This is a genomic window from Rhodobium gokarnense, from assembly GCF_025961475.1.
GTDB lineage: Bacteria > Pseudomonadota > Alphaproteobacteria > Rhizobiales > Rhodobiaceae > Rhodobium > Rhodobium gokarnense.
This window is the reverse complement of record NZ_JAOQNS010000005.1, coordinates 1-56,800: the sequence shown is the minus strand read 5'-3', so window position 1 is coordinate 56,800 and position 56,800 is coordinate 1. Positions and strand designations below refer to the sequence as shown.

Annotated in this window: 54 protein-coding genes and 1 pseudogene; 29 read left to right on the top strand and 26 right to left on the bottom strand. The window is 64.9% G+C overall.

Annotation, left to right across the window (positions count from 1 at the left end):
• The first annotated feature begins 87 nt into the window (after positions 1–87).
• From M2319_RS10005 to M2319_RS09950, 12 genes are all read left to right on the top strand, one after another.
• On the top strand, positions 88–741 hold the full coding sequence (locus M2319_RS10005) for a CoA transferase subunit A (protein WP_264601315.1): 654 nt from the start codon (positions 88–90) through the stop codon (positions 739–741).
• Between the two features lies 1 nt (position 742).
• Positions 743–1,399: a 3-oxoacid CoA-transferase subunit B gene (locus M2319_RS10000; protein ID WP_264601314.1), complete on the top strand. Its 657-nt coding sequence runs from the start codon at positions 743–745 to the stop codon at positions 1,397–1,399.
• 128 nt (positions 1,400–1,527) lie between these two features.
• Positions 1,528–2,958 (top strand): short-chain fatty acid transporter, encoded by a 1,431-nt coding sequence (locus M2319_RS09995; protein WP_264601313.1) that lies wholly within the window; start codon positions 1,528–1,530, stop codon positions 2,956–2,958.
• A 138-nt stretch (positions 2,959–3,096) separates the two neighbouring features.
• Positions 3,097–4,275, top strand: a complete 1,179-nt coding sequence (locus M2319_RS09990) for an acetyl-CoA C-acetyltransferase (protein ID WP_319801780.1) — start codon at positions 3,097–3,099, stop codon at positions 4,273–4,275.
• Positions 4,276–4,426: 151 nt separating this feature from the next.
• Positions 4,427–5,395, top strand: coding sequence for a bifunctional enoyl-CoA hydratase/phosphate acetyltransferase (locus M2319_RS09985; RefSeq protein WP_264601312.1), 969 nt, complete (start codon positions 4,427–4,429; stop codon positions 5,393–5,395).
• 11 nt (positions 5,396–5,406) lie between these two features.
• Positions 5,407–6,621, top strand: a complete 1,215-nt coding sequence (locus M2319_RS09980; protein ID WP_264601311.1) for an acetate/propionate family kinase — start codon at positions 5,407–5,409, stop codon at positions 6,619–6,621.
• A 206-nt stretch (positions 6,622–6,827) separates the two neighbouring features.
• Positions 6,828–7,724, top strand: a complete 897-nt coding sequence (locus M2319_RS09975; protein ID WP_264601310.1) for a LysR substrate-binding domain-containing protein — start codon at positions 6,828–6,830, stop codon at positions 7,722–7,724.
• Positions 7,725–8,041: 317 nt separating this feature from the next.
• Positions 8,042–9,121: an ABC transporter ATP-binding protein gene (locus M2319_RS09970; protein ID WP_264601309.1), complete on the top strand. Its 1,080-nt coding sequence runs from the start codon at positions 8,042–8,044 to the stop codon at positions 9,119–9,121.
• Positions 9,118–10,758 (top strand): ABC transporter permease, encoded by a 1,641-nt coding sequence (locus M2319_RS09965; protein WP_264601308.1) that lies wholly within the window; start codon positions 9,118–9,120, stop codon positions 10,756–10,758. The genes M2319_RS09970 and M2319_RS09965 overlap by 4 nt, the downstream gene beginning before the upstream one ends.
• Positions 10,759–10,774: 16 nt before the next feature.
• Complete coding sequence (locus M2319_RS09960; RefSeq protein WP_264601307.1) at positions 10,775–11,752, top strand: extracellular solute-binding protein; 978 nt, start codon at positions 10,775–10,777, stop codon at positions 11,750–11,752.
• 77 nt (positions 11,753–11,829) lie between these two features.
• The gene (locus tag M2319_RS09955; protein ID WP_264601622.1) at positions 11,830–13,050 is read left to right on the top strand and encodes a pyridoxal phosphate-dependent aminotransferase; all 1,221 of its coding nucleotides are present in this window, start codon (positions 11,830–11,832) and stop codon (positions 13,048–13,050) included.
• Between the two features lie 21 nt (positions 13,051–13,071).
• Positions 13,072–13,947, top strand: a complete 876-nt coding sequence (locus M2319_RS09950) for an isocitrate lyase/phosphoenolpyruvate mutase family protein (RefSeq protein WP_264601306.1) — start codon at positions 13,072–13,074, stop codon at positions 13,945–13,947.
• A 377-nt stretch (positions 13,948–14,324) separates the two neighbouring features.
• On the opposite strand, the gene M2319_RS09945 is transcribed toward M2319_RS09950, so the two are convergent.
• The 4 genes and pseudogenes from M2319_RS09945 to M2319_RS09930 all read right to left on the bottom strand — a co-directional run bounded on the left by M2319_RS09945 (position 14,325) and on the right by M2319_RS09930 (position 17,836).
• The gene (locus tag M2319_RS09945; RefSeq protein ID WP_406682101.1) at positions 14,325–14,483 is read right to left on the bottom strand and encodes a pyocin activator PrtN family protein; all 159 of its coding nucleotides are present in this window, start codon (positions 14,481–14,483) and stop codon (positions 14,325–14,327) included.
• Positions 14,484–14,838: 355 nt separating this feature from the next.
• Positions 14,839–15,039, bottom strand: a pseudogene (locus M2319_RS09940) (aldehyde dehydrogenase family protein); the annotation flags it as partial.
• A gap of 26 nt (positions 15,040–15,065) precedes the next feature.
• A complete protein-coding gene (locus M2319_RS09935) occupies positions 15,066–16,994 on the bottom strand; it encodes a bifunctional 5-dehydro-2-deoxygluconokinase/5-dehydro-2-deoxyphosphogluconate aldolase (protein WP_264601305.1) in 1,929 nt (642 codons plus the stop codon).
• On the bottom strand, positions 16,991–17,836 hold the full coding sequence (locus M2319_RS09930; protein ID WP_264601304.1) for a MurR/RpiR family transcriptional regulator: 846 nt from the start codon (positions 17,834–17,836) through the stop codon (positions 16,991–16,993). Before M2319_RS09930 ends, M2319_RS09935 begins: the two co-directional genes overlap by 4 nt.
• A gap of 134 nt (positions 17,837–17,970) precedes the next feature.
• Between M2319_RS09930 and M2319_RS09925 the strand changes: the two genes are divergently transcribed.
• The 6 genes from M2319_RS09925 (at position 17,971) to M2319_RS23195 (ending at position 24,147) form a co-directional block, all read left to right on the top strand.
• Positions 17,971–19,002, top strand: coding sequence for an L-idonate 5-dehydrogenase (locus M2319_RS09925; RefSeq protein ID WP_264601303.1), 1,032 nt, complete (start codon positions 17,971–17,973; stop codon positions 19,000–19,002).
• Entirely contained in the window at positions 18,999–20,465 is a 1,467-nt protein-coding gene (locus M2319_RS09920) for a mannitol dehydrogenase family protein (RefSeq protein WP_264601302.1), read from the top strand. The genes M2319_RS09925 and M2319_RS09920 overlap by 4 nt, the downstream gene beginning before the upstream one ends.
• Entirely contained in the window at positions 20,458–20,955 is a 498-nt protein-coding gene (locus M2319_RS09915; RefSeq protein WP_264601301.1) for a TRAP transporter small permease, read from the top strand. The genes M2319_RS09920 and M2319_RS09915 overlap by 8 nt, the downstream gene beginning before the upstream one ends.
• 3 nt (positions 20,956–20,958) lie before the next feature.
• A complete protein-coding gene (locus M2319_RS09910; protein WP_264601300.1) occupies positions 20,959–22,251 on the top strand; it encodes a TRAP transporter large permease in 1,293 nt (430 codons plus the stop codon).
• Between the two features lie 22 nt (positions 22,252–22,273).
• A complete protein-coding gene (locus M2319_RS09905; protein WP_264601299.1) occupies positions 22,274–23,284 on the top strand; it encodes a TRAP transporter substrate-binding protein in 1,011 nt (336 codons plus the stop codon).
• Between the two features lie 530 nt (positions 23,285–23,814).
• Entirely contained in the window at positions 23,815–24,147 is a 333-nt protein-coding gene (locus M2319_RS23195) for an isochorismatase family protein (protein ID WP_406682099.1), read from the top strand.
• Here the strand turns inward: M2319_RS23195 and M2319_RS09895 are convergent.
• From M2319_RS09895 to M2319_RS09815, 17 genes are all read right to left on the bottom strand, one after another.
• Positions 24,047–25,180, bottom strand: coding sequence for a helix-turn-helix domain-containing protein (locus M2319_RS09895; protein WP_264601298.1), 1,134 nt, complete (start codon positions 25,178–25,180; stop codon positions 24,047–24,049). The two genes, M2319_RS23195 and M2319_RS09895, sit on opposite strands and share 101 nt — an antisense overlap.
• A gap of 41 nt (positions 25,181–25,221) precedes the next feature.
• The gene (locus M2319_RS09890) at positions 25,222–26,460 is read right to left on the bottom strand and encodes a sensor histidine kinase (RefSeq protein ID WP_264601297.1); all 1,239 of its coding nucleotides are present in this window, start codon (positions 26,458–26,460) and stop codon (positions 25,222–25,224) included.
• 95 nt (positions 26,461–26,555) lie between these two features.
• Positions 26,556–27,704 carry a methionine adenosyltransferase gene (metK, locus tag M2319_RS09885; protein WP_264601296.1) on the bottom strand — a complete coding sequence of 383 codons (1,149 nt, stop codon included), beginning with the start codon at positions 27,702–27,704 and terminating at the stop codon, positions 26,556–26,558.
• A 22-nt stretch (positions 27,705–27,726) separates the two neighbouring features.
• Positions 27,727–28,644 carry a glycyl-radical enzyme activating protein gene (locus M2319_RS09880; RefSeq protein WP_264601295.1) on the bottom strand — a complete coding sequence of 306 codons (918 nt, stop codon included), beginning with the start codon at positions 28,642–28,644 and terminating at the stop codon, positions 27,727–27,729.
• Positions 28,645–28,681: 37 nt separating this feature from the next.
• Positions 28,682–28,984 (bottom strand): BMC domain-containing protein, encoded by a 303-nt coding sequence (locus tag M2319_RS09875; RefSeq protein ID WP_264601294.1) that lies wholly within the window; start codon positions 28,982–28,984, stop codon positions 28,682–28,684.
• Positions 28,985–29,020: 36 nt separating this feature from the next.
• Positions 29,021–30,808, bottom strand: coding sequence for an aldehyde dehydrogenase family protein (locus tag M2319_RS09870; protein WP_319801779.1), 1,788 nt, complete (start codon positions 30,806–30,808; stop codon positions 29,021–29,023).
• Entirely contained in the window at positions 30,805–31,314 is a 510-nt protein-coding gene (locus tag M2319_RS09865; RefSeq protein WP_264601293.1) for a GlcG/HbpS family heme-binding protein, read from the bottom strand. The genes M2319_RS09870 and M2319_RS09865 overlap by 4 nt, the downstream gene beginning before the upstream one ends.
• 10 nt (positions 31,315–31,324) lie before the next feature.
• Positions 31,325–31,591 (bottom strand): EutN/CcmL family microcompartment protein, encoded by a 267-nt coding sequence (locus tag M2319_RS09860; RefSeq protein ID WP_264601292.1) that lies wholly within the window; start codon positions 31,589–31,591, stop codon positions 31,325–31,327.
• Positions 31,592–31,602: 11 nt separating this feature from the next.
• Entirely contained in the window at positions 31,603–32,418 is an 816-nt protein-coding gene (locus tag M2319_RS09855; RefSeq protein WP_264601291.1) for a hypothetical protein, read from the bottom strand.
• Positions 32,415–33,251 (bottom strand): ethanolamine utilization protein EutJ, encoded by an 837-nt coding sequence (eutJ, locus tag M2319_RS09850; RefSeq protein WP_264601290.1) that lies wholly within the window; start codon positions 33,249–33,251, stop codon positions 32,415–32,417. Before eutJ ends, M2319_RS09855 begins: the two co-directional genes overlap by 4 nt.
• 20 nt (positions 33,252–33,271) lie before the next feature.
• Positions 33,272–33,946: a phosphate propanoyltransferase gene (locus M2319_RS09845; protein WP_319801778.1), complete on the bottom strand. Its 675-nt coding sequence runs from the start codon at positions 33,944–33,946 to the stop codon at positions 33,272–33,274.
• Positions 33,947–34,077: 131 nt separating this feature from the next.
• The gene (locus tag M2319_RS23225) at positions 34,078–34,794 is read right to left on the bottom strand and encodes a BMC domain-containing protein (protein ID WP_319801777.1); all 717 of its coding nucleotides are present in this window, start codon (positions 34,792–34,794) and stop codon (positions 34,078–34,080) included.
• Positions 34,795–34,816: 22 nt separating this feature from the next.
• Entirely contained in the window at positions 34,817–35,632 is an 816-nt protein-coding gene (gene pduB, locus M2319_RS09835; RefSeq protein WP_264601289.1) for a propanediol utilization microcompartment protein PduB, read from the bottom strand.
• 28 nt (positions 35,633–35,660) lie between these two features.
• Positions 35,661–35,954 (bottom strand): propanediol utilization microcompartment protein PduA, encoded by a 294-nt coding sequence (gene pduA, locus M2319_RS09830; RefSeq protein ID WP_264601288.1) that lies wholly within the window; start codon positions 35,952–35,954, stop codon positions 35,661–35,663.
• 88 nt (positions 35,955–36,042) lie between these two features.
• Positions 36,043–37,161: a 1-propanol dehydrogenase PduQ gene (locus tag M2319_RS09825; RefSeq protein WP_264601287.1), complete on the bottom strand. Its 1,119-nt coding sequence runs from the start codon at positions 37,159–37,161 to the stop codon at positions 36,043–36,045.
• 145 nt (positions 37,162–37,306) lie between these two features.
• On the bottom strand, positions 37,307–39,856 hold the full coding sequence (locus tag M2319_RS09820; RefSeq protein WP_319801776.1) for a glycyl radical protein: 2,550 nt from the start codon (positions 39,854–39,856) through the stop codon (positions 37,307–37,309).
• Between the two features lie 59 nt (positions 39,857–39,915).
• Positions 39,916–40,506, bottom strand: coding sequence for a DJ-1/PfpI family protein (locus tag M2319_RS09815; RefSeq protein ID WP_264601286.1), 591 nt, complete (start codon positions 40,504–40,506; stop codon positions 39,916–39,918).
• 710 nt (positions 40,507–41,216) lie between these two features.
• Here M2319_RS09815 and M2319_RS09810 point away from each other — a divergent pair.
• The 5 genes from M2319_RS09810 (at position 41,217) to M2319_RS09790 (ending at position 46,379) form a co-directional block, all read left to right on the top strand.
• Positions 41,217–42,128: a permease gene (locus M2319_RS09810; RefSeq protein WP_264601285.1), complete on the top strand. Its 912-nt coding sequence runs from the start codon at positions 41,217–41,219 to the stop codon at positions 42,126–42,128.
• A gap of 161 nt (positions 42,129–42,289) precedes the next feature.
• Positions 42,290–43,540, top strand: coding sequence for an acetate/propionate family kinase (locus tag M2319_RS09805; protein WP_264601284.1), 1,251 nt, complete (start codon positions 42,290–42,292; stop codon positions 43,538–43,540).
• Between the two features lie 194 nt (positions 43,541–43,734).
• Positions 43,735–44,076 carry a hypothetical protein gene (locus tag M2319_RS09800; RefSeq protein WP_264601283.1) on the top strand — a complete coding sequence of 114 codons (342 nt, stop codon included), beginning with the start codon at positions 43,735–43,737 and terminating at the stop codon, positions 44,074–44,076.
• Positions 44,077–44,456: 380 nt separating this feature from the next.
• Positions 44,457–45,503, top strand: coding sequence for a tRNA dihydrouridine(20/20a) synthase DusA (gene dusA, locus M2319_RS09795; RefSeq protein WP_264601282.1), 1,047 nt, complete (start codon positions 44,457–44,459; stop codon positions 45,501–45,503).
• 45 nt (positions 45,504–45,548) lie between these two features.
• Positions 45,549–46,379, top strand: coding sequence for a sulfite exporter TauE/SafE family protein (locus tag M2319_RS09790; protein WP_264601281.1), 831 nt, complete (start codon positions 45,549–45,551; stop codon positions 46,377–46,379).
• A 121-nt stretch (positions 46,380–46,500) separates the two neighbouring features.
• Here M2319_RS09790 and M2319_RS09785 read toward each other — a convergent pair whose 3' ends face one another.
• Together M2319_RS09785 and M2319_RS09780 are read right to left on the bottom strand one after the other, a co-directional pair.
• On the bottom strand, positions 46,501–47,205 hold the full coding sequence (locus M2319_RS09785; protein WP_264601280.1) for a retropepsin-like aspartic protease family protein: 705 nt from the start codon (positions 47,203–47,205) through the stop codon (positions 46,501–46,503).
• Positions 47,202–47,399 (bottom strand): DUF1289 domain-containing protein, encoded by a 198-nt coding sequence (locus tag M2319_RS09780; RefSeq protein WP_264601279.1) that lies wholly within the window; start codon positions 47,397–47,399, stop codon positions 47,202–47,204. Before M2319_RS09780 ends, M2319_RS09785 begins: the two co-directional genes overlap by 4 nt.
• 246 nt (positions 47,400–47,645) lie before the next feature.
• Here M2319_RS09780 and cobT point away from each other — a divergent pair, with 246 nt between their 5' ends.
• Positions 47,646–48,680, top strand: coding sequence for a nicotinate-nucleotide--dimethylbenzimidazole phosphoribosyltransferase (cobT, locus tag M2319_RS09775; RefSeq protein ID WP_264601278.1), 1,035 nt, complete (start codon positions 47,646–47,648; stop codon positions 48,678–48,680).
• Between the two features lie 21 nt (positions 48,681–48,701).
• Here cobT and M2319_RS09770 read toward each other — a convergent pair whose 3' ends face one another.
• On the bottom strand, positions 48,702–50,234 hold the full coding sequence (locus tag M2319_RS09770; protein WP_264601277.1) for a sensor histidine kinase: 1,533 nt from the start codon (positions 50,232–50,234) through the stop codon (positions 48,702–48,704).
• A gap of 141 nt (positions 50,235–50,375) precedes the next feature.
• Here M2319_RS09770 and M2319_RS09765 point away from each other — a divergent pair, with 141 nt between their 5' ends.
• From M2319_RS09765 to M2319_RS09750, 4 genes are all read left to right on the top strand, one after another.
• The gene (locus M2319_RS09765) at positions 50,376–50,879 is read left to right on the top strand and encodes a thermonuclease family protein (RefSeq protein ID WP_264601276.1); all 504 of its coding nucleotides are present in this window, start codon (positions 50,376–50,378) and stop codon (positions 50,877–50,879) included.
• A 99-nt stretch (positions 50,880–50,978) separates the two neighbouring features.
• Complete coding sequence (locus M2319_RS09760) at positions 50,979–51,620, top strand: glutathione S-transferase family protein (protein WP_264601275.1); 642 nt, start codon at positions 50,979–50,981, stop codon at positions 51,618–51,620.
• A 29-nt stretch (positions 51,621–51,649) separates the two neighbouring features.
• Positions 51,650–52,294, top strand: coding sequence for a uracil-DNA glycosylase family protein (locus M2319_RS09755; protein WP_264601619.1), 645 nt, complete (start codon positions 51,650–51,652; stop codon positions 52,292–52,294).
• Complete coding sequence (locus tag M2319_RS09750; protein WP_264601274.1) at positions 52,291–52,626, top strand: YARHG domain-containing protein; 336 nt, start codon at positions 52,291–52,293, stop codon at positions 52,624–52,626. The genes M2319_RS09755 and M2319_RS09750 overlap by 4 nt, the downstream gene beginning before the upstream one ends.
• Before the next feature lie 85 nt (positions 52,627–52,711).
• On the opposite strand, the gene M2319_RS09745 is transcribed toward M2319_RS09750, so the two are convergent.
• On the bottom strand, positions 52,712–53,185 hold the full coding sequence (locus M2319_RS09745) for a TIGR01244 family sulfur transferase (protein ID WP_264601273.1): 474 nt from the start codon (positions 53,183–53,185) through the stop codon (positions 52,712–52,714).
• A 211-nt stretch (positions 53,186–53,396) separates the two neighbouring features.
• On the opposite strand from M2319_RS09745, the gene M2319_RS09740 reads away from it, so the two are divergent.
• The gene (locus tag M2319_RS09740) at positions 53,397–53,873 is read left to right on the top strand and encodes an Lrp/AsnC family transcriptional regulator (RefSeq protein WP_111432780.1); all 477 of its coding nucleotides are present in this window, start codon (positions 53,397–53,399) and stop codon (positions 53,871–53,873) included.
• A gap of 39 nt (positions 53,874–53,912) precedes the next feature.
• Here the strand turns inward: M2319_RS09740 and M2319_RS09735 are convergent.
• On the bottom strand, positions 53,913–56,800 hold a 2,888-nt coding region (locus M2319_RS09735), incomplete at its 5' end, for a leucine-rich repeat domain-containing protein (RefSeq protein WP_264601272.1).

The following is a 56,800-nucleotide window of genomic DNA, read 5'->3' as shown; positions in this document are numbered from 1 at the left end:
GAGGTCCGGAAGAATGGCATAGGGCATGCATGACAACTGGCGCAGCTTTTCCCGTATAGCGAAAACGACGTACACGAGGGAGTATAAATGTCAAAGTTGTGTAGTTGTGCATGCGCAGTCGAAAGTATTACTGACGGCTCGTCGGTAATGATCGGCGGCTTCATGGGAGGTGGGTCCCCGCATCGGTTGATCGATGAACTGGTCCGCCAGGGCAAGAAGGACCTCACGATCATCGCCAATGACACGGCCCGGCCGGGCTTCGGCATCGGCAAGCTGGTCGACGCGGGGGCGCTCAAGCGATTGATAGCGTCCCATATCGGCCTCAACCCCGAAACCCAGAAACGGATGATCGCCGAGGAAATCGAGGTCGAGCTGGTGCCCCAGGGCACGCTCGCCGAGCGCATCCGCGCCGGCGGCATGGGCCTCGGCGGCGTGCTCACCGCGACGGGCGTCGGCACCGTGGTCGCCGATGGCAAGCCGACGCTGGAGGTCGAGGGCGAGACCTATCTGGTCGAGACGCCGCTGAAGGCGGACTTCGCGCTCATTCACGCCCTGCGCGCCGATCTCTTCGGCAATCTGCAGTACCAGCTGACCGCCCGTAACTTCAATCCGTCGATGGCCCTGGCCGGAGCGACGGTCGTCGCCGAGGCGGCCGAGGTCGTGCCGGTCGGCATGATCCCCCCCGACCATGTCGAAACCGTCGGCGTCCTGGTCGACCACCTTATTTCCCGGGAGGCATAAAATGGACTCGAAAGCCCTCATCGCCCAACGCGTGGCCCAGGAACTGGTCGACGGCGATCTCGTCAATCTGGGCATCGGTCTGCCGACGCTCGTCACCACCTATCTGCCTGAAGGAATCCGCGTCTTCTTCCAGTCCGAAAACGGACTGATCGGCATGCAGGCCCTGTCCGAAAAGGCGGCCGCCTTTGAGGACCTGACCGATGCCGGCGGAACGCCCGCAAGCTTCATTCCGGGCGCTGCGGCGTTCGACAGCATCGCCTCCTTCGGGTTCATCCGCGGCGGCCATCTCGACGTCACCGTGCTCGGCGGCCTGCAGGTCGACGAAGGCGGACAGCTCGCGAACTGGATGGTCCCCGGCAAGATGGTACCGGGCATGGGCGGGGCGATGGACCTCGTCACCGGCGCCAAGAAGGTGATCGTCGCCATGACCCACACGGCAAAGGGCGCGCCGAAGATCATCAAGAAGTGCAACCTGCCGCTGACCTCGGTGCGCCGGGTCGATCTCATCGTCACGGACATGGCGGTGATCGAGCCGACCGAGGACGGCCTCGTCCTCAGGGAAGTCGCCCCCGAGATGTCCATCGACGACGTCAAGGCTGCGACCGAGGCCACACTCCTCATACCGGACGACGTCAAGCAGATGCCCGTCAGGATCTGACGGCCACCCAACGCACCAACCCGACCAGCTCCATCCTCAAGATTCCGCCCGTCCGTCACCACTCTTGCCGAGCGGTACGGCGGCGCGGGGAGGGGCGTGGTCTCTCCAATCCTCAGAGAGGCAACTCCATGTCAAACGCCGATGTCCGGGCCCGCGCGCCCATAGAAAGCAAGCAACCGCGGGGCCTTGCCCGTCTTGCCTACCGCTTCACCGAACTGTCCGAAAAGTGGTTCCCCGACGCCTTCGTCTTCGTGGCGCTGGCCCTCGTCGTGGTCGTCCTGGCTAACCTGGCCACCGGCGCTGCGCCGCTGGAGATCGCCCACTCCTTCGGTCAGGGGTTCTGGACACTTATCCCCTTCACCATGCAGATGGCCCTCGTTGCCATCACCGGCTATGTGGTGGCGACCTCGGGGCCCTGCACCAAACTGATCGCGCGCCTGGCCAGCGTTCCGCAAAGCAGTCGCGGCGCCGTTGCCTGGGTGGGCTTCGTGACCATGTCGTCGTCCTATCTCAACTGGGCGCTGAGCCTGGTCCTCGGCGGCCTCCTGGTCCGCGCCATCGCTCGGCGCACCGACATCAAGGTCGACTACCGCGCCGCCGGGGCGGCCGCCTATCTGGGCCTCGGCGCCACCTGGGCGCTCGGTCTCAGCTCTTCGGCGGCAATGCTCCAGGCCAACCCGGCCTCGCTGCCGAAAGCGATCTCCGACATCAGCGGCGTCATCCCGCTCAGCCAGACGATCTTCCTGTGGCAGTCGATCGTCATGCTTCTGATCATCGCCGCCGTCGCCGTCACCGTCGCCTACTATTCGGCGCCGGAGGGCGATCAGATCAAGACCGCCGAAGACATGGGCTGTGACGTTTCCGAGACCGATACCAGCGCGCTGAAGCAGTCACGGCCGGGCGAATGGTTCGAGTTCAATTTCATTCTGCCGGCGCTGGTGGTGCTCCTTGCGGCGGGATACATCTACGTCGAGCTGTCCACCAAAGGTGTGATGGGGACGATCTCCAACCTCAACAACTACAACTTCATCTTCCTGATGGTCGGCCTGCTGCTGCACGGCAATATCCGCAGCTTCCTGACCTCCGTGTCGAAGGCCGTTCCCACGACCGCCGGCGTGATCATCCAGTTTCCGTTCTATGCGGCGATCGCAGCCCTGCTCACCCAGGTGCCGGGATCGGACGGCGTCACCATCTCGCACCACATCTCGCACCTGTTCGTCTCGATCGCCAACATCGAGATCTTCCCGGTCGTCATCGGCGTCTACTCGGCGATCCTCGGCTTCCTGGTTCCCTCCGGCGGCGGCAAATGGATCATCGAGGCGCCCTACGTGCTGCAGACGGCGAAGGACCTGAACGCGCATATGGGGTGGGCGATCGAAGTCTATAACGCTGCCGAAGCGCTGCCGAACCTCATCAACCCGTTCTGGATGCTGCCCCTCCTGGGTGTCCTCGGCCTGCGCGCCAAGGATCTGGTTGGCTTCTGCTTCACCCAGCTCATCATCGCCTTCCCGCTGGTGATGTTCCTGCTGTGGATCCTGGCCCCCTCGGTCACCCCCTGATACCGCGCGCCGGCCGCGTCCCTCCCGGTCGCGGCCGGCCGCCCAAGCCTTTCCTCGCGGAGACGTCGATCGCCGAGGCTCAGCAACGCAACCGGCGCCCCGATCCGCAAAAATCGCAAGTAAACTCAGGAGACGAAAATGATCGACGAGATCGTCATCGCAGGTGCCGCGCGCACCGCAGTCGGCACCTTCAACGGCGCCCTTTCCAAGCTTCCCGCCCACCAGCTCGGCACGGTCGCGATCGCCGAGGCCCTCGCCCGCGCCAAGGTCAAGCCGGAAGAGGTCGACGAGGTCATCCTCGGCCAGATCCTCACCGCCGCCACCGGCCAGAACCCCGCCCGCCAGGCTGCCCTCGGCGCCGGCCTGCCGGTCGAGTCGACCGCCTATATCGTCAACCAGCTCTGCGGCTCGGGCCTGCGCGCCGTCGCCATGGGCTACCGCGCGCTCCAGAACGAGGACGCCAAAATCATCGTCGCCGGCGGCCAGGAGAGCATGAGCCAGGCGCCCCATGCCGCGCGCCTGCGCACCGGCGTCAAGATGGGCTCGGCCGAAATGGTCGACACCATGATCATGGATGGTCTGTGGGATGCCTTCAACGACTACCATATGGGCGTCACCGCCGAGAACGTGGCCGCGCAATACGGCCTGACCCGCGAGGAGCAGGACGCCTTCGCGGTCGCCTCGCAGCAAAAGGCCGGCGCCGCCCAGGAAGCCGGCCGCTTCGCCGCCGAAATCGTTCCGGTGACCGTCAAGGACCGCAAGGGCGACATCGTCGTCGACACGGACGAGCATCCGAAGCCGTCGACGACGGTGGACGGGCTCGCCAAGCTGCGGCCGGCCTTCAAGAAGGACGGCACCGTCACTGCCGGCAACGCGTCGGGCATCAATGACGGCGCCGCCGCCGTGGTGCTGATGAGCGGCGACGAGGCGCGCAAGCGCGGCATTGCCCCGCTCGCGCGCATCGTCTCCTGGGCGACGGCCGGCGTCGATCCGTCGGTCATGGGGACCGGCCCGATCGCGGCCTCGAAAAAGGCGCTCGCCAATGCCGGCTGGTCGGTCGGCGACCTCGATCTCATCGAGGCCAACGAGGCCTTCGCCGCCCAGGCGATCGCCGTCAACCGGGAGCTCGGCTTCGATCCGGACAAGGTCAACGTCAATGGCGGCGCGATTGCGCTCGGCCACCCGATCGGCGCCTCCGGTGCCCGCATCCTGGTGACCTTGCTCTACGCGATGCAGGACCGCGGTGCCAAGAAGGGCCTTGCGACCCTGTGCATCGGCGGCGGCATGGGCATGGCCCTGTGCGTGGAACGCGATTGATCGCCCGCATCTGACTTAGCCTCCCGATCCTCGGCCGGATCGCCTCCTCCCAGTGAGATCTGGCGAGCCAGATCCGGCAAAGGACCTGCCTCCCGCCCGCACCCCCCGGGCGGGAGGCGACCGTTTTCGACTTTCACCCCAGGGACAAAAAATGACCGTTCACGCCTCCCTATCGGCCGGCGATCGCCTCGAGCAATCCGATGCCGGCCGCCAGTTCGACGACCTGAAGGCGCTGTGCGCCGGCATGCCCCCACTGCCCACGGCCGTCATCCATCCGTGCGATGAAACCTCCTTGCGCAGCGCCACCGACGGCGCCCGCGAGGGCCTGATCGAACCCGTACTCGTCGGCCCGCGCGCGGCCATCGAGTCCGTCGCCGGGCAGTTGGGCATCGACATTTCGGCCCTGCGCATCGTCGATGCCGGCACGACGCGCGCCGCCGCCGCCAAAGGCATCGAGCTTGCCGCCAACGGCGAGGTCGGCGCCGTGATGAAGGGCGCCCTGCACACCGACGAGCTGATGGGTGCCGTCCTGAAGCGGGAAGGCGGCCTGCGCACGTCCAAGCGCGTCAGCCATGTCTTCGTGATGCGGGTTGCGACCTATCCGAAACCGCTGTTGATCACCGACGGTGTGGTCAACATCACCCCGACCTTGGAAGACAAGGCCCATATCGCCCAGAACGCCATCGATCTGGCGTGCGCATTGGGCATCGAGCAGCCCCGCGTCGCCGTCCTGTCGGCCGTCGAGACCGTCAATCCGAAGATCGCTTCCACGATCGATGCCGCGGCCCTCTGCAAGATGGCCGATCGCGGCCAGATCCGCGGCGGCATCATCGATGGCCCGCTCGCCTTCGACAACGCCATCTCCGCAGAGGCCGCCCGGACAAAGGGGATCGCCTCGCAGGTCGCGGGCCAGCCGGACATCCTCCTCGTGCCCGACCTTGCGTCCGGCAACATGCTGGTCAAGCAGCTTTCCTTCCTCGCCAACGGCGAAGTTGCGGGCATCATCCTCGGCACCTCCATGCCGGTGATCCTGACGAGCCGGGCCGACAGCCTGCAGTCGCGGCTGTCTTCCTGTGCGCTGGCCGTGCTCCTGGCCAACCGCGCCGGGGCGAACGCATGAGGACGCCGCCAATGCCTTCCAACTCGTCGCGCGACGGCGCGCTGCTCGTCCTCAACAGCGGCTCGTCCAGCATCAAGTTCACCGTTTTCCGGATCGGCGGGGAAGGGGACGACATCGTCACCCTGTTCTCCGGCCAGCTCACGGGGATCGGCACCAATGCGGAATTCTCCGTCAAGGACACGGCCGGCGTCTCGCTTGCCCGCGAATCCTGGGCGGACCGCGACACCGGCGGCGTCGCGCCGCTCCTGCACGACCTCATCGCCTGGATCCGCGCCCGCCTGCCCGACCTGCCGCTGCTGGCGGCCGGCCACCGGGTCGTCCATGGCGGTGCCGGCTTCCACCATCCGGTGCGGGTCACCGACCGCGTGCTCGACGAACTGGAAGCGCTGGTCCCCCTCGCGCCCTTGCACCAGCCCCAGAACGTCTCGGCCATCCGTGTGCTGGCCGAGAGTTTCGGCGACCTGCCGCAGATCGCCTGTTTCGATACCGCCTTCCACCACTCCGAGCCGGCCGTGGCCAGGACCTATGGCCTGCCGCGGGTCCTCAGCGAACGCGGCCTGATGCGCTACGGCTTTCACGGCCTGTCCTACGAGTTCATTGCCCGGCACCTCGGCGAAACGCTGCCGGAGGTGGCGAAGGGCAGGGTGGTCGTTGCCCATCTCGGCAACGGGTCCAGCCTGTGCGCCCTGAAGGACGGGCGCAGCATCGATACCACGATGGGCTTCTCGGCCCTGGAGGGCGTGCCCATGGGCACCCGCTCCGGCAGCATCGATGCCGGCATCCTGCTCTATCTGATGCGCCAGATGGGCATGGATGCCGATGCGCTGGAGCATCTGCTCTACCACGAATGCGGGCTCCTCGGCGTCTCCGGCATCTCCAACGACATGCGCGTTCTTCTGGAAAGCGACAGGCCGGAGGCGAGGGAGGCGGTCGATCTCTTCTGCTATCACGTCGCCAAGGAGATCGGCGCCCTCAGCTCTGCGCTCGCAGGCCTTGACGCACTCGTCTTCACGGCCGGCATCGGCGAGCATTCCGCCCCGGTGCGCAGCCGCATCTGCAGCTATCTCGGCTTCCTCGGCATCACCCTCGACGAGGCCGCCAACGACCGCGGCGAGGCGTCGATCGCCGCCCCCGGATCGCTGCCCGTCTATATCATCGGCACCAACGAGGAATTCATGATCGCCCGCCACGCCGTCAGCGTCTTGAACGCCAGGAACGCGGCATGACGTTGCCCGCAGGTCTGCAGCCGCCGAAAGGACGGTGGCTGCGGACCACGCGGGTATCGGCTGCCTTGCCCCGCGGCGAAGGTCGCGTTCGGATCGAGCGTTTTCGCCGGCACGAAAGGTCTATCGCCGTTGTGGGGAACCTCAGGCACATATAAGGTGGGTCCGTTAGAGAAATAGACGGTCACGCGATGAGGCGTTTGCCCCCGTTGAAGGCGTTGCAGGCTTTTGAGGCCGCGGCCCGGCACGAGAGTGTCACCATGGCGGCGGCGGAGCTCAATGTGAGCCACAGTGCGGTTAGCCAGCAAATCAAGGCGCTGGAGCACTATTTCAACCAGAAGCTCTTCAAGAAAAAAGGCAACGGGCTGGAGCTGCTGCCCAAAGCCCGAAACTATCTTCAGGACATCAAGCAGAGCCTCGACCTCATCGCCGTTGCGTCAGAAAATCTTTCAAGCTCCAGTGCCATCAAACGGGTGCGGGTGAATGCCACGCCGACCTTTGCCACGCAGTGGCTGATCCCGAGGATCGCCGAATTCCAGCGCGTATACCCCACGATCGAAGTGCGCATGGAAACGTCGATGACCGACGACCTGCCCAATGAGGCGGAAAACAACGACCTCATCATCCGGCGTTATCCGATGAAACAAAGCGGGATGGTCTGCGTGCGGCTTCTTGAGGATGAAACGATCGCGGTCGCTTCTCCCAAGCTGTTGCGGGACCATCGTCCGTCGCAAGCGTCGGACCTGCTGAACTACGATCTGCTCCACATCAGAAGCCGGATTTCGGCGTGGCCCACCTGGTTTCGAAAGGCCGGTATCGAGTCCAGCCACACGCTCCAGGGCCAGGTCTTCGACCATATCTTTCTCGCGATCGCTGCAGCGAAAAACGGGGCCGGGATATGTCTGACGCCCCGCGCATTCGTCGAGCAGGAACTGGCAGAGGACAGACTGGTCAATCTCTGTCCGGACATCGCTGTCGTCGGATCGGGTTTCTTCGGGCTCTATGACAAGCAGAACAGAAGCCTGCGCAATATCGAAGGCCTGATCAACTGGCTGATTCAGCGTGTGCCGAACGGCACGCCGGACGGCATGGATGTCGCGTGGTAGCTCCATAGCCGAGCGCCCGGCATCGCGCCGCATATCGCGGCCCGTTGCTGTCTCGTCTGACTGTCGTCCTTGACAGAAATCACCGCATGCCGCTGCCGGCGATGCTGTGGCCGAGCGCATGTTGGCAACGCCATCTGTCACAAAAGCTTAATGTTGAGCGCATATCGTTGCTGGTTTTGCGCTGAATATCCTGCACTATGTAAGAAATTCTGACAGAATGGTAAATTTCTAATGCTTTCTTTTCCGTAGCTCCCTTGCTTAGTTTCGCTCCGAAAGCCCGGCTGGAGGGCATTCCGAGTTTTGGGAGCTGACCGGGCGTGACGGAACTAAGACTGGACGGCATCAGGAAATCCTACGGCGACGTGGAAGTCCTGAAGGGGATCAGCCGTCAGATACCCAATGGCGCCTTCTTCACGCTTCTCGGGCCGAGCGGCTGCGGAAAGACGACATTGCTGCGCGTGGTCGCGGGCTTCGTCAGGCCGACGGCCGGCTCTGTGCATTTCGCCTCCGAAGACGTCACCGATGTTGCTCCGCACCGGCGCGAAATCGGCATGGTCTTTCAGGACTACGCGCTTTTCCCGGACAAGACCGTGTTTGAGAACGTTGCCTACGGACTGCGCGCACGCGGCAGGCCGAGGGAGGAAATCAAGCGCAAGGTCGGCGAATATCTCGAACGGGTCGGGCTCGGGTCCCTTGGCGACCGGTCTCCCACGGCGTTGAGCGGCGGCCAGCGCCAACGCGTTGCCCTTGCCCGCGCACTGGTGATCGGTCCGCGCGTTCTCCTGATGGATGAGCCGCTGTCCAATCTCGATGCCGCGCTCCGTGTGCAGATGCGCGATGTCATCCGGTCGCTGCAGATCGAGACCCGCACCACCACGATTTTCGTCACCCACGATCAGGAAGAGGCCTTGGCCATGTCCGACCAGGTCGCGGTGATGAAGAACGGCCGCATCGACCAGTGCGGGGCGCCCGACGATGTCTACCGCAATCCCCAGACGGCCTATGTCGCCGGTTTCGTCGGGTCCTCAAATCTGCTTCCGGCGCGCCCGGTCGGCAACGGCAGCGGCGGGCCGGACCGGTTCGATGTCAACGGAACGCTCGTTTCTGGCCGCAAGATGTCCGACGCGGAAGACGGCCGATACCTCGCCGTGGCCCGTCCCGAGAACCTCGGCATACGCGGCGCTTCCGGCGCGCCGGGAGAAGGGGAACTCGCCGGCCGCATCAAGTCGCTGCAGTTCCAGGGCTACCGCACGAGCTATGCCGTCACCCTCGACGGCGGCGGGGACGTCAATGTCGAAACGTTCGGCGAGTTGGCCGTCGCTCCGCTGGCGCGGGGGGATGAGGTGATCATCTCGTTCAACGGCAACTGCCTGTTCGTCCCCGAGGCCTCGCGATGAACCGCTTTCTCCCGTGGGGGCTTCTGAGCGGCGTTGCCCTGGCATTTCTGCTGCTCTTCATCGCCTATCCGATCCTCGGTGTCCTGTTGCGCAGTTTCCTGGGGGAAAACGGCACGTTTTCCCTGGAGGGCTTTGCAATCTTCCTGACCCAGGGCCGGTACCTCGAAGCCTTCTTCAATTCGATCGTCCTGGGGCTCTCCGTCACCGCAAGCTGCACCGTGGTCGGTGTTTTTCTTGCGTTCATCGTGGCGCGGTTTGAAATCCCGTTTTCGAACGTCGTTTTCCTGTTGCCGCTGTCGGTCCTCATCATACCGGAACTGATCTCGGCGCAGTCCTGGATCATGGTCTTCGGCAACAACGGCCTCGTTACGAATCTGCTCCACGAACTGGGGCTGCCGTTTCCGCGCTTTTACGGCTGGTTCGGGCTCATCTACGTGATGACCCTTACCTACTACGTCCATATCTTCCTTGCCGCTCTCGCCGCGTTGCGCGGCTTCGACCACAGTCTTGAAGAAGCGGGCCAGAGCCTCGGAACGGCGCCGTTGAGGACCCATATCAAGGTGGTCCTCCCGACGATCGTCCCGGCCGTCCTGTCGGCGGGACTGGTCGTCTTCACGCTGGTGGTCGGCAATTTCGCGATTTCCATCGCCCTTGGCCAGCGCGTCCCGCTGCTTTCGGTCCTCACCTACAGAAGCTTCATCAGCGAGCTGGGCGGCAACCCGACGATGCAGTCGACGCTGGCAACGGTTTCGATCCTGCTGGTCGTCTCGGTCCTGTCGGTTCAGCGCTGGTACATCAGCCGGCGCGATTACCAGATGGTGGCCGGACGCACGCCCCTGCGGGCGAGGCTCGCCGGCTGGAAGGCGCGGATTGCCGGTGGCTTTGCGGGGCTCGTCATCGTGCTCTCGCTGCTCCCCGCCTTCGTGGTGCTGGTCGGATCGGTCACCGTCTCGCGCGGCCCGGTGATGTATTGGGGCCAGTTCACGCTCGACAATTATGTCCGCATTTTCGACTTCAACCTGAACGTCGTCTTCAATTCGCTCCGGTTTGCCTCCCTGGCCACGCTGCTCGGCGTGAGCTTTGCGACGCTGGTCTCCTATCTGCTCGTCAAGAAGCGGAACGCACTGAGTTCCACGCTCGATTACCTCTTGCTGCTGCCGCTCACCATCTCCGGCACGGTGCTCGGCATTGCGCTGGCACAGGGGTTCAATTCGGGACCGCTCGTCCTCACGGGCACGGCGGCCATCATGGTGCTTGCGATGATGCTGCGGCGGCTGCCCTTCGGCGTTCGCAACGCCTCGTCAAATCTGCACAACATCTCCGGTTCGCTGGAGGAGGCCTCGGTCAGTCTCGGCGTGCCGCCCGTCCGCACCTTCTTCAATGTCGTCCTGCCCTTGATGGCGCCGGGTATCGCGGCGGCCGCCATCCTGACCTGGGTGACGACGGTCGCCGAGCTGAGTGCCAGCGTCGTCATCTACCAGGCCGGGCAGGAGACGCTGCCGATTCAGATTTTCCGCCTCATCAACAGCGACTTGATGGCCCGGGCTTCGGCCTTCGGCGTCATCGACATGATCATCATCCTGGTCCCTGTCTTCCTCGGAATCCGGGTGATGAAGGTGAGACTGTTTTCATCCTGACCACAAGGAGAATGACATGAGAAAGGCACTGCAGCACCTGGTTGTCGCGACAGCCATCGCCCTTGCGGGCACCGCCGCAGCAACGGCCGGTGAGGTCAACCTCTACACCTCCAACAGCGAGGACTCCGTGGCGATGGTCCTCGACAAGGTTCGCGAGGAGGCGCCTGACATCACGATCAACGTCATCGCCGGCAGCTCCGGCACGCTGTTGCGGCGCATCGAGGCGGAGAAAGCCAACAACGTGGCGGATCTGTTCTGGAGCAGCGGGTTTTCGACGCTCGCCGAATTCTCCGACCTGTTCGAAAAGTACGACAGTCCGCAGGTCGACAATCTGCTGCCGGCGCTGCAGGCCAAGGACGATCTGTGGACCGGCACCAACACCCACGTGATGGTTCTGATGATCAACGAGGATGTGCTCGAAGGCGCGGCCCCTGAGACCTGGCAAGACATCATGAACGAAAGCTGGAAGGGCAAGGTCACGATGGCCGATCCCGCCAATTCCAGCTCCGCCTATGCGCAGCTCTACGGCATTTACACGCTCTATGGCGAGGAGGGGGTCCGCAAGCTCGCCGATGTGGTCTCGCTTCAGGGCTCGACCAGCGGCGCCTACAGGTCGGTGGCGCAGGGCGAGTTCGCGGTTGGCATGACGATGGAATACGCCGCGCAACGCTATGTCGCCGGCGGTCAGAACGAAATCAGGCTGGTCTATCCCTCCGACGGCACATTCCTCTCTCCGGAAGGGCTGACCCTGATCAAGAACGCACCGCATCCGGACGATGCCAGGCGCGTCTATGACCTGCTCCTGTCAAAGGACCTGCAGGCCGGCCTCGTCGGCCTCACCTTCCGCCGCCCGTCGCGCGCTGATCTCGACGAGGCGCTGCAGTCCAGCGGTCTGCCTCTCATGAACGACATCAGGATCATCGACATCGATCAGGGCAAGGCTGCCGCCGAGCGCGACATGCTTCTGGACCTTTGGACCAAGGCCCGGGGCTGAGCGTCTCCGGCTCTCCCAAGACCCGGGGGCCGGCCTTGGCTGACCCCCATCTTTCCCGGAATTCAAAGGATCAGAATATGGGCATCCTGTCTGCCAAATTGTCGGCGGTGAAGCCTTCGCAGACCAAAGCGATGACCGCCCTCGCGGCGGAACTGAAAGCACAAGGCAAGACGATCATTACATTGTCTCAGGGCGAGCCGGATTTCGCCACGCCCGATCATATCGCCCGGGCGGCCATTGCCGCGATTCATGCCGGTCACACGAAATACACCGCCGTTGCCGGCATTCCGGCCTTGCGCGAAGCCGTCGCGGAAAAATTCCAGCGCGAGAACAATCTCACCTTCGCCGCGGACCAGATCACCGTCGGCTGCGGCGCAAAACAGCTCCTGTTCAACGCGCTGGTGGCGAGCCTCGATGACGGTGACGAAGTCGTCTTCCCGACCCCGTGCTGGGTGTCCTATCCCGAGATCGTCAAGCTCGCGGGTGGCGTTCCGATTGCCGTTGAAACGCGCGTCGGGGATGGGTTCATCATGCAGCCGTCCGATCTGCGCGCCGCCATCACGCCGCGCACCAAATGGCTGATGCTGAATTCTCCCTCCAATCCGACGGGCGCCGTCTATTCCCGGCGGAACCTTGAGGGCCTGGCGGCGGTGCTGCGCGATTTTCCGAATGTCTGGGTGCTGGCCGACGACATCTATGAGCATCTGGTCTATGGCGATGCCGAATTCTGCACCATGGCCGAAGTGGCGCCGGATCTCGCCAGCCGGACCGTGACCGTGAACGGCGTCTCGAAGTCCTGCGCCATGACCGGCTGGCGGGTGGGATATGCCGGCGGTCCGCTGGAGCTCATAAAGGCCATGAACACGGTGCAGGGACAGTCGACATCGCACACCTGTTCCATTTCCCAGCATGCAGCGGTGGCGGCCCTCAACGGCGACCAGGGCTTTATCGGGGAATTTCGCGACGCCTTTGAGAAGCGGCGCGACCTGGTCGTCCAACGGATCAACGAAATCCCCGGACTTTCCTGCGACACGCCCGATGGTGCGTTCTACGTCTTTGTCGGATGCGAGGCGCTTCTCGACGGCACGACGCCGCAAGGCAAGACGCTCGCAACCGACATGGATTTCGCAATGTACCTGATGGAGGAAGCGGGCGTTGCGGTCGTGCCGGGCTCCGGCTTTCTGGCCGACGGATTCATCCGCATTTCCTATGCGTCGTCGCAAGACGATCTGCAAAACGCCTGCACTGCCATCGGTGCGGCGGTCGCCAGGCTCAAGCGCGCGCAAGGCGCCGCATAATTCACTGAAAGTGCAATAAACATGCGAAAAACAAGCAAGAACCTCCGCGAAATCATCGCCAATGGCGGCATGGCCCGCGTCATGGCCGCCCACGATCCGCTGTCCGCCATGCTCGTCGAAGAGGCCGGGTTCGACGGCATCTGGGCGAGCGGATTTGAAATTTCGGCCGCCATGGGACTGGCCGACATATCCCTCGTCTCGATGACCGAGCACCTGACCAACATGCGCAACATGGCGGCCAGAACGTCCTTGCCGATCGTTGCCGACATCGACACCGGCTACGGCAACGCGATCAACGTGCTTTATACGGTCGAGCAGTTCGAAGCGGCCGGCGCGGCGGCTGTCGTCATCGAAGACAAGATGTTTCCCAAGGTGACGTCGCTGATCGACGGCGGCCGCCAGGACCTTCTGCCGATCGCGGAATTCCAGGGCAAGATCGAAGCGGCCTTGAGTGTGCGCAAAGACCCCGAGTTCCTGATCATTGCCCGCACCGAGGCCCTGATCGCCGGGCGCGGCGAGCGCGAAGCCCTGGAGCGGGCCCGCGCCTACCAGGCGGCAGGCGCCGACATGATCCTGATCCATTCAAAACAGAAGACGCCGGACGAGATCGAGAGCTTCATCAAGGCCTGGGATGGAAAGGCGAAAATCGTCATCGTGCCGACCGCCTATCCGCAAATGACGGAGGCGCGCGCCCGATCGCTCGAGAAGATCGGCATCCTCATCTATGGCAATCACGCGGTCCGCGCCGCGGTGACCGGGATGCAGAAGGTGTTCGCACAGATCATCACCGACGGCGGCATCCAGAATGTGAATGCCGATATCGTTCCTGTCTCGGAAATCTTCCGCCTGCAAAAAATGGACGAAGTCAAGCAAAACGAAAAACGCTTCCTGCGCTGACCGGACCGCAGGGGAAGTGGTTTTCAGTGGCATTGGTCGTTCTAACTTGAGAAACAGAGCGAAATGACCCATCTACCAAAATGCGGGCAGCAGAAGTCGGCGCGATTCTGTTGCGGCTCAGGAAGCGTATATACTTGGTTGAAAAATATTGAGAATTTGCCGTCGCGCCGATGATGGACTGGACGGACGTTGCGAAAAGTGACGCAATTTCAATGCCTAACGGATTTTGAATTCGCGGCGTTGTACGTTCGTTGTACCGGTCGGCCAGTCCAACGATCATCGATGGGGTAGGGTGCGGGCGACTGGCCAACGGACGGCCGCCTCTCCTGATCTTTCGAGAACCGTAGTTCAAGAAGTGTCAAGCCGGTACTGAGGGGCTATCTGGCGCGGAAGGCACGAGCTTCCGATGACGCCATCTCGCGCCGTTTGTCGAGGTAAGAGGCGAGGTCCTGCAGGTGCACGCCCTTTGCGCTTTCCTGGCTTCTTTCCGCCCTGGTGAACGGCAGGTCGATCTCCCCGGTGCTCACCTTGCGCAGGAACTTGGCGATCGTCAGGTGGGAAAAGTGATCCCTGCAAACGATCTCTGCCGGGAGAGATCAAACGTCCATCATACTGTGCATGAGCAAGAAAAGCGTGTTCAACAGCGTGATCCGTCTGAGGCAATCGGTTCGATAGTCAACAGCGCGGACCGGGAGTTCAATGGGAGCGAATGGCGCCGCCGGGATAGCGCCGGTGGATATCGCGTGTTCGCGCAGGCCTGGCGAATGGTCTCGTAGTGCAAAATGTGGTTCGACCAACGGCGGTTAGCCGCCGGAGAACGGCGCGATGTGAGCACGAACTCTTGAGGAACGGCGGGTTGCCGCCAATTTCCTCTTCTTCCTTTTTTAGAACCAGATCGGCTTCCGGCAGGATGACAATAAGGTTCTTGGCGCCGCCGAGCGCCTGGAGGCGCTTTTCGTGGGCCGCGCCGGTGGCGTAGATGTGGCGGGCGACCGGCGTCGAGCCCTTGACGCCGGGATGGGTAAGCAGGGCGTCGACCGGCTCCTTGTCGCCGTTGACGCCGTTGACGCCGTTGTCGGGCAGCCCGGCCTCGTTCTGCCCGGACTGATGGTCGGCCGTCAGGCGACCGCGCGCGTCTGGCGGGCCTGGACCCAGATGTCGACCAGCCGCGCGAACCGCGTCGTCAGCCGCCGGCGGGCCTCGTCGTCGGAAATCGTGCCGGCCAGCCAGTCGCGGGCGGCAGCGCCAAAGACGGTGCGGCCGACGGCAAAGCCGCGAACCACCGGCGAGGCGGCGGCACGGGCGAGGCTTTCTTCCAACACCTCGATGGGCGCGTCGAGGCCGAGCAGGAGAACGCCGCGGCACCACGGATCCTCGGCCCGCACGACCTGTTCGATGGCGTGCCAGCCGCGGGTCGTCTGGTCCGGCAGTTTCCACCAGTCGGGGCGGATGCCTTCGCTGTAGATCTGCGCGAGGGCGTCGGCGGTCGCGGTCTCGCCGGCGCTGCGGTCGGTGCCGATGACCTCGACGAGGAATTCCAGCCGCGCCTTGCGCGCCGCCGAGGCGAGCCGGTGAAGCTGGTCCATCTGGGTGCGCCGCATCTCGTCCGGGTCGTTGGCGTTGTGGTACACGAGGCATTTGGCGACATGGTCGGGCGGCCAGCTCTGCAGTTCGGCGCCGAGGCTCGGCGGGCCTTCGAAGCGCAGCGGCCGGGACGTGGGCACCTCGACCGGGCGACCGATCCAGACGCCCTCGCGTTCGGCCCGGAACAGGGCGTCGCGGCCGTAGCGGCCGTCGAGCAGGGTGCCGAGCATGACGCCGTCATGCCGGGCCGCCAAGAGGGCATCGAGGCAGAGCGACTTGAAGGCGGAAATCCGGGCCCGCGGGACGCCGGCCTCGTCGGCCATCGCCTCGAGCTGGACGCGGTGGTCGGCGGCGAGCGCGCAGATATCGTTCCATTGCGGACGCCGGGTGGTCGACCAGTGGACGTGTTCGAGCCAGGCGTCCTCGCGCAGGCGCGGCGTGACGATGCCGCGTTCGAAGAAGATCTGCAGCTCTTCCCAGGTCGGATAGGACGGTGCGCAGCCATGGCGCGACACGGCAAGGGCGCCGCAGGCATTGGCGATGCGGCAGCACTCCTCCAGCGGCAGGTCGCGGAGATAGCCGCGCAGGAAGCCGGCCATGAAGCCGTCGCCGGCGCCGAGCACGTTGAAGACCTCGACCGGAAAGCCTTCCGACGACACGCCGTCCTCCAGATCCTCCGGGATCGGGCCGGGAAAGACCAGGCATCCCTTGGGTCCGGTCTTCAGCACGATGAGGGCATCGGTGCGGGAACGAATGGCAAGGAGCGCCTCGCGGGTATCGCCGGCACCACCGGCGATGCTGACCTCCTCGTCGGTGCCGACGACGACGTCGCAATGGGGCAGGATCTCCTGCACCCGGGCGGTCACCGCGGCATCGCTGACGAAGCGGATGTCGCCTTCGCCGGCGCCGGCCAGGCCCCACAGGTTCGGCCGATAGTCGATGTCGAAGACCACCTTGCGGCCGGCGGCGCGGGCCGCTGCCATCGCCTTGTGGCTGGCGGCGGCGAGATGCGGCTTGGAGAAGTGGGTGCCGGTGACCACGACCGCGCGGGCGCGGGCGATGAAGGCAGGGTCGATATCGTCTTCGCAAAGCGCTGCGTCGGCGCAGTCGGTACGGGCGAACAGCAGGGGAAAACTGCGGTCGTCCTCGATGCCGAGGAAGGCCATGGCGGTCAGCCGCTTGGGATCGCTGCCGAGGGCTTCGGTGGAAACGCCCTCGGCCTCAAGCGTCTCGCGGACGAAGCGGCCGAGCTGGTCGTCGCCGACCCGGCTGATCACCGCCACCTCGAGGCCGAGCCGGGCGGCACCGACGGCGATGTTGGTCGGGCAGCCGCCGACATATTTGGAGAAGCTGCGGGTGTCCTCCATGCGGCAGCCGATCTGGTCGGAATAGAGATCCACGCAGCTGCGCCCGATGGTGATCGCGTCGAGGGTGGGGGCGGTCTGGTCTGCCATTTCGGTCATTGTCTCTCGTCTTGCGGGTTCGACTTGTGGGCGCTGAAGGTGCCGGCGCGGATCGCCAGCACCAGTGCCAGCGAGATCGTTGCGGTAAGCGAGCGGAAATTCTCCACGCTGGCCTCGACGACCTCGAAAACGACATCGGCGTGGACGTAGGGAGCGCGCGGCACGTCGACGATGGCGACGGTTCGGGCGCCCTTGTCGAGAGCCCGGCTGAAGACGTCCGCCGTCGTCTGGGCGCCGGGCAGGAAGGAGATGGCGACGACCACGTCGTCGGGCCCGATGAGGTTGCTCTGCTGCTCGAGCATGCCGCCGATGCCATCGAACAGATGGGCCGGCATTTCCAGCCGGGCGAGGTTGTAGGCGAGATAGGCGGCGGCCGGGAAGGTGCGTTTCTGGGCGAGTACGTGGACGGTCCGGGCGTCGGCGATGAAGCCGGCGGCCTCGTCGATCTTGTCGGGCGAGATCGTCAGCTGCAGATCCTTCAGCGACTCGATGCCGGCCTCAATGAAGCGGCGCATCATGTCGTCGGTCGCATCGGCGCCGCCGTGCTGCTCAAGATTGCGGACCCGGTCGCGGTAGGACGGTGCTGCCGCCTCCAGCCGCTGGCGGAACACGTTCTGCATTTCCGAAAAGCCGGAATAGCCGAAATGCTGGGCGAAGCGGATGATCGCCGAGGGCGCGACGCCGATCTCCGCGGCAAGGCCGGCAACGGCGCGCAGGGCGAAGGCGGAGGGATCGAGCTGGGCATAATCGGCGATCAGCCGCAGCCGCTTGCTCAGATCGTTGCGCTGGCTGGCGATCGAACGGCGCAGGGTCTCGTAGCTTTCGGGCGCGGGGCCGTCCATGCTCTCGGGTTTCCTCCAAATATGTTTCTGAATGGAATGTTTATTCCATATTGACTTGAGAATAGATTTTATGATCTAAAATGGACAACATCAAGATAAAAGGTGCTCCGGCATTCGGGAGGAAAGGCACCAAAATGAAGGCATGCGTCATTCACGCCGCGCATGACGTCCGGCTGGATAGCCTGGACGAGCGCGCGCTGGAGCCGGACGAAGTGCGCCTGAACTTCGGTTTCGGCGGCGTCTGCGGCTCCGACATCCACTATTTCCTGCACGGCCGCGTCGCCGATTCCATCGTCCGCGCGCCGATGATCCTCGGCCATGAGTTCACCGGCGTCGTCGCCGAGATCGGGTCTGCGGTCAGCGGGCTTGCCATCGGCGACAAGGTGGCGGTCAATCCGGCCCGTCCCTGCGGCGACTGCGCCTATTGCCGCAAGGGCGTCACCAATCTGTGCACGTCGATGCGGTTCATGGGCAGCGCCGCCTTCTCCCCGCACGAGAACGGCGGCTTTGCCGAGCGGCCGGTGGTGTCCGCGCGCCAGTGCATCCGCCTTTCCGAAGATGCCGACCTGCGCCATGTGGCGATGTCGGAACCGTTCGCCGTGGCGCTCCATGCGGTTGCCCAGGCCGGCGATCTGGCCGGCCGCTCGGTTCTGGTCTCCGGCGCCGGGGTGATCGGGCAGCTCGTTGCCGTGGCGGCGCGGCGCGCCGGTGCCGGTGCGATCACCATGACCGACGTTTCCGATGCCGCGCTTGCCCGCGCCGCCGATCTCGTCGCCGACCGGACGGTCAATGTCGGCAATGCGGCGGCGGCCGAGACGCTCGCGTCGAGCCCGGCGTTCGATGCGGTGTTCGAGGCTTCCGGCACGGCACCGGCGTTCAACCTGGCGCTGGCCGCGGCGCGGCCGCAGTCGACGATCGTTCAGGTCGGTTTCCTGCCGCCGGCTTCGCCGCTCGATCTCGCCAAGCTGTTGACGCGCGAACTGCTCGTGCGCGGCGCCTATCGCTTCGTCGACGAATTCGAGGTGGCGGTGCGGGCGATCACGGGCGGCGAGGTCGACCTGCGCCCGCTGATCACCGCGACCTGCACGCTAGAGGCGCCCGATGAGGTGTTCGCCCGCGCCACCGACAAGACCTGCAACGCGAAGGTGATGGTGACATTTTCATGACCGGGGCAGCGGGACAGATCGGTACGGAAGCGTTGGGCTACGATCCGGCGGTCCTCAGGCCGGGTGCCCTCCACCTCGGCATCGGCGCATTCCATCGCGGCCACCAGCAGGTCTATTACGACGACCTGGCCCGCGACGGCGAGCGCGACTGGGGGGTGGTCGGCGTCAACCTGCTGCCGCCCGACCTCGGCGATGCCCATCGCCGCCAGGAAGGCCGCTATGGCGTTCTTTCCCGCGACCAGCACGGCAGCGACTGCCGGGCGATCGGAACCTTGCGGGAGTTCCATTTCGCCGCCGGCGCCGCCGATGCCGCGCGCTTTGCCGGTGCCCGCTTCATAACGCTGACAATCACCGAAAAAGGCTATTGCCACGTTCCGGGCACCACGGACCTCGATCCCGCCTCGGCGATCGCTGCCGACCTCGCCGCGCCGCAAACGCCGGTGACGGCGGTCGGCTTCCTGTGCCGACTGCTCGAGGCCCGGCGCCAGGCCGGCGGCGGTGGCGTGACGATCGCCAGTTGCGACAACGTACCGGCCAACGGCCGGCTGCTGCGCGCCGTGATGGAGCAATATGCGGCCGAGGCATGGCCGCAGCTCGGTCCGTGGATGCGCGACAACGTCGCCTTCCCGAATTCCATGGTCGACCGCATCGTACCGGCGATGTCGGCGGAAAGCCGCCACCTGCTCGAAACGGCGCTCGGCACCGGCGATGCCCTTGGCGTCGTCACCGAGCCGTTCCGCCAGTGGGTGCTGGAGGACGCGGTCGCCGGCGCCCGGCCGCCGTTCGAACGGGCCGGTGTGCAGATCGTGCCCGACGTCGCGCCCTACGAGCACATGAAGCACCGCATGCTCAACGGCCTGCAGTCGGCCTATGCCGAGCTCGGCCGGCTCTGCGGCTGTGCGACCAGCCATGCGGCGGCGACAGATCCGGCGCTCGTCGCCTGGGCGAAGTGGTTTCACAAGGTGCAGGCGACGACGCTCGCCTGTCCGCCGGGCGAGGACCTTGCCGCCTATGGCCGGGTCAGCCTGGAGCGGCTGGCCAACCCGACGATCCATCACCCGCTCGGCCAGATCGCCACCGACGGCAGCTTCAAGCTGTCGCAGCGCATCGCCGCGCCGGCCGCCGACCTGGTGGCGACGGGCGGCGATCCGACCTGCCATGCCATGGTGCTGGCCGCCTGGATGCTGCAGGCGGGCGAATGCAAGCCCGACGCCGGCGGGTTCACTCCGAGCGATCCGCTCGCCTCCCGCCTGGCCGATCTCCGTTCCCGCCATGCCGGCGATGCCGCCGCCACTGCCGGCGCTTTTCTCGACCTGCCGATCTTTCTCCCGGCGCTCGGGAAAAGCGCCGGCTTCCGTGAGTTGGTGGCGCGGTGGATCGGCATTTTCGGCGAGCGCACCGGGCGGCCGGAGGCGATCCGGGCCGCCATCGCCGGGGCTGTCGAGGAGATGGCCGATGCGTAGGATCCTCGCCGGCCGCACACCGGAGGAATGGATCGGCGCCATCGCCATGACGGTGGTGCTGGCGCTGCTCGGCTTCCAGGTGGTCGCCCGGTTCGGCTTCAGCCGGTCGTTCAGCTGGCTGGAGGAAGTGAGCCGCTTCGCCTTCGTCTGGGCGGTCTATTTCGGCTTCGTGATTGCCGCGGAGAAGGATCGCCATATCCGCATCTCGCTGCATATCGAAGCCTTGCCGCGGCGACCGCGGCTGATCCTCTTCACCCTCGCCGACACCGTCTGGCTGGTCTTCAACGCCGTCGTCATCTGGCACGGCTACTGGTTCACGATGTCGATGTTCGAGTTCCCCTACATCTCGCAGACGACCGGTATCAATCTGGTCTGGGTGCAGATGATCGTCCCCCTCGGCTTCCTCTTGATGTCGGTGCGGATCGTGCAGGTCATGATCCGCCGCTGGCAGGGAGAAGAGGAGCACGTCGATCACCGCAAGGGGGACTGAGCGGTGAACATTTCGCTTCTCTTGACCGTCACCTTCGTCGTCTTCCTGGTGCTCGGCGTTCCGGTCGCGATCTCGATCGGGCTTGCCGCCGTTCTGGCGCTGGCCTCGGCCAACATGCCGATGTCCTATCTGGTGCAGACGGCCTACACCGCGGTCGACGAGTTCACCATCATCGCCGTGCCGATGTTCATTCTTGCCGGCACGCTGATGGAAAAGGGCGGCCTTACCGCCCGGCTGATCGGCTTTTCCCGTGCCATTGTCGGCCCGGCGCCCGGCGGCCTCGCCACCGTCACCATCGTCGCCTGCACCTTCTTTGCGGCGATTTCCGGCTCCGGACCGGCGACGACGGCGGCGATCGGCTCGATCATGATCCCGGCGATGGTGAAGGAGGGCTACGGCAAGGGCTTCGGCTCGGCGATTTCGTCGTCGGCCGGCGGCATCGGCGTGGTCATTCCGCCGTCGATCCCGATGATCATCTACGGCATCACGTCGGAGACCTCGATCAGCGGTCTTTTCATCGCCGGCGTGGTGCCGGGACTGATGCTTTCCGGTGCGCTGTTCCTGACCAGCGCCATCATCAGCCGCCGCCGCGGCTATCGCGCCCGAAGCGCCGAACCGCGCAGCTTGCGGCTGGTCGGCCGCGCCGCCTGGGAGGCGAAATGGGCGCTGTTCGCGCCCGTACTGATCCTCGGCGGCATCTATTCCGGCATCTTCACCGTCACCGAGGCCTCGGTGGTTGCGGTCTTCTATGCGCTGTTCATCGGCATCTTCGTCTACCGCGAGATCAACGTGACCGGCTATTTGGACAGCATGACCTATGCCGTGCGGATCACCGGCACCGTGATGCTGGTGCTGGTCACCGGGCGCATCGTCGGGCGCATCCTGTCGGTGTTTCAGGTGCCGCAGGCGGTCTCGGCGTATCTGATCGAGACCGTCTCCGACCCGACCATGCTGATCCTGCTCATTCTGGTGATGCTGGTCTTCATCGGCATGTGGATGGAGACGCTGACGCAGATCATCATCCTGACGCCGCTGCTTCTGCCGGTGGTCACCAATGTCGGCCTCGACCCGATCCAGTTCGGCATCGTCTTCGTGATCGCCTGCGAGATCGGTTATTCGACGCCGCCGCTCGGCGTCAACCTGTTCGTTGCCAGCGAGATCGGCAACACAACGGTCGAACAGGTCAGCAAGGCAAGCATCCCATTCCTGGCGGCGGAGATTTTCGTCATGGGCCTCGTCGCCTTCATCCCAGAGTTGAGTATGTGGTTACCGCGCCTGCTCGGCTTCGCAACCTAGATAAAACCAAGGAGGAAATGCAATGAAACTTCTCAGGCATGCAATGATCGGTGCGCTTTTTGCGGCGGTGTCGGCGGGGCCGGCACTGGCGGCGGACTATACGATCCGGCTCAGCCACGGCGACAACGAGAACAACCCGACCCACAAGGGCGCGGTGAAGTTCGAGGAACTGGCGGAGAAATACTCCGACGGCCGCATCGACGTGCAGATCTTCCCGAACAACCAGCTCGGGTCTGAGCAGGAAGTGGCGCAGGCGCTGCGCACCGGCTCGATTGAGGCGGAGGTCCTCTATACCGGCAATCTGGTGCCGCTGGCGCCGTCGGTGGGTGTGATGATGCTGCCCTACGCCTTCACCTCGAACGACGAGGCGCATGCGGCGATGGATGCGCTCAAGGACCCGCTCAACGAGCGGCTGCCGAAGGAGGCGGGTGTGCGCATCCTCGGCTATTTCGAAAAGGGCTTCCGGGTTCTGACCAACTCCAAGCGCGAGGTGAAGACGCTCGACGACCTGCAGGGCCTGAAGATCCGCGTGTCGAAGAACAATATCGCCATCGAGACCTTCAAGTCCTGGGGGCTCGATCCGATCCCGATGGCCTGGGCGGAGGTGTTCCCGGCCCTGCAGCAGGGGGTGATCGACGGCCAGGAGAACCCCTACACGACGTCGATCTCGTCGAAGTTCTACGAGGTGCAGAAATACATCACCGAGATCCATTACCTGATCTGGTCCGGTCCGATCATCATCTCCGAACGCTTCTACCAGGGCCTGCCGGCCGACCTGCAAGAGGCGCTCGACCGCGCCGGCGAAGAAGCGGCGGTCTATGAGCGCGAGGTGTCGGCGACCGAGACCGATAAGGCAATGAAGGAGCTGGTCAAGCTCGGCATGGTGCTGAGCGGCGCGCCGACGGACGAGGAAAAGTGGCAGTCGGCGGCCAAGGCCCTGTGGCCCTCGTTCTCCGACGATATCGGCGGCAAGGAGTGGGTCGATAAGGCCAGCGGCATCATGGAAAAGGCCATCAAGGGCGGCAGCGAATAGACCCCGATTCCTCCAGCATGCGCCGGTTTTCGCACGCCCATAGCAACGACGGGGCCGAAAACCAGCATAACAAGTGCGGATGCGCCGGCTCAGGCGCACCGGAAATCGAACTGGCAGGGGCATCCCTTGCCAGTTCTTTTTTGTTTCGTCGCGACGCCAGTCGCCAGATCACAGCATTGCCGGGATTTGGGTTGGCAGGCCGAGCGCGACCATGTGAAATGTCGTTGTGCTGATCTCGATGCCGATGTGATCGATTTCCACGGAGACCTGACCCGGCATTGAACGATGGTTCCACCGAAAACGGGCCCATGTTCGAACCCGTCCTGCTTGTCTTCGCTGAGACCGGCAACGAGCGTTGGCGCTTCAAAACAGGCGAATAGCCCGCCACCCGCAGGCCCGGTCCGGCTGCGCCACCTCGGGCCAGATACCGGTGTGCCACAGGGGGGCAATATCGGGCGCCGTTGGGGGGGGCAATCATCAACGCCGATTGACACGCCGCCGATCCGGGAACTGCAGGACCTGCCCGTCACCTGCCGACCTATGACCGCACGGCAATCAACAGCTGGGAAGACAGCGCGCTCAAGCAGGTCGTCCAGGCTGTCGGCCGGCGCAAGCGCGTCATGACCGCGCTCTGGACCGAAGCCTGCCTGACCTTTCCTGCGCTCCATGCGACCCAGGAAGGCTATGACGTCCATGTGCTGGCCGGCGACGACTGTCCGGGTTCGCTGCTTGCCGAACGGAGCCTCGGCCCCGGCCGGCGCCCTATGCGGAGACGGTGGAAGCGGCGGCTGTCGAGGCGTCCGGCTGGCGACGCCTGTATTTGCGTCGGTATTCCGATGGCGATAGGCCCACTTCTTTCCTGAAGGCCTTGCAGAAATAATTGGCGTCCTGGAACGACAGATCGAGCGAAATATTGGTGATCGGCAGGTCGCTTTCCCGCAGCAGTTCCTTGGCTCGCTCGATCCGCTGGGTCTTCAGATAGGAGATGAAGGTCATGTCCATCTCCTTGCGGAACAGCCGGCTCAGGTAGCACGGGCTGATATGGGCGAAGTCCGCAGCGTCTTCGAGCGTCACGCCCTTGTGCATGTTGCGCTCGATATAGTTGAGCACGTCCTGGATATGATCGGGCGCATGGGCGCCGCGGGTCTCGGTCGCTTCGAACAGCACGTCCGTGATCCGGTAGAGCATTTCCTGCATCTGGAAATGGCTGTCGAGGTCGAGGCGCTGGGACGCCAGCGCGTCGATCTGGCGAGCGAGCGCAGGCGGCAGGTCAAGGCCGCGGTTGTCGACCACCTGCACCATGGCCCGGACATATTCCAGCACGGCACGGCGCGGCGCGGTGTCCTTGCGGGCGTAGATGGTTTCCATATGACGGCGCACCAGAGCGAGGCATTGGCGATAGGCGGTCTCATCGACGAGGGCCGCGATTTGCCCGGCGATCGCCGCCGTCTCGCCGGACGGTGCCGGCGTGGCGGCGACGGGCCGTGCCGGAGCAAGGGGCGCCTGCGTCGTGGCCACGGAAGGCGTGATCGAACTGAGGCACTCGCCGACTGCGTTCAAGAGGTCTTCGGTGCGCACGGGTTTTAGCAGGAAATTGTCCGCCTTCAGGTGGATCGCGCCCTGCATGATCTCGAAATAGTCGTAGGCGGTGAGGATGATGACCTTGGTCTTCAGGCCGCGGTCGCGCACCATCTGGATGATTTCCAGCCCGTTCGGACGCGGGATCTTGATGTCGACCAGCATCAGGTCGATGGAATACGCGTCCAGCAGATGCACCGCCTCGCTGCCGTTGCGCGCCTCGCCGACGATATTGACGCCGTCGAGATTGGTCTCAAGGATCTTGCGCAGGGCGCGGCGCTCCAGTTCCTCGTCTTCGATGATCGCGATGTCGAACATGGGTCAGGGATCCGTGTGGTCGGTCCTGAGTCAGGTGTGGCTCAGAAGGCTGCATCGTCGAAGTCGATCGGCAGGCGAAGGCGCACCAGCGTTCCCCGTCCACCCCGGTAGGGACTGACGATCTCCAGGTGATGGTCGTCGCCGAAATAGTGCCGCAGGCGGCTGTCGACATTGTAGAGGCCGATGCTCTTGCGGCCGTCCCGGTCGGCCGCGCCCGCCAGCACCGCCTGCTTGCGGTCGGAACTGATTCCGTCACCATTGTCGACAATGTCGACGATGACGTCGCGCCCGTCCCGATAGGCCAGGATGTCGACCAGGCCGCCGCTCTCGCGCGGCTCGATCGCATAGTTGATGCAGTTTTCCACAATCGGCTGCAGCACCATGAAGGGGCAGGTCGTCATGCTGAGGTCGTCCGGGACGTCGACCTGGAAGTTGAAGCGATCGCCGAGGCGCAGCCGCAGCAGATAGAGGTAGTTCCGGACGTGCTCCAACTCCGTTGCCAGAGGGACGAATTGCGAGCCGCTCTTCTTCAGCACATAGCGCATCATGTCGGCGAAGGCGTGGACCGTCGTTTCGGTCTCCTCGGCCCCTTCGATCAGAGCGAGCCGGCCGATCGTGTTCAGCACGTTGAAGAGGAAATGGGGATTGACCTGGTAGGACAGCGCCTGCAACTCGGCCTCGCGCAGGGACCGCTCCAACTCGGCGCGGCGCTTGGATTCCTCCATCAGGCGCAGGTTCTTGGCGTAGAGTTCCTGGGTGACGCTGTTGGCGTAGCTCTCCTCCACGATGTAGGAGGCGATGTAGCAGAGCGAAGAAGCGGCCGAGCGCAGGCGCTCGTAGGTGATTTCGCCGGTCTCGTCGTGGAGCCGCAGAAGACCGGCGTTCTCGCGCCATGACTGCTCGGTCGGGAACAGGCCCGACATGTCGACAAGGTCGGCCGCCGTGTCGCCATCCGTCAGGTTCACCTGGCCGCAGATCACGGCGCCCAGATATTCGCCGCACATGGTGATGGGGGCTGCGAAGTCGACGAGGCCCGCATGGCACTTGTAGATCGAGGGACCGCCGTTCGAAAGTGCGGTGCGCCCGCCGACCGCGTCGCAATGGTAGCAGCGCTCGCGCCATACCGGATGGCCGCGGATGGTCTGGCAGAAACCGCTGAAGCCGCTCGGCTTGGTCACCGGCTCGCCCTTCGGATCGACGATGACCATGGCAACGCCAACGGCGGCGCTGAAATTGTCCTGAACCTTCTGTAGCATGTCGACGCTGGTCAAATTGGACAAACGTCTCCGCCCCGCGGCTTTGGCCCCGGCAATTTCCAGGTCTCTCCGCAACGCCAGTGTGTCGTCACGGTTGGATCTTTCCAGAAAATCCGTATTCACTGGCAAGCCTTAATGAGGGCGTCCGTTCGATCCGCCCGCTCCCACAAGAAGCCCTCCGTTTCTCTGCCAAAATGGCCGTACGCCGCCGTTTTCTCGAAGATCGGCCGGCGCATTGCGAGCGCATCGATCATGCCCGACACGGATAGCGGGAACACCGTGCGGACCGCCCGCGCCAACGCCTCCGAATCCAGACCGCGTTCGCCTTCGGCTGTTACACCAACCATTTCGGGTTGGCTCTGACCTATCGCAAACGCGAGGGAAATTTCGCAACGGGACGCAAGGCCGGCGGCGACCACGGTCTTGGCGATCAGACGCGCCATATAGGCGGCGGTGCGGTCGAGCTTGGTCGCGTCCTTGCCGGAAAAGGCGCCGCCGCCGTGCCGGCCGATGCCGCCATAGGTATCGACCATCAGCTTGCGCCCCGTGAGGCCGGTGTCGGCCGCCGGACCGCCCAGCACGAAGCGTCCGGTCGGGTTGATCAGCACCCTTGTGTCGCGCCGCAGCCAGCGACCCATCACCGGCGCGATCACCTCCTCGATGAGGCCGCGCAGCATCTCTTCGCGGCCGATGTTTGGCGCGTGCTGGGCGGCAAGGACGAGGCTCGTCAGTTCCGCCGGGCGCCCACTGGCGTCGTTGCGGAAGGTGACCTGCGCCTTGCCGTCGGGCCGCAGCCAATCTAGGCGACCGGACCTGCGTGCCGCCGTCAGCGCCTCGGTCAGCCGGTGCGCATAGTGGATTGCGGCGGGCATCAAGGTTTCGGTCTCGTCGCAGGCATAGCCGTAGAAGATGCCCTGGTCGCCAGCGCCGAGCTCATTGTCGCGCGACACCCCTTGCGCGATGTCCGGCGATTGTTCGTGCAGGTCGGTCAGCACGAAGCACCCGTCGGCATCGAAGCCGAGGGCGGGATCGGTGTAGCCGATCCGGCGCAGCACGCCCCGGGCGACGGCGACCACGTCGACCCGTGCCGTCGACGTGACCTCGCCGGCGATATGCAGGCTGTTGCCCGAGGCCATGACCTCCACCGCGACCCGGGCCCCGGGGTCCTGGTGCAGATAGGCATCGAGAACCGCATCCGAGATCTGGTCGCAGACCTTGTCCGGGTGGCCCTCCGTTACGGATTCAGAACTGGTGTAGGTCGACCTCATGGCGCCGTTTCCTGACGTTTCGTTAGCCGCCGATTTCGCAGTTCAAACCCATGCCCTCGACCACCTTTACAAGGTGCGAGACGTCGTCCGGCTTCATGTTGGCGACGTCGCCCATCGGATAGGGACGGTCGAGGAGGGCGTATTTGTTCTCGCCATAGGTGTGGTACGGCAGAAGGTGCACGGTATCGACGCCTGGCATCAGCTTGGCGAACCGGCCGACGGCTTCGACCGCCTCTTCGTTGTCGTTCACGCCCGGCACGACCGGAACGCGGACGACGGCATGAGTGAGGGAGGCGATGCACAGCGCGTTTTCCAGAATGATGCGGTTGTCGACGCCGGTATTGGCCTGGTGCACCTTCGGGTCGATCGCCTTCAGATCGATCAGCGCATGGTCGACATAGGGCATCACGTCGCGCACGACGTCGCGGGTGGTGTAGCCGGTCGTCTCGATCGCCGTGTTCCAGCCCTGCTCGTGACAGGCTTTCAGCAGCTCCCTGGCAAAGACGTGCTGGAACAGCGGCTCGCCGCCCGAAAGCGTGACGCCGCCGCCGGAGCGGCGGTATTGCGTGGCGTCCTTGCGCAGCTCGATCATCACCTCGCGCACGGACATCAGCTTGCCGGTCATGGTCAGCGCGTCGGTCGGGCAGACCTTCGTGCAGGTGCCGCATTTGACGCATTTGTCGCGATCGACGAAGCCCGGATTTTCCCGCGACAGCGCCTTTGTCGGACAGACCGGCACGCACTGGCCGCAATGGATGCAGCTCGAGGCGCGGTAGAACAGCTCCGGCTCCGGGTTCTGGGATTCCGGGTTGGAACACCAGCGGCAGCGCAACGGGCAGCCCTTCAGGAAGACGATGGTGCGGACCCCCGGCCCATCGTGGATCGAGTAGCGCTGAATGTCGAAGACGGTGCCCTCTGTGTCGTAGTCGATGCCGTCCATGGCGTTGTTACCTTGTCTTTCCCGAAGGCCGGGGTGTTCAGAAGGGGGATTGCTGCGCTTCGATGGCGTCCATCGCCGTGCGGACCGCGGACACTTCCCCCATGACCGCGAGCGACGTGACGTGCTGCGGGCAGGTTCCGTAGATCTCGACGGTGAAGACGTCGGCCGCCTTCAGCGCGATATCGGAGAAGAAGAACAGATCGGTCACATGGGACTGGATCAGACCGACGGCGCCGATCGGGTTGTCCCGGATATAGGCGCGTCCGTGCGGCGGCATGCGCCGCTGCAGCATCTGAAGCACGTCCAGGTGGGGTGCGTTGACGATGCGGATATTCAACATGATCTGACGTCTTCTTTTGTTCGTGTGGCGCGAGGATCAGCGCACGTTGAGGGCCTCGACCATCACGCATTTCCGCTTGCGGGCGAAGGACTTGGCCGAGGTCAGGCCCTCGCCGGTGGGGCCTGCGATGGTGAAGGTCGCAAAGCCTTCGCCGCCGACGCCGATGCCGGCATAGGAGGGGCCGTTCTTGACGAAGATCGTCGTCTGGATGAGCTTCGCCATCTTGGTCAGCTTGCGCACATTGGTGGAGTGCATCATCGCCGTGTGGCGGTTGCCGTGTTCCACCTCGACGGCGAGGTCGATGGCGTCGTCGACGCTCGGCACCCGCACCACCGGCAGGATCGGCATCATCAGCTCTTCCTGGACGAAGGGATGTTCCTTCGGCAGTTCGGCGAGGATCACCTTGACCTCGTCGCCGACCCGGATGCCGATCTTGTCGAGCAGGTAGGCCGCGCTCTTGCCGACGCAGGAGGTCTGCGGGCCGCCCTTGTCGTTGATCACCAGCGCCTCAAGCTTCGCGATGACGGTGGGATCGGTGACCAGATAGGCGCCGCATTTCTGCATGCAGGCGATCAGGTAATCGGTGATCTGGTCGACCGCGATGACTTCCTTTTCGGCGATGCAGGGCAGGTTGTTGTCGAAGCTGCAGCCATTGACGATGTCCTGTGCCGCCTTTTCGATATCGGCGGTCTCATCGACGACGACGGGCGGATTGCCGGCGCCGGCGCCGATCGCCTTCTTGCCGGTCGACATCACCGCCTTGACGATGCCCGGACCGCCGGTGGCGACCAGCATCCGCACCTTCGGGTGGTTCATCATGGCGTTGGTGTTGTCGATCGACGGCTTTTGCACCGTCACCACCAGATTGGCCGGCGCGCCGAGGGCCGCGAGCTTGCGGTTGATCAGCTTGACGGCCAGCAGCGAGACCTCGGTTGCCCGCGGATGCGGACTGAAGACGGCCGAATTGCCGGCGGCCAGCATGCCGATGGAATTGCAGATGATGGTTTCCGTCGGATTGGTGGTCGGGGTGATCGCGCCGATCACGCCGAAGGGCGAGTATTCGACCAGCGTCAGCCCGCCGTCGCCGGTCTCGGCATCGGTGGTCAGGTCCTCGACGCCGGGCGCCTTTTCGGCGGCCAGGCGGTTCTTGATGATCTTGTGGGCGACGTTGCCCATGCCGGTCTGCTCGGCTGCCATTTCGGAGATGCGCCTAAGCGTTGTCTCATCGAGGAACACCTCGCGGATGCCCTCGACGAACCGCTTGCGCGCGGCCATCGAGCAGAACAGGTACTGGCGTTGCGCCAGTTCGGCCGCCGCGATGGCCTCGTCCATGGTGGCAAAGACGCCGTCGCCCGGGGCCATGCCCTCGGCGTCGCGGACCGGTGTCGGTGCAAACGCCGAGGGCATTGGCTGGGACGCCTGACGGCCCTTTGTGCCGAGCTCGCGGATCAGCGCCTGGCTGACGATGTCGTCGACCGGATCGTCTTCAGATCGGGCCGGCTGCCAGCAGCAGCGCTTCGATCCGGGCACGTAATCCGGTCCCTTGCGCGCCGCCGGCGTCGATCCGGCATTGGCCAGGATGCTGGCGATCAGGTCGTCGACGTCCGCGGGAGCCGGAGTCGCGCTGCCATTTTTCGGCGCTGCGCTGGCGGTCGTCGGAGCGGCTTTTTCCATGACCGCAGTTTCGGTCCCGGTGGGCGCTGCGCCGTTCGCATTGACCGCAGGGGTCGGAGCAGGAGCGGGGATATTGGGTGCAGCCGCTGCCGCTTCGCCATAGCCGCCGAGCACCCGGGCCACGGTGTCGCTGATTTCCTGGTCGTTCATTTTTCCGCTCCTTTGGCGGGGTCGTGCCCCGAAATGTTCGAAAACGCGTTCACGGCGTGGCGCGCGATCACCACGTCCTCGTCCGCCGTGCCGCCGCTGATGCCGATGGCGCCGATGACCGTGCCGTTCCGCCGGCAGGGAAGACCGCCGCCGAAAATGACGATGCGTCCGCCATGGGTCGCCTCGATGCCGAAGAGCATCTGCCCCGGCTGCGCGAGCCGGCCGAGGTCGTCGGTGCCCATGCGCAAGGCGGCAGCCGTCCAGGCCTTGTCGGTTGCCAGCGCGATGCTCGCCGGCAGGCTGCCGTCCATCCTGTGGAACAGGATCTGCTGTCCTTCCGCATCGGCCACTGCGACGACGACGGCCAGTGCCATCTGCCGCGCCTTGGCCTCGGCGCTTTCGGCAAGGCACTCGGCGTCAGCCAGCGTCAGCGAGGCGCTCGCCGTGCCGGGGCGTTCCGCCGCAAGCAGCCGTTCGATCAGCGCATCGTGTGCGGTGGCGACCATTGTCCGCTCCCTAATGGGTCTCGACGCTGTCGACGATGCCGACGATGCTGGCATCGGTGACGGAACGATCGAGGGTTCCGGCCTGGCGCGCGGCGCTGCCGGTGGTGACGATGACGATCTCGCCGTAGCCGGCGCCGACCGTATCGGTGGCGATTTCGGTGAAGCCGTCGGGCTCCTGTTTCTCGGTCAGGCGGGCGACGATCAAAAGCTTGCTGCCGGCAAGCGTTGCGTCCTTGCTGGTCGAGACGACCGTTCCGATGACGCGTCCGAGATGCATTGTCCTTCTCCCTATTCCCTGACGAGCCGGACGTGGCGGGCCTTGAGTTCCTCAGCCGCCAGCGGCGTGACCAGCACGCCACGGCCGATCCGCAGCTCTTCTCCTGCGACCGCCTTGGCCGCGGTCCAGCCGAAGACGCCGGCCGTCGTGTTTTGGGGGTGGCTGACCGGGCGGGCGCTGGCCGAAGCCGGCGCAGCCGCGCGAGTCCCGGCGACGGCCTGGTCGAGCCTTGCGGCCCAGGCGAGTTCGATGCCGTAGGCCTCCAGCCGGCCGAGATGGCCGGACGCCATCTCCCGGTAGGCGGCGTTGGCGGTGAGGCCGCGGGCGATGCGCTCGCGGGACGCCGGGCAGCAGCCGTCGCGCGCCGCAACGATCCGCATGTCGCGTTCGATCGCCCCGGCCAGAAGCTGCGAGACGTCGCTGTCGGCAAGCCCGAGCGCCGTGCGCGCGGCAAGTGCAATGCTGAGTGTCGGAACGATCACGACCGAGTGCCGGGCAAGAACGGTCTCGGGGTCGATGAGGTCCGTGTCGTCCGGCCGGTCGTCGGCATCGGCCAGCGCCGGGACCAGCGCGCCGCCGCCGGCCGTCCGCAGGCGTTCCGGCGTGATCAGAGCACGGGCCTTGCGGCTGCGGCGAATGTCGAAGCGCCAGCCGGCATCGGCAAGGGCCGCCAGCGCGCGGATCGCCGGCTCAAGCCCGAGATCGGTGCCGGAAAACAGCACCAGTGCAGAGCGCGCACGGGTCTTGAGGGCCGCAACGATCCGGTCCGACAGGAGGTCGAGGAGAGCCCGGTCAAACAGGATATCGAGGCGCGTGCCGTCCATCATGCACCTGCCTCGTTCGGGTACATGGCGATGCCGAGCGGGGTGACGAGCAGCGGCTCGGCCGGCTTGAGGACACGGCGGCCGATCTGGTTGGCAAAGACCGTGGTGAAATCGCTGAACGAGCAGGCGCCGCCGACCACATGGATGACGGCGACTTCGGGATGGCTGTCGAGCACGCCGGAGACGATGCTCGCCATCTTGTCGACGACCGGACGGACGATGGCAAAGACGTCGCGCTCATTGTCGGGATCGAGCTTTTCCGCCTCGGCCTCGGCGAACGGAATCCGGCGCGCGCCCGCCAGCACCAGCGTCATGTGCGTACCGCCCGTGGCCTCGTCGAAGGAGGCGACGACGTCGCCGTCCCTGAGCACCGAGATGCCGGTCGTGCCGCCGCCGACATCGACGACGGCGCCGTCGCGGATATCGAGGAAGCGGGCGGCGGCGGTCGGTTCGTCGACAACCTCGACGAGCTCGAAATCGGCGGCCTCGACCACATTGCCGATGGCCTTGGCGCTGCCCGGATGGATGCCCGGCGGGATCGCGGCGGCGGCGCGTTGCAGCGGCACGCCGACGCGCTGTTCGAGCTCTGCCTTCATGGCGCGAACCGCCTGCACGGCGCCCATATAGTCGACGACGATGCCGTCGCGCACGACGCTGGAGCGGTGGGTGATGCCGGCCACCGGCCGGTTGTCGGCGTCGACCACCGCCAGCACCAGATTCGCCGTGCCGAGATCGACACCGACCTTCAGCGCGCCCGGCGCCCGCTCGTCGCTGGGCACGGCCGAGCGGAACCGGACCAGTCCGGCGAATTGCAGCAATGTCTTGTCCGTGGTCATCGCCTGTCCGCCCGTCTTCCTCAGGCTTTCCGGATCCGCACGAGATCGTCGTTCTTCAGCCCGAAAGCGTTGGCCTCCTCGATGTCGATATGCATTTCCAGGGCCGAGTTCTCCGCCGCGCGCACGGCAACGCCGCGCATGATGCCGCCGCGCGGACCGTCGACCTCGACGTCGACGTCCTGGCCATTGGCGAGGCCGAGCCCGGCCGCGACTTCCGGCGGCATGTGGATGTGGCGAAGGGCGACGATGACGCCGTAGTCCTTGGTGACGCGGCCTTGGGGTCCGATCACCTCGATCCCGGGCGAGCCGTCGAGGCGGCCGGAAAGGCGCAGCGGCGCCCGCACGCCGAGCACGAAGCCATCGGCCACGGAAATCTCGATCTGGGTGTCTGCGCGCAGCGGACCGAGCACGCGGACCTTGCCGATCTCGCCCTTCGGCCCGCGCAAGGTCACCGTTTCCTCGGCCGCGTACTGGCCCGGCTGCTTCATCGCCTTCTTGCGCGTCAGCGCCGCGCCGGGGCCGAACAGGGCGTCCATGTCGGGGCGCGAAAGATGGATGTGCCGGTTGGAAACGCCGACGGGGATGAGCGCCGGATCCGGCGCCGCGCGGGTGCGGGCGACTGCCTCGGCCGCGGCCTGTCCCTGGGCGAGGATCTCCGCGATGATCCGTTCGATTGTGCTTTCTGCAAGCTGCATCGACCTGTCCTGTTATTCGTTGTCCGGCGTCCGTTTCGGCGCAGCCGGGACCGTTGGCCGGGCCGCACAGGACGGCCAGGCCCGGATCGTTTTCGTTGCCGACCCCGATGCGCGGGGGATCGGAGACGGCGCTAGGTCGTCTTGGCCTTCTTGGCCGTGCCGCCACGGCGACTGCGCGGCGTCGGCTTGGGGTCGCCTGGTCCGCTCTTCGGTGCGGCGTCTGCCGCGCGTTTTGCGGCCGGCTTTTCATCCGCGACCTTGCCGTTGGCGGCCTTCGGCGCGGCGTCCACTGGCGGGACGTCCACTGGCGGGACGTCCACTGGCGGGACCGTCACCTCGGGTTCCTTGGCGGGAGCGGTCTCGACGGGTGCAGCGTCCGCAGCCGCCGTCTCCGCCTTCGTCTGGAACTGAGCGGCGACCGGCGGTTCGGCCTTCGCCGCAGCGGGTTCCTCGACCGGCTTTTCGGTGGGGCTCTCGGCCGGGGCCTCGGCGGGTTGTTCCGCCGGGGCTTCCGTCTTGACCGGGGAGGGGATGTCGGCCGGGTGGGGCTGAGCGGCGATGCCCACGGTCTCGGCACTGTCCACGAGCCGGGACAGCGCCGCGGCCGGCCGTGCGATCACCTTGGTGGAGATGACACGGTTCACCCGGCCTGCGGCCGCGGCCCCCGCAGAGACCGCAGCCTTGATGGCGCCGACGTCCCCGAGCAGCTTGACGACGGTCATGCCCTCGCCCTTGGCCAGTTCGTAGCCCACCAGCTGGACATTGGCCGCCTTCACGGCCGCGTCTGCGGCTTCGACGGCTGCAGTCAGGCCGATGGTTTCGATCAGTCCGAGGCTTTGCTCAGTCATGACTGTCCTCCTTGCCCGCGGGTCAGATGTACGGCGTGGTGGTCGACACCAGCGGCGTCGGGTCCATCGCTCCGAGGAGCTGCTTGCCGACGTCGCGGGCCGCATGGATGGCCTGGCGCACGGCACCGGAATCACCGCTGAAGGTGAAGATCACCTCATTGGAGAAGCTGGTGCCATTGGCCGGCGAGGCGTAGCCGACGGCATCGATGGTCGCCGCCTTGGCCGCGGTATCGGCGAGCACCACGCCGATGGCGGCGGGGGCCCCGACGGTGATGCCAAAGGCCTGGCCGATCGGTGCGCCGAACGCCTTGTTGAGCGCGGCGCTGGCGCGGGCCGTGTACTGGAACTCCAGGTGGCCTGCCGGCGAGCCATAGACGTCGCCCATCGTGCGGTCGATCTCGCCGAGCGTCACTTCCACGGCGCGGCGGGCGTCGGAGACGTCCGAAGCACCGAAGATGATCAGCGAGCCGTGGCCGGCGCCGCCCTCGGTGTCGCGTGCCAGCTCGATCAGGACGACTTCAGAGTTGGTCGCCTTGACCGCCTCGTCGGCCGCGAAGATGTGCGGGCCGGCGCCGACGCGCGCACCGACGATGCCGATGGAGCGGTACTTCTTGTCCATCTTCATCTGCTCGTGCAGCAGCGGATCGACATTGGCGATGACCAGGCCGATCGTGTTGCCGATGGCGGTGCCGACGAACTCCGTCAGATTGCACGCTGCCGGGGCCTTGGCGCGGGGTGCTGCGCTGGCCGGTTCGGGGGTGGCGGCGGGGGCGCTTGCCCCGCCATTCATCTTGCGGATGACTTCCCCCATCAATTGGTCGACAAGAGCGTCTTGCATGACTGCTCCTCCTTGTCCGGTTCAGGGGTTACTCGGCGGCGACTGCTGCCGGGTGCGGAAGGATGCGTTCCACTTCCGTGTGCGGCCGCGGGATGACGTGGACGGAGGCCACGGTGCCGACCTTCTCGGCCGCCACGGCACCGGCGTCGGTAGCGGCCTTCACCGCGCCGACATCGCCGCGCACCATCACGGTGACGAGGCCGGAGCCGATCTTCTCGTAGCCGATCATTGTCACATTCGCCGATTTGACCATGGCGTCCGCCGCTTCAATCGCGCCGACCAGGCCTTTGGTCTCGACCATTCCCAGTGCTTCCTGTTGCATTGTCTTCTCCTTCGTCACGAGGTTCGTAAGTTGATCCATTGCCGTCTTCTCTTTCGGCCTCCTGCTCTGCTGCGTTCTCCCTCGGTTGCTATCCGCCGACGCTGGCGAGCAGGCTCTCCAGCTCGGGTTGGGATGGCTTGCGGGGATTGCTGGCCGTGCAGGCATCGGCCAGTGCGGCCGCTGCGATCTCCGACCGGATGCAGCCGAACTCCTTGATGTCGACACCAAGTCCACTGAGGGTCGACGGGATGGCGAAACGGGTGTTGAGGGCCTCAATGGCCCGGATCAGGCCGCGCACGCCGGCCCGCGTGCTGGGCACGTCGAGGCCGATCCGCCGGGCGATGCGGGCGTAGCGATCCGCCGCGTCGGGATTTGCGGCGTTGAAGGCGATCACGGCCGGCAGCAGCACCGCGTTGAGGCGGCCGTGGATCACGTGGAGCCGGCCGCCAAGCGCGTGGGCGAGGCCGTGACTGATGCCGAGGCCGGCGGCGGTGAAGGCGAGGCCGGCCAGGCAGGAGGCCTGGTGCATCGCCTCGCGCGCCTCCATGTCGTCGCCGTTCTCGTAAGCCCTCGGCAGATTGGCGAAGGCGAGCTCAAGCGACTTTTCGGCAAAGGCGTCGGTGAAATGGGAGGCGCCGGTGGCGACCATGGCTTCAAGGCCGTGGGTGATCACGTCCATCCCCGTATCGGCGGTCACCTTGGCGGGTGCCGTGCGCACGAACTCCGCATCGAGCAGGGCGACGTCGGGGATGAGGTCCGGCGAGATCAGCGGAAACTTGCGGCCTTTGTCCGGATCGGAGATGACGGCAAAGGCGGTGACTTCGGACCCGGTACCGCTGGTGGTGGGAATGGCGACGAACGGGATCGTGCGGCTGGTGTCCGTTTCGCGGACGATCGCGAGAATGGCCTTGGCCGCATCGATCGGCGAGCCGCCGCCAAGCGCCACCAGAACGTCGGGGCGGAACTCGGCGAAAATGCGGGCGCCCTTGGAAATCGTCGCAACCGGCGGCTCGGGAACCGCTTCATCGAAGACCAGGACGTCGCAATCGGCGAGATAGCCCATGACGCGATCGAGCGGGCCGGAGCCGGCCATGAACGCGTCGGTGACGATGCCCACCTTCTGTCCGCGATAGGCGTGGAGGCGTTCCAGCAGTCCGGGTCCGAAGACGATTTCTGTCCGTAGCGAGAAGCTCTGGTAGCGTGCCATCGAAACACCTGTCCTTTGCGGACCTTTGCGGGGTGACCGGGCGGGGGCGGCCGGCGAGAGCGATCAAAAAAAGGTCGGTCCCGCCGGATGTCCTCGCCCGGGGATCGTGCGCGCGGGAGAGGAGCCCGCGCGCCGGTTTTCGTGCCTAGAACGTCTGTTCCGTGCGGCTGATGATGTCGTCCTGCACTTCCTTGGCGAGCACGACGAACTGGGCGGAGTAGCCGGCCACGCGGACCACCAGGTCCCTGTGCGCTTCCGGGTCCTTCTGGGCATCGAGCAGGGTCTGCCGGTCGATCACGTTGAACTGCACGTGCATGCCCTTGTGGTCGAAGTAGGAGCGCACCAGGGAGGCGAAGTTTTTCAGGCCGCCGTCGCCGGCAAGGGCGGATGGCAGGAACTTCTGATTGTAGAGCGTTCCGTTAGACGCGATGAAGTGGTCGAGCTTGGCAACCGAGTTGGCCGCCGCCGTCGGTCCCTTGACGTCCTTGCCCTGGCGCGGCGAGACGCCGTCGGCGAGCGGCGCCTTGGCCGGCCGGCCGTCGGGCAGTGCCGCGACGTCCTTGCCGAACAGCACGTTGGCGGAGACCGGGTAGATGCCGGCCTGGAACTGTCCACCGCGCGGATTGGTGTATTTCTCCACTTCCTTGCAGTAGATCTGAGCGCACTTGCGGGCGATCAGGTCGACGTCGTCGATGTCGTTGCCGAAGCAGGGCGCGCTGTCGAGCATCCGGCGGATGCTTTCGTACTTGCCCTCGCCGGCACCGTTGCCGCCATTGGCCGCGAGCGTCCGGTAGACCTCGTCCTTCAGGGTCGACATGTCGGTCGAGCTGCTGTTGACCAGCACCTGGCGGACCGCCGCATAGACCTGTTCTTCGGTCGGCTCGCCATTGGCAGCGGCCGTCGAGGCACCGGCAGCAAGACCGAAATTGGCGTCCAGCGCCGCCTTCAGGTCGGCCATGTTGAGGGTCTTTTCGTCGAAGACGAACTTTTTCATGGCATAGACGGAGTCACCGGTGTCGGCGACGCCGAAGGCCTGCGGGCCGGTGAAGTTGTAGATCGCGCCGCCTTCCTGGACGGACTTGCCGGAGCCCATGCAGTCGTCGACCATGGCCGACAGGAAGGGCAGGGGCGCCCGCTCGGCATGGGCGTAGTCGACGCAGTTGTCGGCCTCCACCAGGTGCTTCACGAAGAACGCCATCTGCGTCTGGAAGGCGTCGTAGAAGTCGTCGAGGGAGGTCCAGCTCGTCATCCCGCCGGTCACCGGGCCGAGCTGAGTGTCGCCCACCTTGCCGCCGTTCAGCGTGATTTCCAGGACCTTGGCGACGTTGAAGAAGGCCGCGTCGTGCCAGCCTTCGGTCTTGTGGATCGCCTGCGGCTCGACGCAGCCGACGATGCCGTAGTCGCGCGCATCGGCGAGCGCCACGCCGCGGTTCTGCAGGGCCGGGATGATGACCTCGTCATTGTAGACGGCGGGGACGCCAAGGCCGAGGCGGACGACTTCGGCCGCCCGGTACAGAAACTCGTCGGGCGTGCCCTGCCAGACGCGGATCGAGAACGACGGTGCCGGCAGGCGGACATGGGCGACCGCTTCCATGCACATATACGAGACGTCGTTGGTGGCATCGAGACCATCGGCGGTCTGGCCGCCGACGCACAGGTTCTGGAACACTGCATAGCCGGCAAAGGCCTGGGCCGAGACTTCGTCGCGGGTCTTGTTGACGTCGTTCAGCTTGATCCAGATGCAGTCGACCAGTTCCTGCGCGAATTCGCGGCTGATCGACGTATCGGCCTGCAGGTAGGGGTCCATGTACTGGTCGAAGCGGCCCGGGGAGATCGAGTGGCCGCTGGATTCGATCTGCAGCATGCACTGCACGAACCACATCGTCTGGCAGGCTTCCCAGAAGGTCGAGGCACCGTTTTCCGGCACGCGGCGGCAGTTCTGGGCGATCTGCTGCAGTTCCTGCTTGCGCGTCGGATTGCTTTCCGTGCGGGCAAGCTCTTCGGCCTTGTCGGCGTAGCGATGGGCGAAGTTGATCGCCGCATTGTAGGTGATGATGATCGCGTTATAGAACTGCTGCTTCTTGATGTAGGACGGATCCATCTGGTCGAGCTCATCGAGCTTCTTGACCGCATCGGCGATCACGCCGCGGAAGCCGATCGCCAGGATCTTGCCGTAGTCGACGCAGACATGGCCGACGCCGCCGAAGAAGTAGTTGCCGACGGTGAAGACGCCGTTGGCCATGCAATCCTTGGTTTTCTTCGACATGTAGGAGGTGGCCAGGTCGCTGGTCGTCTTGCCGGGCCAGTATTTGAAGGCCTCGTGCAGCTCCGCTGCCGTCTCTTTGGGAATTTCGAACGGGTCGGCCATGCGGGTGGCCATCGTGTCGAATTCCTTCTCGACCCAGTCGAAGGAGAATTCGGGGCAGATCTCGGTGGACCGCGGGTTCTTGGTGATGGACCCGACGACCAGCTCGTCGTCGCGGATGGTGATCGGAAGCTCGTTAAAGATCTTCTCGGCCACCTTGGCGCGGCGCAGGATCGCCGGAAGCCCTTCTGTGGTCTTGTAGGCTTCGGTGGCCAGGACCGCGCGTTCGGATTCCACGTGCGGCCGCGCGTTCAGGATCTGGTTTTTCAACCGGATGACGCGGTCGGTTGGGGTCGTAAAACCCTTCTCAATCATCATCTTCTGCAGCATCATCTTCTCCAGGCTGGGACGATCCGCCGGACCCTTTCGGCCCGTCGGCGCCGGTTTCTTCAGGTCAGGATCTGCGGGTCGACGAGCCTCACGAAGGCACGCAGCAGGCCCGGATGACCGGGCCAGGCGGGCGCCGTTGCAAGATTGCCATCGAGAACCGTCTCTTCCGGTTCGACCGCGACGTAGTCGCCGCCAACGGCGCGGATTTCGGGGGCGACGGCCGGATAGGCCGTCAGCCGGCGCCCTTTGACGACGTCGGCCGCCGCCAGGATCTGCGGTCCGTGGCAGATCGCGGCGACCGGCCGACCGGCGGCCATGAAGGCGCGGGTCAGGGCGAGGATGTCAGGATCGAGGCGCAGATATTCGCAGGCCCGTCCGCCGGCAAGGTAGAGGCCGGCATAGTGGTCCGCCTCGACGAACGCGAAGGCGGCGTTGAGCCGGAACATGTGGCCGGGCTTTTCGCTGTAGGTCTGGTCGCCTTCGAAGTCGTGGATGGCGGTCTTGATGACCTCGCCTGCGCGCCTGCCGGGGCAGGCGGCATCGACAGCCAGGCCGGCCATCTGCAGCGCCTGAAACGGGACCATCACTTCATAGTCTTCGGAGAAATCTCCGACGAGCATGAGGATTTTCTGGGTTCCGCTTCGGGACATAATACGTCGCCGCCAAACTTGCCGTGTGTTTGGAGAAAACGTATTCCTCGTCTCGTAAAACGGTCAACGAGAGTAGTTTGACAAGTTCTGGTAATAATTTGATCCGGCCGTCATGGGCTAATAAAGCGCAGAAACGCTGGATTCCCGACAGATGTCCGGGTAGTTCTGCCAAGGTCAAGAAATGACCGGGAAAGGGTAATTTTTTGACTTGAAGGGTAATTTCTTGTCCTGTGCGGCGCACAAGTGTGGTGCCCCGCTGCCGCCGTCTCGCGCCGACCCGCTCCCCGCAAGCGCATAAGTCATTGAAACCTCAAAACAAGAATCGGCCGCCAAGGGTCGGCGCCGAGGAAGAATAGGCTTCTCAAGCGCTATTTTCTCCGGATCGTATTGGTTTTTGCAAGAAATTACCATCTGAAGCCAAGTCCATCTCGTTGACCCATTATTTTAAATAGACATACGATTTCGGCGATCGAAGCATCCGACTGCGGATCACTTCGGTTTTTGTGTATCCCAAGGCACATCAGTTTAGCCTGGATGATGTTCATCGCCGGGAACGGGGATCTTGTGCGCGGTTTCGAAGAATAGGGCGAAAGCCCGGGCACGACCGAGCCATCGACATCGGGTTCGGCACGCGACATCGAAGCGGTGACCACGCCCTCGGCCGAGCATCACGTGCGGCGCTGTGCCGATGACATCATACGAGGGAAAACATGAGTGCGATCGGTCTCCTCGTCGCCTTTGGCGGCGGTATTTTCGGCGCCGCGATCGGGGCTCTTCCGGCCTTCGCCTTCGTCGGCTTTCTGACCATGTTCGGCGTTGCCATCCAGCTCGCCGTCGCGCCCGAGGCGACGACCTTCTTCAGCATCCCGTTCGACGCCTTCGGCCCGCAGGCAGGCGGTTTCGCCTCCGGCGTCGCGGCGGCCGCCTATGCGGCCTGCAAGGGCAAGCTCGACAGCGGCCGCAACATCGTGACCGCCGGCATGGGGCTCAACAGCCCCGATGTGCTGCTGGTCGGCGGCGCCTTCGGCATTATCGGCTATGTGGTTGTCTGGCTCGTCGGCATGGTGCCGAATTTCGGCCCGGGCCTTGCCTGGACCGACTATCCCGGCCTCGGCGTGGTGATTTCCGCGTTCATTGCGCGCTTCGCCTGGGGCACCTGCGGCTTCTGCGGCAAGGCGCCGGAAGGCGAGCGTTTCTTTCACCCGACTGATGCCACCAAGTGGCTGGCGTTCCAGAGCGATGTCGGCCAACTCGTGGTGATCGGTATCGGCGTCGGCCTGTTCGGCGGCTGGCTCGGCGTGACCTACGGCACGCCCGGTGCGCTGCTCGCCTTCGGCATCGCGGCGGCAAGCCTGTTGCTCCTGACGCTCGGCGTGCTGACGCCGGTGACCCACCATATCGCGCTTCCGGCGGCCATCGTCGGCGTGGCGTCGGGCAGCATCATCTGGGCGGCGATCGCGGGGCTCATCTGCGCCTTCGTCGGCGAGTTGTTCGCCCGCGTCTTCCTGTGCCGCGGGGACACCCATATCGACCCGCCGGCCTGCACCATCGCGGCCATGACCACGGTCTTCAACTTCCTGACATGGATCGGTTTCTGGGCCTTCCTGCCGATCCCGATCTGATCACCAAGACGGCGATGCCGCCGGCGACGGGCGGCACGAGGCATCCTCCCTGTCACCCATTGCCTCGTGCCGCCCGGTCGCGCCTTGAAAATCCGATGGACGCTGAATGCGCCTGCGGCCCCCGCACCGCGACATGACGTGCCGCAACATGAGGAGAAACCATGATCCTGACCATCAACTGCGGCAGTTCGAGCTTGAAATACCGGCTCTACAACGCCGACCTGACCGAGGTCGTCGCCACGGGGCTGATTGCGCGTATCGGCGAAGATGGCGCCTATTCCAAGCATCGTGCCGGCGACGGCGAGGTGTTCTTCCGCGGTCCCATCGCCGACCAGAGGGCGGCCTTCGACATCATGGCGGAAAACCTGATGCAGTCGGAATTTGCCGTCATCGATGGCCCCGAGGCGGTCACGGCGATTGGCCATCGTGCAGTCCATGGCGGCGACGTGTTCGTCGAGTCCACCGTCGTCGACGCCACCGTCATGGAGCAGCTTCAAGCCTGCGTCCGCTTCGCGCCGCTCCACAATCCCAGCAACATCGCCGGGATCGAAGAGTGCCGGCGGCGGTTCCCGGACGTGCCGAACGTCGTCGTCTTCGACACCGCGTTTCACCAGAGCGTGCCGCCCGAGGCGCATGTCTACGCACTGCCCTACGAACTCTATGCCGACCATGGCATCCGCCGCTACGGCTTCCACGGCACCTCGTGCCGCTATGTCAGCCAGGCAGCCGCCGACATCCTCAATCGCCCGATCGAGGATCTGGCCATGGTGGTCTGCCACCTCGGCAACGGGGTGACGCTCGATGCGGTCAAGGGCGGCCGGTCGGTCGACACCAGCATCGGCTTCGGCACCTTCTGCGGCGTGCCGATGGGCACCCGCTCCGGCGACTTCGATCCGGCCATCATCTTCCATCTCGTCAAGGAGGTGGGCATGCCGCTCGAAGAGGTCGAGGCGCTTTGCTACCAGAGGAGCGGTCTCCTCGGCGTCTCCGGCGTCAGCAACGACATGCGCGAGGTGGTGACGCGGGCGGAGGCGGGCGACGAGCGTTGCGCCCTTGCCGTCGACATCTTCGTCTACCAGATCAAGAAGACCATCGGCGCCTACGCCGCCGCGATGGACGGGCTCGACGCGCTGGTCTTCACCGCCGGCATTGGCGAGAACAGCACGGAAATCCGCTCGCGCATCTGCGAAGGCCTCGGAGTGCTGGGCGTCAGGATCGACGAGCGCACCAACCTTTTGGTTCAGGACGGCCACACCAATATCAGCGCGCCCGGCGCGTCCGTCGCGACCCTGGTGGTGCCGACCGACGAGGAACGGATGATCGCGCTCGATACGGTCCGGCTGGTCACCGAAAGCGTGCGGATGCCCCCGCCGATAGCTTCCCAGGCACTCGCCCATGCGCAAGGCGCCTAGAGAGTGTCCCCAAGACCGGCAGCGGTTCAGCGCTGGCGATAGTTCATCGGAACTGAGCACCTAAGCCTGCGCTGCAAAGACAACGTCACGGGCAAGATAGCCGATGCGGTTGCCTGCCGCGTCCACGACGTCGATGCCGGGCAGGTTATTGCCGAGAATGCGGGCTTCCCGGCGTCTCCGGCATCTCCAACGACATGCGCGTTCTTCTGGAAAGCGACAGGCCGGAGGCGAGGGAGGCGGTCGATCTCTTCTGCTATCACGTCGCCAAGGAGACCGGCGCCCTAAGTTCCGCGCTCGCAGGTCTCGATGCGCTCGTCTTCACCGCCGGCATCGGCGAGCATTCCGCCCCGGTGCGCAGCCGTATCTGCGGCTATCTCGGATTCCCCGGCATCACCCCTAACGAGGTGGCCAACGAACGCGGCGACGCGGCCATTGCCGCTTCCGGGTCGCTGCCCGTCCATATCATCGTCACCAACGGGGAAGTCTTGATCGCACGGCACGCCGTCAATCTCCCGGACGTCAAGAGCGCGGCATGACGTTTCCCGCGGCTTCGTGGCTGCCGCAGAAACGGTGGCTGCGAACCTCGCCGATATTGCCGTGCGGACCCGCCGCTCTCCGGCAGGACGCGGCATGGCGAGCCGGCTTCGGGTGACCGACACACCTGCATCCGAACCCTCCGAGGCTTTGCCTATCTGGCCGTCGTCATTGATCCTTGCTCCCGTCGAGTTCTAAGGGCAGCAGGAAATGAGCACCGAGGGCGTTTAGGACCCCTGGGCTATTCAGGCGATGAGCCGGAACGTGGCATTGGGTGACATCGGACGTTGCACTTTGAAAATGGAATGAAATGAGCCACATATTGCGTTTGTAGGCAATGTCAGTCTGTCCAATCTCAAGGCCGCCCAGAATCTAAATATAAATGATTGAAGAATATACGAAGTTCGCCGTTGCGCCGATGATGGACTGGACGGATCGGCATTGCCGGTTTTTCCATCGGCTGCTGACACGTCGGGCGCTGCTCTATACGGAGATGGTGACGACGGGCGCGGTCATCCATGGCGATCGCGATCGGCTGCTTGGCTTTGGTCCCGCAGAGCACCCGGTGGCCCTGCAACTCGGTGGGTCCGATCCGGCCGACCTCGCCGAGGCCGCGTGCATTGCGGAGGACTTCGGCTATGACGAGGTCAACCTCAATGTCGGCTGCCCGTCGGACCGGGTGCAGTCCGGCCGCTTCGGCGCCTGCCTGATGGCCGAGCCGCGGCTCGTCGGCGACTGCATTGCGGCGATGAAGGCGGCGGTCGATATCCCGGTGACCGTCAAATGCCGCATCGGCATCGATGACCAGGACACCGAAACGGCCCTCGATGCGCTCGCCGATGCGGTCGTCGGCGCCGGCACCGACGCGCTCTGGGTCCATGCGCGAAAGGCCTGGCTGGAGGGGCTCAGCCCAAAGGAAAACCGCGACCTGCCGCCGCTCGACTACGACCGGGTCTATCGCCTGAAGGCGCGCCTGCCGGACGTCTTCGTCGGCATCAATGGCGGCATCGCCACGCTGGAGGAGGCGAGCGCCCACCTTGCCCATGTCGATGGCGTCATGCTCGGCCGCGCCGCCTACAAGGACCCAAGCTTGCTCGCCGCCGTCGACCGCGTCATCTACGGCGAGGCAGGACCGGATGCCGATCCGTTCGCCGTCGTCGACGGTCTCATCCCCTATATCGAGGCGGAGCTTGGTCGCGGCGCGCACCTGTCCCACATCACGCGCCACATCCTCGGCCTCTTCCAGGGCGTTCCGGGCGCCCGCGCCTGGCGCCGCATCCTGACGGTGGGGGCGGTGAAACCGGGTGCCGGCGTCGATGTGATCCGTGAGGCGCTCGCCGCGGTTGCGACGCACCCGCTGGACTCAGCCGTCGATTTGCGCGAGACAGGGCCAGCCGCTGCGCGCCGTTCTGCCGCAGCCGAGGGCTGAACACGCGTTTTTCCGGCAGACTTTTCCGGCAAACAGGACCCGACCATGGAAATCACCGCGCCGATCGGCGAAATCGTCATGCTCGCCGCCGCGCTGGCGACCGCCGGCGCCGTTGCCGGCGTGCTGGCCGGCCTCTTCGGCATCGGCGGCGGCGCCATCCTGGTGCCGGTGCTCTACCAGTTCCTGGCCTTTCTCGGCGTCGACGAGGCGGTGCGCATGCACCTGTCGGTCGGCACCTCGCTCGGCATCATCATCCCGACCTCGATCCGCTCGTTCCTCGCCCACAAGGCGCGTGGCGCCGTCGACATGGAGCTGCTGAAGACCTGGGCCATCCCGGTGCCTGCCGGCGTGGTCATCGGCTCGCTGATCGCCGCCTATGTCTCGGCCGACGGGCTGAAGCTGATCTTTGCCGTCATCGCGACCATCGTTGCCGCCAAGATGCTGTTCGACCGCGGCGGCCTGCGCCTCGGCGACGACATCCCCGGCAATCCGGTCCGCGCCATCATCGGCGGCTTCATCGGCCTCGTCTCGACGTTGATGGGCATCGGCGGCGGCGTCATGAACAACACCTTCATGACGCTCTACGGCCGGCCGATCCACCAGGCGGTCGCCACCTCGGCGGGCACGGGAACGCTGATCTCCGTTCCCGGCATGATCGGCTTCATGTGGGCCGGCTGGGGCGAACCCGGCCTGCCGCCGTTCTCGATCGGCTACGTCAACCTGCTGGCGATGCTTCTGGTGGTGCCGATCACGGTGATGGTCGCCCCGCTCGGCGTCAGCCTCGCCCACAAGCTGTCGCGCCGCGGACTGCAGCTCTTCTTCGGCATCTTTTTGTTGATTGTCGCCGTCCGCTTTGTCCTCAGCCTGTTCCTTTGACGAACCCGCTCCCGCTATCAACCGGCATTGACGACGTTCGGTTCAGCGTGCCGGGAGGATATGGCTGGCAGGGCCCTTGCCTGATCTCCCATGGCTCGCGGTCAATGCCGGTTCCAGGCCTTTATGGCCTTAAAATAAGCCGGTCGCCGCGGATCTCCGAGGACGAGGCGGCGTTCAGAAAATCCATGCCGAGGAGGCTGGTCTGAAGCGCGCCCGGGGCGGCAACGAACGCCTCGGCGTTGCTGAGCCCGATGCGCGAGCCGACCGAGATCCTGTCGAGCCGGACCGGTGCCACCAGCGCCCGTCCGTTGGCGGTGGAGACCGGGATCGAATAGTGGAGGGTGTTGACGTCGATGCCGGCGCGTTCCGCGTCGCGCTGGGTCAGCACGATGGAGCTCGCCCCGGTGTCGACGAGGAAGGAAATGCTCTCCCCGTCAACATCGGCGTCGACATGGAAATGGCCGTCGTTGGCCCGCATGACGGAGACGGCGCCGGAGCCGTCCGAGGTTTCCGCCACCATGCCGGGGACGAGCGCGGCCATGGTGCGCCGGCCGATCATCTCCAGGTCGTAGCGGAACGCGTAGAGCCCGACGAGGACGAGCGCCAGTCCGCCCCAGAACACGACGGCCTTGAACACCTCGCCCATTTTCGGCCGCGAGGCGAGCATGGAGCCGCCGAGGACGACGAGGAGGGCGATGAGGGCGGCAAGCCGCGGGCCCTCGAAATCGAGGATGTCCTCCGGCTGCGGCGGCCAGATCAGTTGCGCGCCGACGATCAGCCCGATGCCGATGGCGGCAAGGAGCGCCCAGACGAGCGGCCGGTTCATGTCGCCCCTCCGGGAGTGTTCGTCGCGCCTGCCGGAATCTCGCGGCCCTCCAGCTCCTTCAGGACGGCGCGCCTCTCCGCGTCGGAATAGGACGACCAGCGGGCGATCTCCTCGATGGTCCGCCCGCAGCCTTCGCAAAAGCCGCTGGCCGCGTCGATCCGGCAGATGTTCATGCAAGGGGAGGGGACGGCCATGGCTGCGGTCGCGTGCTCGTGATTGTGGGGCAGGGCTCTTTTCAGATAAGGGGACGGGGGAAAAAGGCAACCGCTACCGGCCGCACGGGATGTGCGCCGTGGTTGTGCGTCAATACGCCGGCGCCGCGTGCAGCTTTCTTGGACGTGCCGCCGGTGCGCCTGTTGCCGACAAAACTTGGCCGGTTATAGAGTGCCGCTCACGACTCGCCATACTGAAATCTGCAGAATCCCAAAGGAGCCAAACCGATGACATCGAGCGCAACGCAGGCGCCCTTCGACGACATCCGGGCGCTGTTGCAGTCCGTTCCGGGACCCGATGCCGATGCCGTCGCTGCCGTGCGAGCACGTGAGGCTGTCCTGACCAAGCCGCTCGGCTCGCTCGGGCGCCTGGAGGAAATCGCTGAATGGCTGGCCGCCTGGCAGCGGCGCGAAATGCCGAAGGTGGACATCGTCCGCGTCGCCATCTTCGCCGGCAACCACGGCGTCGCCGCGCGCGGCGTCTCGGCCTATCCGCCGGAAGTGACAAAGCAGATGGTCGCCAACTTCACCAATGGCGGCGCTGCCATCAACCAGATGTGCGCCTCCCAGGATTTCTCGCTGAGGGTCTATGAGCTGGCGCTGGACCATCCGACAGGCGACATCACCGAGACCGATGCGCTCGGCGAGCGCGACTGCGCGGCCACCATCGCCTACGGCATGGAGGCGATCGACGGCGACATCGACCTCCTTTGCATCGGCGAGATGGGGATCGCCAACACGGCGGTCGCAGCGGCGATTGCCCATTCGCTCTATGGCGGCGCGCCGGAAGACTGGGTCGGCCCCGGCACCGGCGTCGTCGGCCCCGGCCTTCAGGCCAAGATCGCCGCCGTCGATGCCGCGGCAAAGCGGATGAAGGCGGAGGGCGTTACCGACGGGCTGGAGATCCTGCGCCGGGTTGGCGGCCGCGAGATCGCCGGCATGGCCGGCGCCATCCTTGCCGGCCGGCACCACCGGGTGCCGGTCGTCGTCGACGGCTTCGTCGCGACATCCGCCGCCTGCGCGCTGCATGCGGTCAATCCGGACGCCATCGCCCACTGCATCTTTTCCCACCGCTCGGCCGAGCCGGCCCATACCCGCATGCTGGAATGCCTCGGTCAGACGGCCCTGCTCGATCTCGGCCTCAGGCTCGGCGAGGGCACGGGCGCGGCGCTCGCCGCCGGCATCATCCGCGTGGCGGCCGCCACCCATTCCGGCATGGCGACCTTCGAGGAAGCCGGCGTGGCAGCGAAATCGCAGGACTGAGACGGGCAGGGGCTTTTCGCGCTAGCGCATGTTGGCGCGCTTGCGCTGGGCGGCCTTGCGCTCTTCGATCGCCGGCATCACCTCCAGAACCCGCGACTGCGGGAAGGTGACGATCACCTCGGTGCCCTCGCGCAGCTTCGACCGGAGGTCGAAGGTGCCGCCATGCATCTTCATCAGCGCCTGGCAGATCGGCAGGCCGAGGCCGGTGCCCTGTTCGGCCGACTTGATCGCGATCGAGCCCTGGCCGAAGGACGACAGCACGATCGGGATTTCCTCTTCCGGGATGCCCGGGCCGGTGTCGCGCACCGAGACATACTGCCCGCCGCCGGCGGTCCAGCCGGCCTTGATGGTGATCTCGCCGCCCGGCGGCGTGAACTTCACCGCGTTCGACAGGATGTTGAGGATGACCTGGCGCACCGCCCGCTCGTCCGCCCACAGCTTCGGCATGTTCTGCTCGAACTGGTTGAAGATGCGGATGTCCTTGTTCTTGGCCTTCAGCGCGACGAGGTGCTGGCAGTCCTCCACGATGTAGAGGAGCGTCGCCGCCTCCTCCTGCAGCTCCTGGCGCCCGGCCTCGATCCGCGACAGATCGAGGATCTCGTTGATGAGGTTGAGCAGGTGCTCGCCGGAGGAGTGGATGTCGTTGGCGTAGTCCTTGTAGGTGGCGTTCTCCAGCGGACCGAGCAGCTCGTTCTTGATCACCTCGGAGAAGCCGAGAATGGCGTTCAGCGGCGTGCGCAGCTCGTGGCTCATGGTGGCGAGGAACCGCGACTTGGCAAGGTTCGCCTCTTCGGCCCGGCGGCGCGACTCGTCGGAGATGCCCTTGGCCTGCTCCAATTCGGCAATCAGCGCGTCCTTTTCCGCCTGGAAGGAAAGGGCGGCGAGCGCGGTCGAATAGAGCCGGTAGCCGAGCATCAGGAAGAAGATCTGCGCGCCCGCCGAGGTCACCGCCATGACGTAGTGGACAGGCACGTTGGAGGCCATATGGGCGAGCATGGAGCAGGCCGTGATCGGCACCGTTCCGGCCCAGATCGCCATCGGCATGTTGGACGCCAGCATGGTGACGACGGCGATGACGATGAGTAGCGCCGCGAACTGGAAGGTGACGAAGGCATTGCCGTCGCGCGACGGCAGGAAGAAGAACGCGCCCCAGCAAAGGCCCTGCACAAGGGCGACGGCGACGAAACGCCGGCGCCAGCTCTTCAGCCGCACGTCTTTCTGGTGCTTGCCGATGAGGCTGCGAAACAGCGACAGCTTGAAGGCGCTGGCGGCGAGCACCAGGCTGAGCCAGCTTATGACGAAACCCTTTTCCACCCACAGCGAGGCAATCAGCGCGGCAAGGACGGCGAGCGCCGGCAGCAGCAGGATCGAATTGAGGCCGCTGCGGGCATGCGCCAGCGTCAGCTCGTAGTCGAACGAAGCGCGCGTGCCGGTCTGCGAGGTCAGCCGCTCGCGCACGTCGCGCACCGCCCGCGTGACGTCGCGTCGCTTCTGCGCGCGCATCCGGCTGAGCAATGTCTTGTCGTCGCTGGCTGTGACCGTCGTTTCGGCCATCGACCGCCATACCTCAGGGTTTGCAAGGGGTTGAAAAAACCGCTTTCAATCGGCGCAATTCTTCGCCTTAAACGTTAACAACCACCTCAATTTTATGGTTAACGGCAAATGAGACGGACGAACCGGCGCACCGGGCGCAGATTGCCGAGACCACTTCTGGTTCTCCTCGTCCTCGGGCTCGTCCTTGCCGGGCTCCATCTGGACGACCTGATGGAGCTGTCAGGTATCGAAAACGACAAGGAATCCGTTGCCGGAACGCCCTATGTGGCAGACGGCGACAGCCTCACTTTCGGGGACGAGCGCGTGCGCCTCCTCGGCATCGATGCGCCGGAGCTGCGCCAGGACTGTTCGAACGATGCGGGCGCCTATCCGTGCGGCCGCCGCGCCCGCGATGCCCTCGCCGAATTGGTAAACGGAGGATACGTTTCCTGCCGCATTTCGGGGCGCGACCGGTACGATCGCGGCCTTGGCTGGTGCCGCCGCGACGGCGTCCTGCTCAACCGGGAAATGGTCCGGTCCGGCTGGGCGACGGCCGACTGGCGCTTCCTCGTCGAGGAAACGGAGGCCCGGCTCGCCGGTCGCGGCATCTGGCAGGGCCCGTTCCAGAGCCCCCGCGACTGGCGCCGTCTCCACCCCGCCAGGTGAGCGCCGGCGCGATTGAAAAGGGCAGCGCCGCCATGCAAGGCTTGGCGCAAGAAGAGGACAACGCGCCGGGGGAAAGACCGGCGGGAAGGGGGGGTCGGAATGAAGCTCTATGTGGACAGGTCCGGGGCGCCCAATCCGCGCCGGGCGCTCATGTTCCTCGCCGAAAAGGGCATCGACGTGCCGCTCGAACGGGTCGACCTCGGCAAGGCCGAGCACCTCTCGGAGGAATTCGCCGGCATCAACCCGCTGAAGCGCCTGCCGGTTCTGGTGCTCGACGACGGCACGGCGATTTCCGAATCCGTCGCCATTTCGCGCTATTTCGAGGAGATCCATCCCGAGCCGCCCCTGTTCGGCACCGGCGCGAAGGACAGGGCGCTGGTGGAGATGTGGAACCGCCGCATCGACCTCAATCTCGGCACCGCGGTGATGGCCGTGTTTCGCCACACCCATCCGGCGATGGCCGCCTTCGAGGTGCCACAGGTGCCGCAATGGGCCGAGGCCAACCGGCCGCGCCTGCTCGACTTCCTGCGGCTGTTGGATGGCGAACTGGCGGGCCGCGCCTTCGTCGCCGGCGACGGCTTTTCCATCGCCGATATCAGCGCCTATTGCTATGTGGAGTATCTGCGTCCCGCGCGCATGGCGGTGCCGGAGGACTGCACCTATCTGCTCGACTGGAAGGCGCGGATCGGCGCCCGGCCGAGCGCGGTGGCAACGGGCAGAGCGACGGGAGCGAAGACCTGACGGCAGGCACCAAAGCGCGGACAAAGGCGATAGGCGCTAAGGAGATCGAGGCGCTGGCTGAGGGCGTCGCCAATTGCCGGATCTGCCGCGATGCACCTGATGGCGCCCCATTGCCGCACGAGCCGCGCCCGGTGGTGCGCCTGTCGCGCACCGCGCGGCTCGCCATCTGCGGCCAGGCGCCGGGAACGCGCGTCCATGCCACCGGGCTTCCCTTCAACGATCCCTCGGGCGACCGGCTGCGCGACTGGATGGGGATCGACCGCGAGGTCTTCTATGACGCCTCGCGCCTTGCCATCGTTCCCATGGGCTTCTGCTTTCCCGGCCAGGACGACAAGGGCGGCGACCTGCCGCCGCGCCGGGAGTGCGCCAGCGCCTGGCACGACCGCCTGTTCGCCGCCATGCCCCAGCTCGAACTGGTGCTCGCCATTGGCCAGTACGCGCAGGCCTATCACCTGGGGCCCCTGCGCCGTCGCTCCATGACCGAGACGGTCGCCGCCTGGCGCGAGATCATGGCAGCGTCGTCCGGGCCGGCGATCCTGCCGCTGCCCCATCCGTCCTGGCGCAACACCGGCTGGCTGAAGAAAAATCAATGGTTCGAGGCCGAAATCCTGCCTATCCTGAAGGCCGAGGTGGCCCGGCTGACCGGGCGCCGAAGACGGGAGGGAACGAGATGAAAAAACCGTTTTCCGCAATCCTGACGGCGGCCTGCACCGGCACGGCACTGGCGTTCGGTTGCGGCGTGGCCAATGCCCAGGCCTTTTCCGTATTTCCGGACAGCTCGGAGCGGGCGCTCGCTAACTGGGAGCTTGAGAGCCTGAGCTGCCAGGACCTGTGGGTGGCGCGCAACGAGATCTATTACCGCAACGGCTATTGCTTCAAGACGAAGCGCGGCCGCAATTTCTTCGACAATTCCGGCTGCTCGACCAGCAATCCGCCGTTCTCGCGCGTGGAAAGCAACAACGTCGCCCGCATCAAGCGCATGGAAGGCAATCTCGGCTGCCGCTGACCGGCCGTCTTCCAACGAAAAACGCCGCCCGGCCCGATGAAGGGCCAGACGGCGCTGCGGGGCATCGCAACTGTTGAAGCGGCGGTCAGACCGCAGCCGCGTAGGCGGCCGCGTCGGCCGCGGCCGGTGCCATCGCGGCGCGCTCGATGAGTTCGTCTTCGACGATCGAGGCATCGATCCCGGCCCGCTCCATGATCTGAAGCGTCTCGGCGAGGCCGGTCTCGCCGACCGCGCCGAGCGCCCACAGATACGCGGAGCGCATTCCCGACTTGCAGTACATCAGCACCGGCCCGACGGCCCCGGAGAGCACGTCGGCAACGGCGTCGATGGCGTCGGGTTCGGTGATCTCATAGCCGGCGACCGGCACGTGGTGGAACGCCATGCCGAAGACGCCTGCGGTGTGCCGCGCGGCCTCGGACGAAAAGGCAACGCCCGGCTCGTCGTCCGGCCGGTTGCAGAGGATCGTGCGAAAGCCCATGGCCGCCGCCCGGGCGATATCGGTCTCCGACAGCTCCGGGGAAACGGAGATTTGCGGCGTCAGCGCGGTGAATTTGGCCATTGTTCGGTCTCCTTGGCGGCGGGCGCTGGGAGCGCTCTCGGCCGACCTTCGTCGTTGGGTTGAAAGGTAGCCGTTCGCGCGCCCAACTCAAGGCCGCCACGCGCCGAAATTAGAAGAAAAATCTAATTTTCCGCTTGCGATAGCCTGTTTGAGCAAATATGGAGAGAAATAGGGGGTAATAGAGGAAAATGGTTTTACCGGAGTGAAGCCGATGATCGACCGCGTCGACCGCAAGATCCTGTCCATCCTGCAAAAGGACTGCACCGTGCCCGTCGCCGAGATCGGCCGAAGGGTGGGCCTCTCGACGACGCCGTGCTGGCGCCGCATCCAGCGGATGGAGGAGGAGGGCGTGATCCAGGGCCGCGTCGCCGTGCTGGACCCGAAGAAGGTCAACGCCAAGGTGACGGTGTTCGTCGCCATCACCACCGACAAGCACACGGAGGACTGGCTGTCGCGCTTTGCCGAACTGATCAGCGAGTTCCCGGAGGTCGTCGAGTTCTACCGCATGAGCGGCCAGGTCGACTACATGCTCCGCGTCGTCGTCCCCGACATCGAAGCCTACGACGCCTTCTACAAACGCCTCATCGCCAAAATCGACATCGCCGACGTCTCCTCGTCGTTCGCCATGGAGCAGATCAAGTATACGACGGCCCTGCCGCTGAGTTACATTGAGGATAAGAAGGAGTAGGGGCTCACCAAAATCGGAAATACTTTAGAAATCAATTTCCTAATCGGATCCAGTATTGGCGTCCGAATCGTTGGAGGAAATGTCTTCAAAGCAGTACCTACCGTAGTCTTCGATATTGGCCGGCAATACCACATCGGCGACCGCAGTAAGGATCTCCCCGATGTCGGAGGCAAAGCGCTGCATGCGCCTATAGTGATTGAAATCCTTTTCCGACATGAGTTGATGCCCGACTTCCTTGGCCAAGGAATCGAGTTCATCGTATTGTTGCTGCCAGTGGGCACCCCAACGAAGACGGTCCGCCGCAGTGAATATGTTTGCACACGGCAAACGGTACACCCTGATCTTCTCTAGGAGGTCATCGTCCTTTAACCCGCTTCTCCTCCAGATATCGTACAACTCTTTCATGCAGAATGACGACTCCAAGTATTTTTTGCTAAGGATAATGCAAATCCGGTCGCCGGCGGACAGCATGTTCATGAAGTCGGAGATGCGGTCACCGACGTGGAGTTCATCTTTGTCGCGATAAACGGTTATGCCCCGGTCGCGGGCGTCGTTGCACAGGGCTTCCACGGCTTCGTCACGACCGCGGCCCTCGGGGGTCTCGTCACCCCAGGCATATGAGACGAATATCTTGGGCACAGCGGCCTCCTCACGCTGAAAGGCGAGTTCGAACTCTTCGGCTTTCTGGCGTATCTCGCTAGCTTGCGCGGTCAGGCCGAAGCGCTTCTGTTCCTGTTCGACGATCTCGCAGAGCGCTGCAAGCAGCGTTTTGGCCTGTCCTCGCTGGGCTGCAACACGGATGTCGCCCTTCCAGCCTTCGGCGCAGCGTTCTTCAACGATGCCCCGACTTCCTGTCCGGGTCTCGGACACATAAACGCCATGTCGCCAATAGTCGCCCGACAGTCCGGCTTGCGAACCGATCCGCGAAATGATGCCGCGCATCAGTCCGGGCGGCAGCAGGTCGAAGGCATAGGATTTTTCTTCCGTTGGGCGGTCGGCGTTCCATTTCTCGGCAACGGCCTGCGGTGACTCTTCGGGCAGAAGGTCGGGGGCGATGTATTCGGGGGCGCTGCCTTCGTCCGGATCGTTCCCGCTAACCCGAAAGCAAACCCCGCAGGATTCCATGAATGTGAGAAAAAGCTTCTGCTCATCGATGCTATAACCTTCAGCGTCCCACAGCAGGGATGCCAAATCGATCCGGTCGAAACGACCATGTCGACTTCTCGTCAGGCGTTGGTAGACATTTTCTCGATCGAAAATCGAATAGATCGCATCCAGAGCCCATTGCTGGTCGAGGATAATTCTGTCGCGAAACAATTCGCGCTGGTAGAACACTGTGCCGGTGTTGTGGAGATAGTCGAGCAGCAAGTCCTGATCGGAAATCCCACCAGCCTCAACGCATAGCGTTCTGAACTGGGCTTTGCTGAGTACCTGATTCCGGCGTTCGTTCACCGGCAGCTCCGTATCGGCCCGGTGCATTTCCTCCAATTGCCGTTTGACCGTCGCCCGGCCCGCCCCGATAACGTCGACCCCTCGCGTCTGGTCAAGCCATTTGATCGCCTCAATGATGGCGTCGTCCAGCGACGCCCTTCCTAGATCTTTGAGTGCGCTGTAGTGGACATGCTTGCAAAACGGAAAATCGGACCGGTTTTCAGCAGGCAATGGAGGTTCCAGAACCTCGTCGCGGGGGCCGTCGCACTGGTTCTGTATGATAATGAGTGGCGAGGTCGTGCCGCCGAATTGGCGAACATAGCTCAGCCAATATGCCAAAGGTTGATTGGCAAAGCGCATCCCGCCATATTCGTGCTCGATTGATCCTTCCGATTTTGTCGTCCAGACCAGCGGGAATATGGCGCGGCTCTTCATGAACAGCGCATGGGTGCCGTGATAGATGTCCTGGCCGCCAAAATCCCAGATTTGCATTTTTCTAGCAGGCTGGTTCTCCTTGCCGGTATGCGGCAGCGGGGCAGACAATATGCGAATGCCGTGCGTCGAAGGTTCCTTGCGATCGCCAAAGTCCTGTCCGCTCAACCGCCGACAGATTTTTGTCTTGCCGACGCGGCCGTTGCCGAGAATCATGACCTTGACGTCACCGATGGTTTCGCGGCCCTCGCCAAGGTCGCGAAAATGGGAGCGCAGTCGGGCCAGGCAGTTGTCGCCATAGTACTGCGAAAGCACTTCCGCCGGCACACTTGGCAACGTTGTATTCCACAGGGTTGCCGTTGAGAGAGATGGTCGAAACCAAAGTGTTTCGAAGTCGTCTGAAAGGTGGCAGCCGCTGCAATTGACCGTTTGGAGGTTTTCGAGGCCGGCGAGGGGCGCCAGGTCGCTGACCTGTGTGTCGCTGCAATCGATCTCTTGGAGGTTTTGGAGGCCGGCGAGGGGCGCCAGGTCGCTGACCTGTGTGTCGCTGCAATAGACCGTTTGGAGGTTTTGGAGGCCGGCGAGGGGCGCCAGGTCGCTGACCTGTGTGCGGCCGCAATTGACCGTTTGGAGGTTTTCGAGGCCGACGAGGGGCGCCAGGTCGCTGACCTGTGTGGACCAGCAATTGACCGTTTGGAGGTTCTCGAGGCCGGCGAGGGGCGCCAGGTCGCTGACCTGTGTGCGGCCGCAGTCGACCGTTTGGAGGTTTTCGAGGCCGGCGAGGGGCGCCAGGTCGCTGACCTGTGTGGACCAGCAATAGACCGTTTGGAGGTTTTGGAGGCCGGCGAGGGGCGTCAGGTCGCTGACCTGTGTGGACCAGCAATAGACCGTTTGGAGGTTCTCGAGGCCGGCGAGGGGCGCCAGGTCGCTGACCTGTGTGCGGCCGCAATTGACCGTTTGGAGGTTTTGGAGGCCGGCGAGGGGCGCCAGGTCGCTGACCTGTGTGCGGCCGCAATTGACCGTTTGGAGGTTTTGGAGGCCGGCGAGGGGCGCCAGGTCGCTGA

Bases quoted from the DNA above. Each gene is read 5' to 3' on its own strand.
- M2319_RS09880 (WP_264601295.1), bottom strand. From the start codon at position 28,644: ATGGACGGCATCGACTACGACACAGAGGGCACCGTCTTCGACATTCAG.
- M2319_RS09805 (WP_264601284.1), top strand. From the start codon at position 42,290: ATGATCCTGACCATCAACTGCGGCAGTTCGAGCTTGAAATACCGGCTC.
- M2319_RS09760 (WP_264601275.1), top strand. From the start codon at position 50,979: ATGAAGCTCTATGTGGACAGGTCCGGGGCGCCCAATCCGCGCCGGGCG.
- M2319_RS09895 (WP_264601298.1), bottom strand. From the start codon at position 25,180: ATGTTCGACATCGCGATCATCGAAGACGAGGAACTGGAGCGCCGCGCC.
- M2319_RS10005 (WP_264601315.1), top strand. From the start codon at position 88: ATGTCAAAGTTGTGTAGTTGTGCATGCGCAGTCGAAAGTATTACTGAC.
- M2319_RS09855 (WP_264601291.1), bottom strand. From the start codon at position 32,418: ATGATGGACGGCACGCGCCTCGATATCCTGTTTGACCGGGCTCTCCTC.
- M2319_RS09815 (WP_264601286.1), bottom strand. From the start codon at position 40,506: ATGTCCCGAAGCGGAACCCAGAAAATCCTCATGCTCGTCGGAGATTTC.
- M2319_RS09770 (WP_264601277.1), bottom strand. From the start codon at position 50,234: ATGGCCGAAACGACGGTCACAGCCAGCGACGACAAGACATTGCTCAGC.
- M2319_RS09740 (WP_111432780.1), top strand. From the start codon at position 53,397: ATGATCGACCGCGTCGACCGCAAGATCCTGTCCATCCTGCAAAAGGAC.
- M2319_RS09985 (WP_264601312.1), top strand. From the start codon at position 4,427: ATGACCGTTCACGCCTCCCTATCGGCCGGCGATCGCCTCGAGCAATCC.
- M2319_RS09785 (WP_264601280.1), bottom strand. From the start codon at position 47,205: ATGAACCGGCCGCTCGTCTGGGCGCTCCTTGCCGCCATCGGCATCGGG.
- M2319_RS09745 (WP_264601273.1), bottom strand. From the start codon at position 53,185: ATGGCCAAATTCACCGCGCTGACGCCGCAAATCTCCGTTTCCCCGGAG.
- M2319_RS09780 (WP_264601279.1), bottom strand. From the start codon at position 47,399: ATGGCCGTCCCCTCCCCTTGCATGAACATCTGCCGGATCGACGCGGCC.
- pduB (WP_264601289.1), bottom strand. From the start codon at position 35,632: ATGCAAGACGCTCTTGTCGACCAATTGATGGGGGAAGTCATCCGCAAG.
- M2319_RS09870 (WP_319801779.1), bottom strand. From the start codon at position 30,808: ATGAACGACCAGGAAATCAGCGACACCGTGGCCCGGGTGCTCGGCGGC.
- M2319_RS09980 (WP_264601311.1), top strand. From the start codon at position 5,407: ATGCCTTCCAACTCGTCGCGCGACGGCGCGCTGCTCGTCCTCAACAGC.
- M2319_RS09920 (WP_264601302.1), top strand. From the start codon at position 18,999: ATGACCGGGGCAGCGGGACAGATCGGTACGGAAGCGTTGGGCTACGAT.
- M2319_RS09995 (WP_264601313.1), top strand. From the start codon at position 1,528: ATGTCAAACGCCGATGTCCGGGCCCGCGCGCCCATAGAAAGCAAGCAA.
- M2319_RS09845 (WP_319801778.1), bottom strand. From the start codon at position 33,946: ATGCAGCTTGCAGAAAGCACAATCGAACGGATCATCGCGGAGATCCTC.
- M2319_RS09955 (WP_264601622.1), top strand. From the start codon at position 11,830: ATGGGCATCCTGTCTGCCAAATTGTCGGCGGTGAAGCCTTCGCAGACC.
- M2319_RS23225 (WP_319801777.1), bottom strand. From the start codon at position 34,794: ATGACTGAGCAAAGCCTCGGACTGATCGAAACCATCGGCCTGACTGCA.
- M2319_RS09925 (WP_264601303.1), top strand. From the start codon at position 17,971: ATGAAGGCATGCGTCATTCACGCCGCGCATGACGTCCGGCTGGATAGC.
- M2319_RS09990 (WP_319801780.1), top strand. From the start codon at position 3,097: ATGATCGACGAGATCGTCATCGCAGGTGCCGCGCGCACCGCAGTCGGC.
- M2319_RS09750 (WP_264601274.1), top strand. From the start codon at position 52,291: ATGAAAAAACCGTTTTCCGCAATCCTGACGGCGGCCTGCACCGGCACG.
- M2319_RS09790 (WP_264601281.1), top strand. From the start codon at position 45,549: ATGGAAATCACCGCGCCGATCGGCGAAATCGTCATGCTCGCCGCCGCG.
- M2319_RS09810 (WP_264601285.1), top strand. From the start codon at position 41,217: ATGAGTGCGATCGGTCTCCTCGTCGCCTTTGGCGGCGGTATTTTCGGC.
- M2319_RS09820 (WP_319801776.1), bottom strand. From the start codon at position 39,856: ATGCTGCAGAAGATGATGATTGAGAAGGGTTTTACGACCCCAACCGAC.
- cobT (WP_264601278.1), top strand. From the start codon at position 47,646: ATGACATCGAGCGCAACGCAGGCGCCCTTCGACGACATCCGGGCGCTG.
- eutJ (WP_264601290.1), bottom strand. From the start codon at position 33,251: ATGACCACGGACAAGACATTGCTGCAATTCGCCGGACTGGTCCGGTTC.
- M2319_RS09960 (WP_264601307.1), top strand. From the start codon at position 10,775: ATGAGAAAGGCACTGCAGCACCTGGTTGTCGCGACAGCCATCGCCCTT.
- metK (WP_264601296.1), bottom strand. From the start codon at position 27,704: ATGAGGTCGACCTACACCAGTTCTGAATCCGTAACGGAGGGCCACCCG.
- dusA (WP_264601282.1), top strand. From the start codon at position 44,457: ATGATTGAAGAATATACGAAGTTCGCCGTTGCGCCGATGATGGACTGG.
- M2319_RS09860 (WP_264601292.1), bottom strand. From the start codon at position 31,591: ATGCATCTCGGACGCGTCATCGGAACGGTCGTCTCGACCAGCAAGGAC.
- M2319_RS09950 (WP_264601306.1), top strand. From the start codon at position 13,072: ATGCGAAAAACAAGCAAGAACCTCCGCGAAATCATCGCCAATGGCGGC.
- M2319_RS09875 (WP_264601294.1), bottom strand. From the start codon at position 28,984: ATGTTGAATATCCGCATCGTCAACGCACCCCACCTGGACGTGCTTCAG.
- M2319_RS09800 (WP_264601283.1), top strand. From the start codon at position 43,735: ATGCGCGTTCTTCTGGAAAGCGACAGGCCGGAGGCGAGGGAGGCGGTC.
- M2319_RS09915 (WP_264601301.1), top strand. From the start codon at position 20,458: ATGCGTAGGATCCTCGCCGGCCGCACACCGGAGGAATGGATCGGCGCC.
- M2319_RS09930 (WP_264601304.1), bottom strand. From the start codon at position 17,836: ATGGACGGCCCCGCGCCCGAAAGCTACGAGACCCTGCGCCGTTCGATC.
- M2319_RS09905 (WP_264601299.1), top strand. From the start codon at position 22,274: ATGAAACTTCTCAGGCATGCAATGATCGGTGCGCTTTTTGCGGCGGTG.
- pduA (WP_264601288.1), bottom strand. From the start codon at position 35,954: ATGCAACAGGAAGCACTGGGAATGGTCGAGACCAAAGGCCTGGTCGGC.
- M2319_RS10000 (WP_264601314.1), top strand. From the start codon at position 743: ATGGACTCGAAAGCCCTCATCGCCCAACGCGTGGCCCAGGAACTGGTC.
- M2319_RS09865 (WP_264601293.1), bottom strand. From the start codon at position 31,314: ATGGTCGCCACCGCACACGATGCGCTGATCGAACGGCTGCTTGCGGCG.
- M2319_RS09965 (WP_264601308.1), top strand. From the start codon at position 9,118: ATGAACCGCTTTCTCCCGTGGGGGCTTCTGAGCGGCGTTGCCCTGGCA.
- M2319_RS09935 (WP_264601305.1), bottom strand. From the start codon at position 16,994: ATGACCGAAATGGCAGACCAGACCGCCCCCACCCTCGACGCGATCACC.
- M2319_RS09825 (WP_264601287.1), bottom strand. From the start codon at position 37,161: ATGGCACGCTACCAGAGCTTCTCGCTACGGACAGAAATCGTCTTCGGA.